32 protein-coding genes are annotated in these 41,587 nt (G+C 50.3%); 12 read left to right on the forward strand and 20 right to left on the reverse strand.

The annotated features are described in order from the left end of the window. The 4 genes from B7982_RS14345 to B7982_RS14360 all read right to left on the reverse strand — a co-directional run. Positions 1–283, reverse strand: a 283-nt coding sequence (locus B7982_RS14345; protein ID WP_144065977.1) for a nitroreductase family protein, incomplete at its 3' end; no start/stop codon positions are given. Positions 284–285: 2 nt separating this feature from the next. After that, positions 286–1,380 carry a hypothetical protein gene (locus B7982_RS14350; RefSeq protein ID WP_144065978.1) on the reverse strand — a complete coding sequence of 365 codons (1,095 nt, stop codon included), beginning with the start codon at positions 1,378–1,380 and terminating at the stop codon, positions 286–288. 163 nt (positions 1,381–1,543) lie between these two features. After that, positions 1,544–2,899: an amino-acid N-acetyltransferase gene (gene argA, locus B7982_RS14355; RefSeq protein ID WP_088661353.1), complete on the reverse strand. Its 1,356-nt coding sequence runs from the start codon at positions 2,897–2,899 to the stop codon at positions 1,544–1,546. Positions 2,900–2,971: 72 nt separating this feature from the next. Then, positions 2,972–3,790 (reverse strand): FKBP-type peptidyl-prolyl cis-trans isomerase, encoded by an 819-nt coding sequence (locus B7982_RS14360; RefSeq protein WP_088661354.1) that lies wholly within the window; start codon positions 3,788–3,790, stop codon positions 2,972–2,974. A 171-nt stretch (positions 3,791–3,961) separates the two neighbouring features. Here B7982_RS14360 and B7982_RS14365 point away from each other — a divergent pair, with 171 nt between their 5' ends. The 3 genes from B7982_RS14365 to B7982_RS14375 all read left to right on the forward strand — a co-directional run bounded on the left by B7982_RS14365 (position 3,962) and on the right by B7982_RS14375 (position 6,459). Further along, complete coding sequence (locus B7982_RS14365; protein ID WP_088661355.1) at positions 3,962–4,207, forward strand: hypothetical protein; 246 nt, start codon at positions 3,962–3,964, stop codon at positions 4,205–4,207. Between the two features lie 355 nt (positions 4,208–4,562). After that, entirely contained in the window at positions 4,563–5,402 is an 840-nt protein-coding gene (gene folD / locus B7982_RS14370) for a bifunctional methylenetetrahydrofolate dehydrogenase/methenyltetrahydrofolate cyclohydrolase FolD (RefSeq protein WP_073425267.1), read from the forward strand. 37 nt (positions 5,403–5,439) lie between these two features. Next, positions 5,440–6,459: a hypothetical protein gene (locus B7982_RS14375; RefSeq protein ID WP_233138593.1), complete on the forward strand. Its 1,020-nt coding sequence runs from the start codon at positions 5,440–5,442 to the stop codon at positions 6,457–6,459. Positions 6,460–6,474: 15 nt separating this feature from the next. Here the strand turns inward: B7982_RS14375 and B7982_RS14380 are convergent, their stop codons facing one another. Genes B7982_RS14380 through B7982_RS14395 form a run of 4 tightly spaced genes read right to left on the reverse strand, consistent with a single transcriptional unit; the run spans position 6,475 to position 10,093 of the window. Then, positions 6,475–7,815 carry a radical SAM protein gene (locus B7982_RS14380; protein WP_088661377.1) on the reverse strand — a complete coding sequence of 447 codons (1,341 nt, stop codon included), beginning with the start codon at positions 7,813–7,815 and terminating at the stop codon, positions 6,475–6,477. A gap of 30 nt (positions 7,816–7,845) precedes the next feature. Further along, positions 7,846–8,829, reverse strand: a complete 984-nt coding sequence (locus B7982_RS14385; protein WP_088661357.1) for an SIR2 family protein — start codon at positions 8,827–8,829, stop codon at positions 7,846–7,848. A gap of 34 nt (positions 8,830–8,863) precedes the next feature. Next, positions 8,864–9,541 (reverse strand): histidine phosphatase family protein, encoded by a 678-nt coding sequence (locus tag B7982_RS14390; protein ID WP_088661358.1) that lies wholly within the window; start codon positions 9,539–9,541, stop codon positions 8,864–8,866. Positions 9,542–9,547: 6 nt separating this feature from the next. Beyond that, positions 9,548–10,093 (reverse strand): phosphatase PAP2 family protein, encoded by a 546-nt coding sequence (locus B7982_RS14395; RefSeq protein ID WP_088661359.1) that lies wholly within the window; start codon positions 10,091–10,093, stop codon positions 9,548–9,550. 84 nt (positions 10,094–10,177) lie between these two features. Here B7982_RS14395 and B7982_RS14400 point away from each other — a divergent pair, with 84 nt between their 5' ends. After that, positions 10,178–11,359, forward strand: coding sequence for an acetate/propionate family kinase (locus tag B7982_RS14400; RefSeq protein ID WP_088661360.1), 1,182 nt, complete (start codon positions 10,178–10,180; stop codon positions 11,357–11,359). 110 nt (positions 11,360–11,469) lie between these two features. Here B7982_RS14400 and B7982_RS14405 read toward each other — a convergent pair whose 3' ends face one another. After that, the gene (locus B7982_RS14405; RefSeq protein ID WP_088661361.1) at positions 11,470–14,547 is read right to left on the reverse strand and encodes an Ig-like domain-containing protein; all 3,078 of its coding nucleotides are present in this window, start codon (positions 14,545–14,547) and stop codon (positions 11,470–11,472) included. Positions 14,548–14,639: 92 nt separating this feature from the next. Continuing rightward, positions 14,640–16,496 carry an ATP-binding cassette domain-containing protein gene (locus B7982_RS14410; protein ID WP_088661362.1) on the reverse strand — a complete coding sequence of 619 codons (1,857 nt, stop codon included), beginning with the start codon at positions 16,494–16,496 and terminating at the stop codon, positions 14,640–14,642. Positions 16,497–16,570: 74 nt separating this feature from the next. Here B7982_RS14410 and B7982_RS14415 point away from each other — a divergent pair, with 74 nt between their 5' ends. Then, a complete protein-coding gene (locus B7982_RS14415; RefSeq protein ID WP_088661378.1) occupies positions 16,571–17,662 on the forward strand; it encodes a hypothetical protein in 1,092 nt (363 codons plus the stop codon). 119 nt (positions 17,663–17,781) lie between these two features. Here the strand turns inward: B7982_RS14415 and B7982_RS14420 are convergent, their stop codons facing one another. Then, on the reverse strand, positions 17,782–18,174 hold the full coding sequence (locus tag B7982_RS14420) for an NADH-quinone oxidoreductase subunit A (RefSeq protein ID WP_088661363.1): 393 nt from the start codon (positions 18,172–18,174) through the stop codon (positions 17,782–17,784). Positions 18,175–18,243: 69 nt separating this feature from the next. On the opposite strand from B7982_RS14420, the gene B7982_RS14425 reads away from it, so the two are divergent. From B7982_RS14425 to B7982_RS14435, 3 genes are all read left to right on the forward strand, one after another. Then, positions 18,244–19,137 (forward strand): FISUMP domain-containing protein, encoded by an 894-nt coding sequence (locus B7982_RS14425; protein WP_088661379.1) that lies wholly within the window; start codon positions 18,244–18,246, stop codon positions 19,135–19,137. A gap of 96 nt (positions 19,138–19,233) precedes the next feature. After that, positions 19,234–20,637 carry a TrkH family potassium uptake protein gene (locus B7982_RS14430; protein ID WP_088661364.1) on the forward strand — a complete coding sequence of 468 codons (1,404 nt, stop codon included), beginning with the start codon at positions 19,234–19,236 and terminating at the stop codon, positions 20,635–20,637. 20 nt (positions 20,638–20,657) lie between these two features. Continuing rightward, a complete protein-coding gene (locus B7982_RS14435; protein ID WP_088661365.1) occupies positions 20,658–21,317 on the forward strand; it encodes a TrkA family potassium uptake protein in 660 nt (219 codons plus the stop codon). Here the strand turns inward: B7982_RS14435 and B7982_RS14440 are convergent. The 3 genes from B7982_RS14440 to B7982_RS14450 all read right to left on the reverse strand — a co-directional run bounded on the left by B7982_RS14440 (position 21,314) and on the right by B7982_RS14450 (position 23,172). Beyond that, positions 21,314–21,733: a Fur family transcriptional regulator gene (locus B7982_RS14440; protein WP_088661366.1), complete on the reverse strand. Its 420-nt coding sequence runs from the start codon at positions 21,731–21,733 to the stop codon at positions 21,314–21,316. The genes B7982_RS14435 and B7982_RS14440 overlap by 4 nt on opposite strands. 83 nt (positions 21,734–21,816) lie before the next feature. After that, positions 21,817–22,374: an NADH peroxidase gene (locus tag B7982_RS14445; protein WP_072830998.1), complete on the reverse strand. Its 558-nt coding sequence runs from the start codon at positions 22,372–22,374 to the stop codon at positions 21,817–21,819. A gap of 219 nt (positions 22,375–22,593) precedes the next feature. Further along, on the reverse strand, positions 22,594–23,172 hold the full coding sequence (locus B7982_RS14450; RefSeq protein ID WP_088661367.1) for a hypothetical protein: 579 nt from the start codon (positions 23,170–23,172) through the stop codon (positions 22,594–22,596). A 104-nt stretch (positions 23,173–23,276) separates the two neighbouring features. Between B7982_RS14450 and aroC the strand changes: the two genes are divergently transcribed. From aroC to B7982_RS14470, 4 genes are all read left to right on the forward strand, one after another. Then, complete coding sequence (aroC, locus tag B7982_RS14455) at positions 23,277–24,362, forward strand: chorismate synthase (RefSeq protein WP_088661368.1); 1,086 nt, start codon at positions 23,277–23,279, stop codon at positions 24,360–24,362. Between the two features lie 37 nt (positions 24,363–24,399). Beyond that, a complete protein-coding gene (locus tag B7982_RS14460; protein WP_233138594.1) occupies positions 24,400–25,317 on the forward strand; it encodes a tetraacyldisaccharide 4'-kinase in 918 nt (305 codons plus the stop codon). Between the two features lie 69 nt (positions 25,318–25,386). Next, positions 25,387–26,895, forward strand: coding sequence for a hypothetical protein (locus tag B7982_RS14465; protein WP_088661370.1), 1,509 nt, complete (start codon positions 25,387–25,389; stop codon positions 26,893–26,895). 106 nt (positions 26,896–27,001) lie between these two features. Beyond that, complete coding sequence (locus B7982_RS14470; RefSeq protein ID WP_088661371.1) at positions 27,002–27,952, forward strand: hypothetical protein; 951 nt, start codon at positions 27,002–27,004, stop codon at positions 27,950–27,952. 6 nt (positions 27,953–27,958) lie between these two features. On the opposite strand, the gene B7982_RS14475 is transcribed toward B7982_RS14470, so the two are convergent. The 6 genes from B7982_RS14475 to B7982_RS14500 all read right to left on the reverse strand — a co-directional run bounded on the left by B7982_RS14475 (position 27,959) and on the right by B7982_RS14500 (position 40,933). Further along, a complete protein-coding gene (locus B7982_RS14475; protein WP_088661372.1) occupies positions 27,959–28,435 on the reverse strand; it encodes a hypothetical protein in 477 nt (158 codons plus the stop codon). 21 nt (positions 28,436–28,456) lie between these two features. Then, the gene (locus B7982_RS14480; protein WP_088661373.1) at positions 28,457–28,804 is read right to left on the reverse strand and encodes a hypothetical protein; all 348 of its coding nucleotides are present in this window, start codon (positions 28,802–28,804) and stop codon (positions 28,457–28,459) included. 110 nt (positions 28,805–28,914) lie between these two features. Then, complete coding sequence (locus tag B7982_RS14485; protein ID WP_233138596.1) at positions 28,915–30,801, reverse strand: ABC-F family ATP-binding cassette domain-containing protein; 1,887 nt, start codon at positions 30,799–30,801, stop codon at positions 28,915–28,917. A gap of 68 nt (positions 30,802–30,869) precedes the next feature. Next, complete coding sequence (locus tag B7982_RS14490; protein WP_088661374.1) at positions 30,870–32,009, reverse strand: hypothetical protein; 1,140 nt, start codon at positions 32,007–32,009, stop codon at positions 30,870–30,872. Between the two features lie 284 nt (positions 32,010–32,293). Continuing rightward, the gene (locus B7982_RS14495) at positions 32,294–36,571 is read right to left on the reverse strand and encodes a fibro-slime domain-containing protein (RefSeq protein ID WP_088661375.1); all 4,278 of its coding nucleotides are present in this window, start codon (positions 36,569–36,571) and stop codon (positions 32,294–32,296) included. Positions 36,572–36,730: 159 nt separating this feature from the next. Next, complete coding sequence (locus tag B7982_RS14500) at positions 36,731–40,933, reverse strand: fibro-slime domain-containing protein (RefSeq protein ID WP_233138598.1); 4,203 nt, start codon at positions 40,931–40,933, stop codon at positions 36,731–36,733. Positions 40,934–41,587: the final 654 nt, after the last annotated feature.

Genomic DNA, 41,587 nt, shown 5'->3' on the forward strand with positions numbered 1-41,587 from the left:
AGAAAGAATAATTGCCCTTGCGCGAAAGCGTGATAGAATTCTTGAGGCTCTTGTAAAGGTCATCGCGAAGTTCCATCGCTGCAAATGCGGACTGCACAAGTTCCTTGAGCTTTGCAATCACCGACGCATCCGAAATTACAAAGAAGTGGTTCCCTTGCGCGTTACCGCCCGTAGGGCCGAACTGCCCTGCTTCGGCAATCAATTTCAGCTTTTCAATTTCAACAGGCTGAGCCTTGAACTTTCGCGTACTGCGACGCGTCTTGATATTTTCCAGTGTGTTCATTTTTACTCCTCAGGTTCTTCTTTCCAGATGCCCGAATACTTTTCGCAATGATAACGGATCCCGTCATTTACAGTAACAGAATCCTTCCTGAACAGGCATACACCAATTACATCTTCCAGTGATGTCTGCAGGCGCCAAAAGCCAAGAGCCTTATCATAGACAAAAGTACGGCCATTATACGAACTATACTCATTGTCGAGCTTGCAATATTCTTCACTTTCCGACATAAACGTTTCCGAAGAAAGTGCTAGCGAAATCCCGTAGGCACGCTTAAAGAAGTCGTAATCGCAATGGCAGATTCCAAGAACTGAGTCTCTCGAAAAACTCATGAACTGGATGTTCTCAGCCTCGTCATTAAGCACCATAAAGGTTGAAAGGTACGCATCGGCAGACTTCGCCATCAGCGAATCGCTAACATTCCCTGCCTTGGCAAAATCCTTATAGAACTCATTGAACGTGCTGTAAAATACGCTATCCGAAATTTCATGACGACAATAAATGTACAACAGCAAGCCATTCAAGCGTTCCGTATTACCGTGATACTCATACACGGTCATGTTGTTCGACATCACGTCATCCATATCCGTATTGAATGCACTTCGCATATCCAAGACAGCCTGGGCTTCCGCCCTTTCAAAAGTACTGTCCTCTTCGAGCATCAAGGTTTCAATACGCCCAGACATTAAAGCCTTGGGAAGGCTCAGTTCCGCTTCGATATTGGATTCCTTTAGGCGCACATACTGGGAAAACTCCATTTTTTCATTTTCCCCAAGCGGGAACGTAACCACAAGCTTTATAACCGGGTAGGGATAATCGCGGTCAACCACCGAGAATATATTTTCTCCCCAGTCATTGACTTTAAGCGCCGCTTCGATAGAATCAATAGGATTGAGCTTTGCATCAAGACTTATGACCTTGACTTTTTCCGGCTTCATGGTCTTGAGATAACGGACCACACCACGCATATACGTAGGGGAATACTGGACGCCATATTCATCAACACGACCGTAAACGCTTTCCTCGCCATCCATACAGGAACTTGTAAACAAGCTCAACAGAGCAAGTAGCAGGAACGTGGCCGCTTTTTTAAAATTCATAATTTCTCCCTATTTTTTGTAAATATACAAACTCTATTTAGAACAGAGTATATAAAACAGACAATCCGGCCTAAAGGCCGGATGAAATGTTGAAAGGCGGTGATAATAAACGAAATATGCGCCGTTTACAACAAGATTCGTGCCGTTTATAAATGCGCGCGAATTACTTGTTCAATGGGAGCATCAAGATTCTGGACTTGCGTTTCTGATTGTAATGTTCACGCTTGCTCTTCGGCAATTCTTCGACAGTACCATCTTCGAATCCGAGCTGGTAGAACCAATCGAGAGCCTGCGTCGTGAGCAAGAACAAAGTCTTGTAGCCCTTCATGCGACCCAGTGAAATCAGGTGGCGCACGATGGCTTCGCCAATGCCGGACTTGCGGTAGTTCGCACCGACTGCAATTCCCGCAACTTCGGCCATGCCGTCTTCGAAGGCATGGAGTGCGCCACAGCCATGGATGCTATTGTCAATGCTATAGACAACGTAATCTTCCAACTTTTCGGAGATGGAATCCTGCGTACGCGGTACAAGGTAACCCTTCGCAATGTAATCCTGCATGATGCGGAGGATATCCGGAATGTCTTCGATTGTCGCCGGGCGGATACTGGAGTACTGGTTCGCGTACACCATGGTTCCGTCACCGCGGGCGGAGAACACTTCCTGCAGCACGCTACCCTGGAATTCACCACTCAACAGGTGAACGCGGTTCGCACCGGCTTCGCATGCATGGATGGCATTCATCAAGTAATCCATCTGCGCAAAGTCAAGCACGTCGGAGTTGAGTTCCAAGAGCTCCTTCGCCTGATCGATATCCATTGCCGAAATAAGCCCGTTATCGGTCGGTTCCAGGTGCTTCGTATTCTTGCCCGTCACAAGGCCTTCGAGCTTGATACCGCTTTCGCTTCCGATAAAGAAGAGTTTCCCGACCTTGAGGTACTTGCAAAGTTCCGTCGCCAGTTCTGTACTCGAAATGTTGTAGGCGTGTCCAATCTTGTTCCAGCCAATCGGCGGAATGATCGGCACGAACTTCTCGTTCATGAGCTGTTCGAGCAAGTCGCGCTGGATGCGTTCGATACGGCCGGTACGCATATAGTCGATACCGTTGATGACACCCATGCTGCGAGCCAAAATCCAGTTGCCTTGAATGCCACTGAGGCCGCTTGCCGTAAGGTGACTCATGATGCGCTGCGCAACACCCAAGGAAGCCTGCTCCACAAGCGGGAGCGCCTCTTCGTTCGTGAGTCTTACGCCGTTATGAAATTCCGTCTCAAGGTCCCAGGCCTTGAGCTGAGCGTCGATGCTATTTCGCGTGCCCGGCACGATAATGATGCGAATGCCCGCCTTATGCAAAAGGGCGATATCGCGCATCAGCACGGGGAACATCGGATGGTCCATCAGGCTATCGTCAATTTTCAGGACGAAAAGCTGGCCCTTGAACCTATCCATGTAGCCAAACACTTCCCGGATGAATCCGGCAACTTCGAAGTGCTGAGAATAAAAATCGGACGCTGTACTCATAGCTTAAAAAGTAGCAACAGAAAAAGCGAAGGACAGAACATCCTTCGCCATTTGAACAAATATTTGGCGTTTTTACTTCGCCGGGAAAACCTGCAGCAGTTCCACCTCGAACACAAGGAGCGAGTTAGGCGGAATTGACGGCGGAGCACCCGCCTCGCCGTAGGCAAGCGCACTCGGAATCCAGGCCTTCACCTTCTCGCCGACCTTCATTTCCAGGAGCAGGTCCTGCCAGCCTTCGATTACGGAAGTCACCGCAAATTCCATCGGGGCACCGCGCTTGACGCTATTGTCAAATTCCGTACCGTTGAGGAGCGTACCCACGTAATGGACCTGGACCTTGTCGGTTGCCTTAGGCTTAATACCCGTGCCTTCCTTGAGCATGATGTACTGTACACCCTTCTTTGTCACCCAGACTCTCGGGTCCTGGGCATTCTTTGCCAAAAACGAAGCCTGGTCACTAAGAGCCTTGCGTGCCGCGGCAGCCTCGTCGATATCCTTTTGCATCTGCATCTGGTTGAGGAGGTCCTGAAGAGCGGCTTCGGACTGGGAATCCGTCATGAGGATTTCACGGCTGGAATCGAGCACATCGCGCATGGCATCCATAAGGACGTCTAGCTTTACAGGCACATTGATATTGGAAAGGGCTCTGCCAAAGTCAACACCTAGCGCATAACTGTAGCGGTCAACCGCATTGTCCAAAAAGACCTTCTGTTCGTGAGTTTCGCTAGGTTCCGGTATGGGCGTCAACTCGGGGACACTGGGAGCCACATTGACCTTGAGAGTATCTGCGGAAGGAGTGCTCGGATTAACAGCGGGTGCAGGCTTACTGCCACCACAGGCTACTAAAGCACCCCCCACAATAAATACTGGCAAATAACGAAAAATTTTCATAAAAAGGATCCAGTCCTATATTTTGTCCCTTAAAAATACTTTTTTTGGCCAAAAAACGGGAAAAAATATGAGGAATATCTCTAATTTACTATAAATGTAAAGAAAAACACACACTACCCCTTTAAAATAGCTTACTTTTTTGCTATCTTAGCACCGAAAGGAAAATTTACAATGAAAAACAGCTTTAAGTGTTATATTGATTCTGCAACAGCTCAAAAAAAGCTGTTCGATGAATCTATTGATAACGTTAAAGATTCCTTAGTGAAAGTTGTAGCGGAATCTACAGTTAAGAGCGATGTGCAACTTTTTAAGAAGCCGGAACCGGTTTACTCTTCAACTGGCTGGCTTAAGGGCGCCCTCTCCTATCCGTGGGCAATCGTAAGCGTCATCATCCCATCGATTCTCGAAAACCTTTAATTTGAAGTTTACACTTCAACTCCGAAACGCCCGCCCCAAGCGGGCTTTGTTTTTTTAAAGAATATTCCTTTGCTGTTTTTCAAATCAAATCGCGCGATAGCAAATCAACTAAAAAGATAACAGGCTATCGTTGTGAGAATAAAAGCGTCGGCCAAGGTATTGTCTTCGCAGTAGCGTGCAAAACGAGAGTCGCGGGCGACTGCTTGCAGGCGCACATGACCGAGTGAAGCCGCTGACGCCGTAGGCGTCAACTCCGAGCTGGGGCCCCGCCCGCATGACGTACTTTTTCACTATTTAAAAAAAGACCTTTGGCGGTTAGCCTATTTTTTTTATTTTTGGGAAAAACGGAGATTTTATGGCAGCACTCATTCTCGATGGCAAGGCTCTTGCCAAGACTACTGAAGAAGAACTCAGCGCCCGCGTGGCAAAGCTCAAGGAAAAGACCGGCAAGACCCCGATTCTTGCAACGATTCTCGTGGGCGACGACCCGGCAAGCGCCACTTACGTCAAGATGAAGGGTAATGCTTGTGCTCGCGTGGGCATGGAAAGCATCCGCGTGGTGATGGACAAGAACACCACGACCGAAGAACTCCTCAACAAGATTCAGGAACTCAACGAGAACCCGAACGTGCACGGCATCCTCTTGCAGCACCCGGTTCCGCGCCACATCGACGAACGTGCCGCCTTCGAAGCTATTGACGCCCGCAAGGACGTAGACGGTGTGACCTGCCTCGGCTTTGGCCGCATGTCCATGGGCGAGCGTGCTTACGGCTGCGCAACGCCGGCCGGCATCATGCGTCTCCTCAAGGCTTACAACATTCCGCTTTCTGGCAAACACGCTGTAGTCGTTGGCCGTAGCGCCATCCTCGGAAAGCCGATGGCCATGATGCTCCTCAACGCGAACTGCACCGTGACCATTTGCCACAGCAAGACCGAAAACCTTCCGGAATTTGTGAAGCAGGCAGACATCCTCGTGGGTGCCGTCGGCAAGCCGGAATTCATCAAGAAGTCCTGGATCAAGCCGGGTGCAGTCGTCGTGGACGCTGGTTACCATCCGGGTGGCGTGGGCGATATCGAAAAGGGTCTCGAAGAAGTCGCATCCGCATACACTCCGGTTCCGGGCGGTGTCGGCCCGATGACCATCAACACCCTCATCTACCAGAGCGTGGAATCCGGCGAATCCCTCATTAAGTAACAGCAAAGTTATTCTGAGCGAAGTGCCAAAGAATCAAATGTTCATACAGTGTCATCCTGAGCGAAGTGCCGCAAGGCACGAAGCCGAAGGATCCAGTTATTTCTGGATGATCAGCGATTTAATGAAAGGCGCCCTCGTGGCGCTTTTCGCTTTATGCACATTGTGGCCTGCACAAGCTAGTGCCGCATCCGAGCTCCAAAAGCAGATGGTGCGTGACATGAAGAAATGTGGCAGCACCACCGAAGAAGTCACTTGCGTTATCGAAGGCAAGGACGGCTGGCTCTTTTTGCAAGAAAGCCTGCTGAACGCCACCAAGCGCTGGAATGACAACACGCCGCAAATCATCGCGTTCAAGGACTCTCTCGAAGCGCGTGGCATCAAGCTCATTGTCGTACCCGTTCCTGATAAACTCTTAGTTGTCCCTGAACAGTATTCCGACAAGGCAAAAAAAGGAATCAAACTCCCGCAATACAAGAAATGGGTCGACAAGCTCCGCAAGCATAACGTGACTGTCATTGATGCGCTTGAAAACCTCAAGGACCTCCACAAAAAACTCGGCACCGAAACGCCCATGTTCGAGCCGTACGAAAGCCACTGCACAGGCCCTGCAAGACTCGTGCTCGCCAACATGGCAGCCGATTCCATCGCACCGCTCCTCTACGGCATGAACCGCAAGCGCTACCCGATGCGCGATACCATCGTCGATGGCACCGGGAATCTCTACGACTTGCTCCATGGCAACGAAATTGAGTACAAAATAAAAGAACAAAAAGTTTTAGGCACCGACGGCTACAAGTATCGCGGTTCCAAAAAAGCACCCATCGTCGTCATCGGCGATAGTAACGTCGGCCAGGGAAAATCTTACGGAGCGCAAATCGGCGCATACATCGCAGCAGCGACAAGCGTCGAAACATATTCCATCAGCAAAGTCGGCGGTGGCAACATCGGACCGCAAATGTTCAAAGGCAAAAAGAGCTTTTTAGAAGGCAAAAAAGCAGTCGTCTGGGTTTTTGACGGCCGCGAACTTTACGGGCATTTCAAGGCGCCGGAATTTTAAAAACCGCTGAGTTTTTTAAATGGATTTTGCTATTCTCTCAGCAATTGATCCAATCTTTTCATATGACAGCGCACGGCAGAGTTTATCTGTAAATTTTCCATATTTACGATAAAGAAAATTAAACGTAAAATAAGAAGCTCTCACACTTTTCGATTCTGGACACCGACGTATTATATTTTTCAGGCTATATATTTGCTTGTATATCCAAAGATAACCTTGATACAGTTCCTGTTTAGTCATTCCTTTCGGTTGATAAACCACATGAGCGGTATTGTAAAGCGAGAGGTCTTCAGTCAAAATTCTTCCTTCAGCTTTCATCCTGTCATAGAGAGCCGTCCCAGGATAAGGAGTCAGAATGTGCGACGTAACCGTTTCAATTTTATTTTTCACAATCCAGTCAAGCGTTGTTCTAAACGTTTCGGGAGAATCTCCGTCTAGCCCGAATACAAAACTTGCATTAATCATTATTCCTTTTTCATGAATCGCCCTAATCGCCTTTTCGTATTCCTGCGTATGGTTCTGCACTTTATGAACACCACGTACAGATTCTGGATTGATGCTTTCAAAACCGATAAATAAACTTTGGCACCCCGATTCTTTCATCAAGTCAAGCATTTCTTCGTCAAAGGCGGTATTGATGGATACCGCTGCTCTCCATTTTAAATGCAAAGGCATGATTTCTTTAAGAAACTGTTTCGTCCATTTCGGGTTTCCCGCAAAATTATCATCGATAAACATGATATGCCTTGAACGAACCGCTTTGATATCAGCCAGAACATCTTCGATATTACGATTTACATATTGATGCGCTTTTGCGCTGTTATAACAAAAATCACAACGGAAGGGGCAACCACGGCTCGTATGCACAACATGGCAATACAAATATTCACCTTTTTTTAGAAAATCGTATGCTGGCGAAACGATTTGATTCCCTTCGAGCGCCTTTTGGCAACGATAGACTGGTTTTAAATTATTTTCCTGAAAATCCTTGATAATCTGCGGCCACGTTCCCTCAGCAGCTCCGATACAAAGTACATCAAAAACATTTTCCGGAATGGTATCATAAGCTGTAGTTATATGAATCCCTCCGGCAACAACGATACAGCCTTTTTCACGAAAATGCCGAGAAATCTCGATTGCCCTCGGCAAAGTGTCAACCGTGACCGAAATCCCGACAATATCAGGCGTATCGTCATAATGAATTTGTTGAATATTCTCATTTTCTAATTGCACTTGGTGTTCTTTTCGAACAAGATTTACAATCGTAAGCAAACCTAGAGGAGGCGCCATATGCAACTTGATATCCGTATCCATCGGACGACGGTACATCTTAGGTTGAATCAATTTAATCAACAAACTCTTTTTCATTTACTTTATTATGGCAATTTAAAGTTTTTCCAAGAATTCCTTCGCGTCGCAAGATTCGACGAGATTTTCACCAAGCAGTTTCTGCAAGCGCTGCAAGTCATTGCGGCCATCGTGTTCAAAGACGACCACCTTCTTGAAGCGGTCACGGTGGCGCAACAGGAATTCCAGATTGTTGATGTCCGTCTTCGGGAAACCGTAACCGATAAAGTAAATCTCTTCGGCGTTTTTCAAGTAGTAATCGGCCTTGGACCAAAGCAAGTTGAAAAGACTCCCACGCAAGAACGATTCCTTGGCGTGCGCCATCGGGATGAATATCGGAGTATCCTCGCAGTAGATGGGGAAACTGCGGTCTTGAGGCTCGACTTCGCAGACGTTTTTGAGGTCGAGTTCGTCGCTTGCGCCCTTGACAGGGAACCAGTTGAGAGAACCGTGCAATTTGATAAGGTCTATGGTGCGGTTGGATTTACCGCGTTTTGCCGAGCGGTCAGCAGGGTCAATTTTAACACCGTAATCCACAGAAACTTGTTCGCGAAGTTCCTTATCCTTGGCAATCGCAGTTTCAATCAGCGTGTCGTAATTGAACGAGAGCAAGAGTGTTTCACGGGAACCTGACGCCGAATCGTTTTCGCAAGACACCAAAAATTTCTTGAGAATCGCAGCAGCAGATTCGTCAAGCACATCGTTATCGCGACGGATAACGCTTGCAATAAAGCGCAACAGTTCAAAACGGAGCGACGCATGGTAAAGGCGTTCACGCTCACCTGGGAAAATCTGCGCCGAGAGAATGGACGTCGCCAAAGGCTCAATGCCAAGGTAATCGCTATCGCCGTTGCAGAGCGTCAAAAAGCGCTTGCAGTAATCGCGAAAATGCGGGAACTCGTCCGGGATTCCAAAAGGGATAAGCTCGTTCAAGTCGCGGAGCGTAGGCATCTGCGGCGAGAAGGACTTGCTGAAACCAGAACCAAGTACAAAAATACGGCGATAACAATTCGACTGCATCATACCGTTAATGTATAATTTTTAAGCGAAAATGAACTTAAAAATGAAGCCAGCCCGTTTCCATGGCTGTGATGGGTGTGACTTTCACGTTACCTTTTTCAGGGCGTTCAAATGCAAGGCCCGTCAAGAAGTTCATCCAGCATTTCGGCTGGAACTTCAAATTACAAAAATGCGAGAGACACGGAACCGTCCAGGCATCGTGCGTCACGAAGATGTTGAAACGCGAATCGCCTTTTGCAAACATCATCTCACGCATCTGTTCGGCACGCTCATGAAGCGGCCAAAACGCATCGTGCTCGCCGGAGTCTAGCCATTCACAGATACCTTCGTAAAAGCCTTCTCGCAAAGTCTGCTCGTATGCAGTCACATCTCGGACAAAGAAATCGCCAAGTTCATTCAGCGGCGTGACATTCACCGAGGCGCCCGAGCATACTCCAAAGCCAGCGAGCTTGCGGCCCTCGCCAATGCACTTCGCGGTTTCCATACAACGCCCGACCGGGCTCGAAAAGTACACCGCATCGCCAATGGCAGGAATCATTTTGCCAAGCGCTACCGCCTGGCGGCGCCCAGAATCCGTAAGCCCCACATGCGCACCAAAATCCTTGTCATCCGGCGTGATGTGGTTGCGTTCGGCATGGCGCAACAGCAGATAAATTTTAGAGTTCCAGTCAACCTGGGCAAAAAAATCTGAAATTTGTACAAAATCGTTAGTCATTGTTCGTTAGCCCGCGATTGCAGCAGAAATCGGGATCCACAAAGCGTGTCCGAGCGCAAAACTCAAGATGCCAAGCAAGAATCCGCAGACGATATCCGAAAACCAGTGCACGCCAAAGTACACGCGCAAAAGACCCCACGTGAGCGGCAACAGCATCATGATCCATCCGTACTGCGGCACGCAATAAAACACCGTGCTCGCCACCGCCAGATTGTTCATCGTATGGCCCGACGGAAAACTGTACTTGTCGAGCGGCGGAACCTCCGCCTTGATTTGCGGGTTGGCGGCAAACGGGCGCGGACGCTTAGTGCTGAGTTTGACGCCTTCGTAAATGAGAAGGCTCATCGCAAGCGAAACAAGAGCCTGCCAAAGAATCGGCAAAAAACTTTCCCAACCAATTTTCCAAATCAAAAACGCAATGAACAAAGCCCAAATATAGCCGTCACCGAGACGCACGTAAAAGCGCAACCAGCCATTCACCTTGCGCGAAAAATGGCGATTGGTCCAGTAAACCGAAACACGATTGTCAAAATCAAAAATTTTCTTCAACATCGGGTTAAATGTAGATTTTTACGCTCGCCACACTGCGCCAAAATTCCTATTTTATCAAGCGATATAATCTATAAAGGAAATCCCATGCGCGTACTCGTTCTCAACTGCGGCAGCTCCTCTGTGAAATTTGCTGTCATCGATACAAAGACCCAGGAATCCATCGCTAGCGGCCTCGTCGAAAATATCGGCGTGAACGGCCACACCAAGGCTAAGGGTCCTGAAGGCAAGATTGACTTCAACTTCGACTGCCCCACGCATGCCGAAGCTGTAGACCAGGTCAAGAAGTTCCTTGACGCCCAGAAGCTCACCGACACGATTGAAGCCATCGGCCACCGCGTCGTGCATGGCGGTAAGTACATCAAGAGCGAAAAGGTCTCTCAGGAAGTCATCGACTACATCCGCAGCATCACGCTCTTTGCCCCGCTCCACGAACCGGCACACGCAACCGGCATGGAATGCGCTACCAAGTTCTTCCCGGGTCTCCCGCAAGTCGCCGTGTTCGATACGGCTTTCCACCAGACCATGCCGCAGAAGGCTTACCTCTACGGTATCCCGTACAAGTTCTATGAAAACGACGGCATCCGCCGCTACGGCGCCCACGGCACAAGCCACCGCTTCGTGACCGCCGAAGCTTGCAAGGTTCTCGGCACCAAGCCCGAAGAAACCTGCCTTATCACAGCTCACCTCGGCAACGGCTCCAGCTGCTCCGCCATCTTGAACGGCCAGTGCGTCGATACCACGATGGGCTTCACCCCGCTCGAAGGCCTTATCATGGGTACCCGTTCCGGTAGCCTCGACCCGGCAATTCTCTTCTACATCGCTAAGAAGTACGGCGAAGAATACGGCACCATCGACAAGCTCGACCACCTCGTTAACAAGGAATCCGGCTTGCTCGGTCTCTCTGGACTTTCTAACGACATGCGTACGCTTACGCAGGCAGCAAGCGAAGGCAATAAGCAGGCTCAAATCGCCCTCGACGTCTTCTGCTACCGCCTCACCCGCGAAATCGGCGGCATCGCCATGGCTCTCCCACGCATTGACGCCATCGTCTTCACGGGCGGCATCGGCGAAAACAGCTTCTACGTCCGCAAGCAGGCTCTCGACAACCTGAAGCTCCTCGGCTACCAGGTCGACGAAGAACGCAACCTCAAGAGCGGCAAGGAATCCAACCACCTCATCACGAAGGATGGCACGCCGAAGGCAATCGTCGTTGCAACAAACGAAGAATTGCTCATCGCTCTCGACACCGAAGCACTGGTGAAGTAACGCTCGCTTTATGCATATAAAGAAAGGCTCCGCAATGCGGAGCCTCTTCTTTTTGAATTTAACGGGATCCTTCGCGGTCCAAGACCGCTCAGGATGACGCACGCAGTGCGTTACTTAATCGTCCAAGTCTGGTTATTGACGCGGAGGATCTTGCGGCCCTGCACCTGGGCAGAAGCGCCAAGCACTTCAGCCGGGTTCACCGGGAGCTTTGCATTCCAGACCACGCGGCCCTTCATGTCCATGATCTTAGCCGTACCGCGCTTTGCCATCACGGCATTCTGCCAAGTATTCTTCACCTTAGCAATCTGCGGCTTCAAGCCAAGACGTTCGCCCACAACGATGTAAAGCGGGATCACCACGCCAGACTTGCTCGGGTCCGTCACCTTCACGCCAAGAGCGTACTTTGAACCTTCCTTGAACTTGACGCCTTCAGCGGCATTCACGCTAAGTTCAGAGCCCTTGACCGAGATTGTCATGTACTTTGTCAATGCGCTCGTTTCGTTCGGCGTAAACGTGAGTTCGTCACCGTCCACATCAAAAACAAGCGTATCCAAATTCCACTTGACCTTCCAATCAGACAATCCGACATAGACCGTATCCGCATGCAGCAGCACCGGCTTGTCGTTCACCGGAGTGATGTTCACCAGGAACTCGAAGCTCTTGGAGCCAGACTTCTTGTCCGTTGCCGTTACGACCACGTAGGCCTTGCCGCAAGAATCCGGGACAGAATTGACTTCGAGAATACCCTTGTCCGTAATTTCGACCTTGAGTTTTCCATCCTTGCTCTTTGCGGAATAAGTCAACGAATCGCCTTCCGGATCCTTGAACCAGGATGCCACAACAGCCTTCGTGTACTTCAAAGCTCTTGTCGACGGGAAGTCTTCGGTCACAGTCGTATCGAGCGTTTCCGGCTTCACGACAACAGTCGGAAGCAAGTTGCGCTTGTCGATCACGATAGTCACAATAGCGGGCTTAGACTTCGTACCGTTGACAACGGCATAGTAGCCGAAGTAATCGATGCCTTCAAAGCCTTCTTCCGGCTTGTACGTGAAGCTACCATCTTTACTGAGGGTAAGCGTACCGTGAGCAGGCTTCTGCGCAAGTTCTGCTTCCATGCCCTTCGTGACACCTTCAGGATAAGTGTCGTTGGCAAGGACGCCCTTCTTTGCATCCACGGTCAGAGTACTGTCGTTAAACGTAGTGTACTCATCCTTTACAGCCTGAGCCACATCCTTCGGGGAGATGAGTTTCACATACAGGTTCACGCCCACAGAATCACTACCATCAGATGCGTAGAAGAAAATCGTTGCAAGGCCCGTTGCGCTTGTCACCGGCTTCAGAGAAATGTAATAGTAGCTTGCGTTCACGCTATCAACAGCCGGGATAATCTTTGTTCCCTTAACATTGTAGGTGAGCTCCTGCGTACCTTCCGTAACTTCACGGTCGCTAAAGACCAAGGACTTAGCCGGAATCTTGATTTGCTTCACGGTATCTTCGTCGAAGTCCATATCGAGAGCAAGCGTATCCTTAAGGAACGTGCTATCAGCAATGGTCACTGTCGGCTTTGCGTTAATCGGCAACACATGGATAACCACGGTACCCTTGTTACTGATCATTTCGTGGTTTGCGGTTTCCACAAGCACATAGGTCAACGTGTCATCGCCACGGAAATCCTTTTCCGGAGTGTAGACGAACGAACCCAGCTGCGAGAATTCCGTCAACTTACCATGCTTGGTAGAGTCGATAGGCACGACCAAGAAGTCATCGCCGTCCAAATCGGTACCTAGCGTTGCAAGGCCGCGGACAATCGGAACGATGAGGTCGCCACCTTCCTGCATCTTGAATTCGGTATCAGCAGCAAACGGAGGCGTATTCGAATCCTTGATTGTAACACCGAAGTTGACATGGACCAAATCCGAATTTCCATCCGTAGCATAGACAGTAAGAATAAAGGTCGTATCCTTCTTGACTCCCGAAGGAACAATCTTGAGGGTATCCTTCAAGGTAACCTTATCGATTGCCGTGAGAACCTTCATCAACTTTGCAGACATGTCGACCACAAACGTAAGCTTGTCATTATCCTCGTCGGCAAACAGGTCGGCAAGAGCAATCTTCAACGTATCGGCTTCCAGTATGGTATCCAAATAGGTCACTTCAACATTGTACGGATCAAGCACAACCGTCGGGTGGTTTTCTGCAGGAGGATCATCCGGGCATTCCGGGTCACCCGGACAAGTCGGACCGACAGGACCGTCGGAAACTGCGGTAACTATAACGTTAAATTGAGCCTTTACAGAAGAACCTTCGCTGCTCAATGCAAAGACATTAAGCGTCAAGGCTGTGTCGCTTTCAATATTTCTAGACACAAAGACAAGCGTATCCTTCAAAGTCGGGGCATCTGTCGGCTTGACCTTCGTCAAGATATTGGCAGGCATCGAAGTCGCAATCGTAATCTCGTCATTTTCACCCGCAGAGAACACCGCCGAAAGAGGAATCTTCAAGGAATCCGTTTCCTTGATCGTTACGGTCTGGGCCTTGTTATACGGTTCAAGTACCGAGAGAGAGGGCTCTTCAATAACCGATCCGCATTCGCCGAGAGAAATGCCAGAAATCGTAATGACGTTTTTATGCCTAGTGGCATCGCTCGTTTCAAAGCTATTGGCATGGCCAGCCTTATAGCTCATCTGGATGGCAAGCTGTTTCGTCAAATCCAGCGAGGCAGTCTCGCCCCAGCCTGCTTCCTGGGCGAAATTCTGGAAATCAATATACCTAGAAGTAAATGTTGATGCAGCAGGGAGGTCCGTGCCATAATAATTGTAGTCCGTAATCGTAGACTGTTTCAAGTCCAAACGGAACTGGCGATCAGCCTTATAGGTAATGCAAAGACCGGAATGAGACGAAAGGTCTACATCGACATCTTGCTTATTGGTCTGTTTCCATGCAAAACCGAAACCTGCGACACTGTATTGGTCAGAATTAAGGTCCAATTCTACAGAAAATTGCTTATACCCGTCATCGGTATCGGAAAGGGTACCTTTTGTATTCGGTTCCGGCTGGGCATAGCTAAACCAGTATGCCGGCTGCATGTCATTGCCTTTCTGCTTATCAAAACTCCAAACCGTCGAGCCGGCAAAACCCATTGTCGTGCCAGCCAACGCCATCACCAAAGATAAGGATAGCGATTTCATTTTTAAACTCCTCTAAGATTTCAACACCAAGACCCATTCAGTGTAAATCTATATTATGCAATGGGTTTTGTCACTAGGGGAGCTAAAAAAAATCATCCCAAATTGTCAAGGGCTTCAAAGCGCTCATAGGCCTGTTCGAGCAGCGCCTCGTCATCGGCAATCTTTTTCTGGAGTTCCACGATGAGGGTCGCGTTCGTGTAGACCTCGGGCTTGGAAAGTTCCAGCTGGTAATCGGCAATTTCCTTTTCGAGTTTTTCGATTTTTTCGGGGAGGGCGGCGTATTCGCGCTCCTCGTTGTAGCTGCGTTTTTTCTTTTTCGCGGGAGCGGGGGCCGCAGAGGCGGCGCCGGCGCCAGCATTTGAGCGGGCCTGCTTTTCGGCTTCGCGTTCAGCGGCCAGGCGGGCGGCCTGGGCGGCTTCCTTGTCGCGAATCTTCTTGTTCGCCTCGTAATCGGAGTAACCGCCGACCGCTTCAAAGACATGCCCGCCATCTTCGATGGCGAGGATGCCGGTCGCCACGGAGTCGAGGAAGGCACGGTCATGACTGACAGTCAGGACGGTGCCGTTATAGTCCGCTAAAAGTTCCGCCAAAAGGTCGAGGGTTTCCATGTCTAGGTCGTTCGTCGGTTCGTCAAGCACCAAGACGTTGCTCGGGTGGCTAAAAAGGCACGCGAGCAAAAGTCGGTTGCGTTCACCACCGCTCAGCGCACTGATCGGGCCGCGGGCGCGATCTGCCGAGAACAAAAAGTCTTGCAAATAACTTAACACATGGCGTTTGACGCCGTTGAGCGTGATATAGGCTTGGCCGTCACCGATATTTTCGATAAGCGACTTGTCTTCGCGCAAACGGGTACGCATCTGGTCAAAATATGCAATATGGAGGTTACTGCCCAAGCGGACATCACCCGATTCCGGTTGGAGTTCGCCGAGAATCAAACGCAAGAGAGTCGTCTTGCCGGATCCATTCGGCCCCACAATGCCTATGCGGTCGCCACGGCTGATTTCAGTCGAGAGGTCGCTAATAAGCGGGCTCCCGTCGTACGAATAGCTCACGTTCTTGAGGCGCGCAACGAGGCGCCCGGAACGGTCGGCTTCCGTAATCTGCATGTTCACATTGCCTGTACGGGAGCGGCGAGCCGCGCGTTCTTCGCGCATTTTAATCAAGGCGCGGACTCGCCCCTCGTTGCGCGTACGGCGGGCCTGGATGCCCTTGCGGATCCAGACTTCTTCTTCGGCCAATTTCTTATCGAAAAGCGTATTCGCCTTTTCTTCTTCGGCAAGCGCCTGGTCCCTGAACTGCACAAACTTGTCGTACGGGAAGTCCCAGCTGCGCACGCGACCGCGGTCAAGCTCAAAAATGCGGGTTGCCGTACGGCGGACAAACGCACGGTCATGGCTTACAAACATCACCGCGCAATTCAGGCGCGTCACAATCCCTTCCAGCCACTGGATGGCCGGAATGTCCAAATGGTTCGTCGGTTCATCGAGTAAAAGCAAGTCCGGGTCTTCGGCCACGGCACGTGCGAAAAGCACACGGCGCTTCTGACCACCGCTCAGGCTGTCGTAAGGAGCATCCGCATCAATACCCGTCTTGCCGAGAATTGCTTCGGCTGTAGCATTATGCGCCCCATCATCCAGAATCTTTTTGGAAATCACGGAACCACCGCTCACCACGGACACGCGGCCCATCACAATGTCGCGAACAGTCCCGTCGAGATGCGCCGGGATTTCCTGGATCATGCGGGAGACCTTGAGCCCCGTCTTCTTTACGATTTCGCCGGAATTTGCTTCCATCTCGCCGGTCAGCACCTTCAAAAGCGTGCTCTTGCCCTCGCCATTACGGCCCACAAGGCAAATGCGGTCACCCGCCTCAATATCGAACGAGACATTATCCAAAAGCGGCGGACCGCCAAAACGCAGCAAAATATTCTGAACCGACAAAATGGGCATAAACAAACCCTTCTATAATTACTTTTTCCCATTGAAAAATAGAAAATTCGTTTAATTATCTAAATTTGGGCGAAATGCGTTTTTTTGTTAAAAAGCTACTGGCTCTAGCAGCCTTCGCCTCGCCCGCATTTGCGGGGGCTGAAGCCGATTCGACGGACAACTTCCAGCGTTTTTCCGCCGTCCCGATACTTGGCTACACCGAAGAAACGCAATACCAGTTCGGCGCCATGGCCATCATTTTCTTCCGCCCAGACGCCGAAGGCGAAAAAGCCACCGAGCTAGACCTCTCTTTTTACGGTACCTCGAGAAAGCAGCTTACAAGCTCATTCTCGCCCAAGTTCTTTTTCCTAAACAACCGCATTTCGGGCAACCTGGAAATCCACTACGAGGACTGGGTCGGAAACTATTTTGCACGTAAGAACAACCCCGATATCGACGACTACCGCAAGTTCGACCGCCAGACATTCTATGTCAAGACGCTGACCAAGACAAACTTTGGCACAAAGCAGTGGATCCCCGGCCTCAATTACGGGCTGTTCCTCGAATTAAACCATACAAACGTCGATTTTAGTAACTACCAATACCACGGGACCATCGAAGAGCCCACAAATACAAACGGCTGGCGCAACGGCATCGGCTACCACCTCTCGATAGACACCCGCGATAACACCAACTGGGCACGTCACGGCTACCTGGTCCAGTGGGGGCACTATTTTTACAACAAGGGAATCGGCAACTACAGCTACACCCATCAGGAACTTGACATCCGCGGCTACAGCGAATTCATCTGGAACACATCCATGGCCGTCGGATTCCTTTGGCAGCGCGTAGATGGAGACGCCCCGTTCGACAAGCTCGCCGGCTCGGACGGCCTCAAGCGGTTCCGCGGCGTCGAAAGGAACTACTTCTACGGGGAGCAGGCCTTGTTCCTGCAAGTGGAATTCCGCAAAAAGCTGTTCTGGCGCCTCGCCGGGGACATCTTCTTCGAAGGTGGAAAGACGGGCGACTACTTCAGCGACCTTATGCGTAACAAGTGGCACAGGAGCCTGGGCTTCGGGGGGCGGTTCGCCCTCAACAAGAAGGAAAACCTGTACGCACGCTGCGAACTTTCATGGGTGGACTTCAAGAACGTCGGCATGACGATGTACGTCCGCGACGCATTCTAACACTAGACTTCACTGGTCCCTTCTGGCTTCGCCATCAGGGTGACGAGAAACAAAAAGCGGACGCAAACCCAAGGTCTGCATCCGCCATTTTGAGATAGAATAATCAACAGTTTTAAGGATTAGTCCTTAACGCTATTCCAATCCAGGACGCCCTTCTTCAAGAGGTAGATGTAACCTGCTTCGAGAATCAGGAGGAAGCCGAGGAGGATGAACAAGAGTTCCCAGCCGCCAGCGAGGAACTGGATTGTCCAGGGATAGATAAAGGCGACTTCGAGGTCGAACACCAAGAAGAGCATTGCCACCATGTAATACTTCACCGGATAGCGTTCGTTTGCCGTACCGGAAACGTGAGCCAGACCGCATTCGTAGGCAGAGCCCTTAATAATAGTATGCTTGATCTTGCCCGGGTGCAAGAACCAGTTGGCAAGAAGAAGAATCGTCGGGATGCAAAGGGCCATGATCACGAGAATCGTCATGGCAAAGGTGGTGTCGAAAATTTCAACATTGCTCATAGTGATTCCAAAGATAGTAAAAAAGTTTTTGCTACATCAATTCTTTTTTGTAAACTATATTTGGTAATCATGAAGAAAAAAATTCTGTCTTTAGGTTTTATAGGGGTCTCCACCCTCTTTTGGGCCTGCGCGGACGATACAAGTCCAGTAGCGCCGCCTCCGACGTCGTATACAGAGTCCTCGTCTTCCGTTTTTGTAGGAACCTCCTCCAGTTCTGCACAACAGCAAACAACGCCTACATATTCCTCCTCTGCCACGTCTAAAGACCCGGCAGTCAAGCACGTAGTCGTCACCGAACCTGCTCCAGGCGTCAACTATCCCGACATCTACAACAAGGAAGTATTCTGCTTTACCGAAGGCTGTGAAAAGACTGTCACGCCGCCTTCGTCTTCTTCCAAAGCTCAGGCCACCTCGTCTTCGAACGGCGGCGGCATCACCATCGACGCTCCGGAAAACAAGGCTCCGACTGTAAACGGCCTCACGATGACCGACACCCGCGACAACAAGACCTATACACTTGCACAGGTCGGCGGCAAGCTCTGGATGGCCCAGGACCTCAACTACGAAGGCTCTACCGGCGAATGCTATAACGAAGTCGCCGCAAACTGCGCCTCGAACGGAAGACTCTACACCTTCAATTCCGCACAGAGAGCATGCCCGAGCGGCTGGCGCCTCCCCAACAGAGAAGAAGCCCAGGCAGCCATCAATGACGAATCTTACCCGTGGAGCTACAGCGGCCGCTGCAAGGACGGCGACTGCAACTTCCTCGGCCAGATGGGTTTCCACTGGACATCCGCAACCCCGCAGGATGGCGACAAGAACTTTGATTCCAACGTCGGCGACAACTACACGGTTATCATCGTGGAAAAGGAACCCGAATACGCCGGCGAAAACAAGGAACTCAAGTTCTTCCAGGTCGACGCAAAGAACAAGCGCTTCAGCGTACGCTGCGTCCAGGAATAAAAACGAATTTCCTCCTTACACTAAAGACTCCGCGCAAGCGGAGTCTTTTCCTTTTTGGGCAAAAGCAACCCCTGCAACTTTACTAAATTCATATTTATGCTACGTTCAAAGTACCAGATGCTCGCGGATTCACTCTCCGAGAACATTTTCAAGACAAGGACCCAGGCCAACCCCATCATGCTGGTGGTGCTCGCCTACCTTTTGCTCATCGCTATCGGCACGGCGCTTTTAAGTTTGCCCCAGGCAAGCACCCGTCCGGTAAGCCTTATCGAAGCGTTTTTCACCTCCATGTCTGCCGTCTGCGTCACCGGGCTCTCCGTTGTCGATATTTCCTCTACATACACCGATATTGGCCACTGGTTCATCGTCGTCCTCATGCAGTTTGGCGGGCTCGGTATCATGACCGCGTCTACAACGCTCATCTTGCTTGCCGGCATGCACCCCGGCTTTAGCCACCAGTCCGTATTCTTCTCAGAATTCACGCAAGAAGGCAACATCGATGCAGGCCGCATCCTCCGAGCCGTGATCCCCTTTACGTTTGTCCTTGAACTCATCGGCGGCACCGTCTACTTCACGCAGTTCGAATCGATGGAGCTGTACGACCGCATTTTGTGCTCAGTCTTCCAGGCCGTCAGCTCCTTCTGCGGCGTGGGCTTTACGTTGTTCCCCAACTCGCTCGAAGGCTTCCAGTACAACCCTGTCATGAACATCACCACCTGCATCCTCGTGTTGGCAGGCGGTTTCGGATTTTTGGCCATTGCAGAACTGCGCTACATCTTCGACTTCAAGCACAAGGAAATCCGGCGCGTTTCTTTGCACACCCGCATCGCGACCTACGGGACCATCATCGTCATCGTCGCAAGCATTCTCGTCTTCTCGTTCACCGAATGGAACAACCTCTTTAGCGGACACACCATAGGCGAGAACGCGCAATCCGTATTGTTCATGGCATTCTCAAGCCGTACGGCAGGGCTCAACTCCGTAAACATCCCCGACCTCACGCAGGCATCGCTATTCTTCTTTATCATCATCATGTTCATCGGCGCAAACCCCGGTAGCTGTGGCGGCGGCATCAAGATTACGACCGCAGCGGTCATCGGGCTTTTGGGCATAAACAGGCTCCTCGGCAGGGAAAAGACCCAGGTCATGGGCCGCACCATTCCGAACAACACCGTCGACAAGGCCATTCGAATTTTCGTGGTTGCCATGGTCGTGATTGCATCAGCAACGCTCATCCTCCTCTGCACCGAAATTCCCTCCGGCACCGCCTACTCCGCCAACAGTTCCCCGTTCCTCAAAATCCTATTTGAGGTCGTGAGCGCGTACGCCACGTGCGGACTCTCGATGGGGCTCACCGAAGAGCTCTCCACAGTCGGAAAAATCATCATCTGCGGCGTGATGTTCATTGGACGAATGGGCCCGCTGTTCCTCATTTCGGCAGTCGCAGGCAAGCTCCAGGACACCGCTTGGTACGCCGAAGAAGATATAATGGTCGGTTAACTTAATACTATATTTAAATTATGGCTTCTAGACAATTCGTTATTATCGGTCTTGGAAATTCGGCAAACTACCTTGCCCGTCACTTGACGTCGCTGGGTCATGACATCATGGTCATCGACTCGCATCCCGAAAAAGTCCAGGACTTCGCAAGCATGGTCTCGCAAGCTGTTGTCGCCGACAGTACCCGTAAAAAGCAGCTCGCCTCCATCCCGTCTTTGACCAAGGCGGATAGCGTCATCGTCTGCATCGGTGATAATTTGGAAGCATCCCTCCTCACCATCCTGAACCTGAAAGAACTCGGCGTAAAGCACATCATCGCAAAGTCGAGCAGCGCCGAACACACGAGCATTTTGGAAAAGCTCGGCGTCACAGACATTTTCCACCCGGAACGCGATGCCGCCATAAGCCTTGCCGAACGCTTGAACCGCCCGAACATGGTCGACTTCCTCCCGTTCATGGAAGGCTACTCCATCGTAGAAATCGTCTGCCCCAAGAACTTTGTCGGTAAAACGCTTAAGACCTTGTCGCTCACGCACAAGTACGGCGTGCAGGTTATCGCCATCCGCGACCCGCAAGAGCCGACTCCCAAGATTGGTAACATCGCAGACGTCATCCTGCAAGAAGACGACGTGCTGTTCATCATCGGCCCGAACGAAGCCCTCGATAAATTAAAAGACTAATTTATTCCGCCCTCACCGACGGCGCACTTGTCGCACAATCCGAACATATAGAGCGAAGTCCCCTGCAAGGTAAAGCCTGCAGGAATCATTTGTGTGCAATCTGGCGGCGCCACAAAGATATCATAGACCTTGCCGCACTTTTTGCACTTGAAATGGCTATGCGGAGAGCAGTCCGCATCGTAGCGCAAGAAGCCATCGCCAAAATCCAGCGAAATCGCGAGATTGTTTTCTAGCAAAAGCTCCAATGTATTGTAGACCGTCGTGCGCGAAAGCGACGGGTATTTTGGCAAAAGTGCCATATAAATTTCATCGACCGTCGGATGAGTCTTGACTCCCCGCAGGTAATGATAGACACAGCCCCTCTGCAGCGAAGGCCTAATGCCGTGATCCTTGAGTATGCTTGCTGTATCCTGCATATCACACTCCTTTTCCTCAAACATTCCATAAAAAAGCGGCCCCGCACGCCCTGAGACGTCCGGAACCGCACCACACTCCAATCTTACTTGAAGTAGCGACCGAGCAAGCCCTGGAAAGCAGAGCCGTGGCGAGCCTCGTCCTTGCACATTTCATGAACGGTATCATGGATGGCATCGTAGCCGAGTTCCTTGGCGCGCTTTGCGAGAGCGAGCTTGCCTTCTGTTGCACCCGCTTCAGCAGCTACACGGAGTTCGAGGTTCTTCTTGGTGTCGGCATAGACGACTTCGCCCAAGAGTTCTGCGAACTTGGCAGCATGTTCAGCTTCTTCGAAAGCAATGCGCTTGTAAGCTTCGGCCACTTCCGGGAATCCTTCGCGGTCCGCCTGGCGGCTCATCGCAAGGTACATACCTACTTCGGTACACTCACCTGCAAAGTTCTCACGGAGGCCCTGTACCACTTCGGCATCCAAACCCTGAGCGACACCGACCTTGTGTTCGTCAGCCCAGACGATCTTGCCAGCAGCAGGCTGTTCCACCTTTTCGAAGAACTTGCTCTTCGGAGCGTGACACTGCGGGCATTCTTCCGGAGCTTCCGGACCCATATGAACATAACCGCAAACTTTGCAAACCCAGACCTTCATATCTTCTCCTTTTCCGCAATGCGGAATTAAATGAAAAATTCGTTTTAAATTTGTTCTTGTTTTTGTAACAATTACAAATATATAATTATTTCAAATATTATCAAGTCGAAATAACCACTTTTTTATAAATATTCATTAAAATTTCGAAAAACGCACGATAAAGGCAAAAAAAAACGACCCGTTCGGGTCGAATTACTTTTTCAAGTATTTGCGAGAGCGTTAGAACACTGCCGCTTCAGCCGGCTTTTCGCGAGTGCGCTTGGCTTCGGCTTCCGTAGCGAGCTGGCGATGCGTCACAGAACCTACGGCATAATAGCGGTTGCCCTTCTGGATTACTGCAGTATAAGCATCGAGAGCCTTCACCGAGAACCATTCCTGGTACAGGTTATGCACGTTTTCCTTGAGGTTCGAGGTCTCGCTGATTGCCGGAGTACCCGAAGCCTTGCCATACTTGAGCGTAAACTGGTCAGACATATAGGCCACGGCTTCAAAAGTCTTGCTCAAACGAGCACGTTCGACACGGCCTGTACGGATTTCAAAGGCATAGAACTTGTCGTTCTTGTTGAAAATGAAATCGACCTGAACCGGCAGTTCGCCGAACATATATACAGGGATAACCACGCGTTCGCCAATTCCAGTCTGGCCGTAAGGTTCGTAACCTTTTTTCATCATTTCTTCAATGACGGTTTCGCGGGTGGAGCCAAACGGAATGCCGGCAAAATTATTCTGAGACTGTGCCTGCACATGAAGCGAAAGCACAAGAATCAAAAAAGTTATGACGATTCCAAACTTGGACACGATAGACTCCTCTAGATATTGTAAAAGATAGTAAACTTTTTCTAAGTAAGCAAAAATTTTTCATAAAAAAAAGTTTTTTTGGTCCAGAATTTATATTTGGTCACATGTCAAGCACGTTTGGAAAGATTTTTTCTGTCACAACATGGGGTGAATCCCATGGTCCCGCTGTCGGTGCAGTCCTCGATGGATGCCCCGCCGGCCTCCCCATTAATGAAGAAATGATTCAGGCAGAACTGAATCGCAGGCGCCCGGGCCAGGGGAAACTCACGACCCCGCGTAACGAAAAAGATACGGTAAAGATCCTTTCCGGCGTTTTCGAAGGCAAGACGACTGGCACGCCCATCTCGTTCGTCGTTTTTAACGAAGACCAGCATAGCAAAGACTATGCCGATATCGCCAAGTGGTACAGACCGGGACACGCAGACCTCTGCTACGACCTCAAGTACGGGTTCCGCGATTACCGCGGCGGCGGCAGAAGCTCTGCCCGCGAGACCATCGGTCGCGTAGCCGCAGGCGCCGTCGCGAAAGCATTCTTGAAGACCGTCGCAGGCACGGAATTCCTCTCTTGGGTATCTTCCGTCGGCACTGTCGATGGAGCCATGCCCGACTTGAACACGCTCACGCTTGACCAGATTGAAGCGTCCCCCGTCCGCTGCCCGGATGCAGACGCCAGTGCCAAGATGGAACAGGCCATCCTGGAGGCGAAGTCCAATGGCGATAGCGTCGGCGGAACAGTCGCACTCCTCGTGAAGAACGTCCCGGCCGCCCTCGGCGAACCGGTGTTCGACAGGCTCGACGCACTCCTCGCACAGGCAATGCTTTCCATCCCGGCATGCAAGGGTTTTGAAATTGGAAGCGGCTTTGCCGCAGCTCGTATGCACGGCAGCGAGCACAATGATGAAATTTATGTCGACGGCAACACCTACCACACGCGTACTAACAACGCGGGTGGTAGCCTTGGCGGCATCTCCAATGGTGAGCCAATCTATTGCCGTATGGCGTTCAAGCCGACCGCCACGATTTCGCAGTTGCAGAAGACCGCCGGCCGCGGTTACGAGAATGGTGAACTTGCCGCCAAGGGAAGGCACGATCCTTGTGTTGCCGTCCGCGCTCCCGTGATTGTCGAAAGCATGGCAGCCCTCGTGCTCGCAGACCTCTACCTGCAACAGAAGCGCAATTGTCTTGACTAAGAGCTTATGAAAAGGTGATGCCGGATCGGAGTCCGACATGACAAGTATCAGAGCATTACCAATGACTCTCTTTGCAAAACCTTTCCGCCTTGTCGCAGCCGCATTCTACCGGATTGCGTACAAGTTGCACCACAAGCTCTTTTTGCGGCCGCAACCGCCCATTCAAACTCCTGTCATCATCGTCGGGAGCTATTTGGCAGGCGGCGCCGGCAAGACCCCATTTTCCATCTGGCTTGCCAAGCGCTTTCAAGAACAAGGTAAACGAACAGCCATCCTTTGCCATAGCGCCGCATGGGATGAATTTGTCATGATGCAGCGGGAATTTCAATCTGCCGAACTTTCACAAATAAAAGTCTTTACGACCAGGAACCGTTACAAGACCGCCAAGGAAATTCAGGACAAGTTCGACATCATCCTCTGCGATGACGGATTCGAAGATTCCCGTTTCACAGGTGTGCGCTACATTTGCCTTGATTGGCAAGAGCCGCCAACATCCTGGAAAAGCCTCATGCCCGCCGGTCCATTCCGCAGCTTAAAGCAAGACCACGACGAGAATAAAATCGTTCACCTCCGTTGTTTCGATTCAAAGTCCCAAGCGCCCGACGTTCGTTTCTACATTAAATCCATAACAAATTACGTTCCCGGAACGCCATTATCCGCCACAATCATTTGCGGCCTCGGATCGCCCAAACGCTTCATCGACGATGTCCACGCATTCACAAAATCGACCGAAAAAGCAGCCTGCATCCACATCGAAAAAATGATTATCCGCCCCGACCACGACAAAAATTTCGCACAAGTTGTCCAAAACGAGTTTTCTCGCGGCAACGACATTATCATCTCTCAAAAAGATGCCTGCAGGTTGCCACAGACAATCCTTGCCCACCCCCAAGTCCACATTGCGATTCAAGAAATCGAAGTTTCTGACAAAATTTTAAAGGAATTGCCTTTATAATCAATTAGAGACCTGATAACTTTTCCCTTTTTTATTGTATTTTTAAAGCAAGAACTAGGGAGAAAAGCTATGAACTTGCGTCAGCGTTTTGCCGAACTTATCGAAATAATTACCAAGGACATTCCCGAAAGAGAATACTATGTGCAGTTGGGATTTCTCACCGCACTTATCCAGGAACCTTTCTACTTGTACGGCCGTCCCGGCTGCGGAAGCTCCCTTTTCATCCGCAGGATTTCGAGCGCATTCAAGGACGCAAGGATTTTAAAGCTCGGTAAAAAGCAAAGGCAGCTCCCCGACAACATCAATGATTTCAACCTGATCATCTTTGACAACTTCACGCCTAACGATGAACAGAGCAAGAACAATCTCCAGATTGTCATCCACGATCACGAAAAGAATTCCATCATCATCTCGGGCGACCAAAAACCGGAATCCGCATTGAGCCGTTCCGAAGTGAGCGACCAGGTGACGCTCACCATCATGCTCCCCGACAGCATTTCTTCCGATGCCCTCTGCAAGTTGCTCCAGCTCCACGGCACCGACAGTAACGTCACCGTCCCGCCGGCACTCGCCATCAGCGCCGAAGAACAGACGCAGTGGATTCAGGCCATCAGCAAGGTAACGCTTTCACCGAACACGCTCGCCGTCATCGGCAAGGTCGCAGAGACCTGCGAAAAGAACTGCGTCTACGTGCCTATCCGCAGGTGGCTCGCCCTCTCGAACATGATCAAGGCCATAGCATTCCTCAACGGCCGCGCCGAAACAAAGCTTATCGACACGTTCTTCCTCGGGACATCCATCTGGGGCCGCAGCGCATCGAACACCGCCATTTCCGAAAGCTACAAGCAAATTCTCAAAGCCCAACTTTACAAGAACACGCCGAGTCTTCTCGATACGCCTTATGACGCAAGCGACTTGCTTATGCGCGTGAACCGTCTCGTCCACAGTTCGAACAACCTCTACGAGACCAAGCCGTTCAACGGAGAAAAGTGCCTCGCCTACCGCATCACCATTGCAGGCGAGTCCGTACCGCTTTACGCCCCGCTCAAGTACATCGAAACGGAAAAGGATTTCAACCCCTATAACGAGCTCCGTCAAGTCGAAAAGCGCGTTGTCTGCAACTACCACGGAACATCGAACTGCACAATCACCATCGACCCACAAGTGCGCACAAGCGGGCTCCGCAGCTCCATCAACCAATCCAATTACAATTGCACCAAGTTCGAGGAATTCGGTACACTCCCGACTTACATCTTGAGAGAAAACGCTCCCGAAATCATCGAAGAGAAAAAGGTCCTCCGCGATACGCTAACTGCCGAAATCAAGGAATCCATGGAACGCGAAACGGCAAACCTCGTCGCTCTTCGTAATACGTATAAGCTATTTAACGAATCGAAGGACGACCTGTTCTGTTTCAAGCAGATGTTCAACGCCGTTCAAGACGATATCAAGGCCCAGTTCGACAACACGGCAAATATCATCAAGACCATCAAGAAGGCAAGCGAAGCTATCGCCTCGCTACCGAACAATATGCTCAAGACACCAAATCTCGTCGGCAGGCCACAATCAAAGTCCTAGGCCGCACAATCTACAAACCAGGCAAAAAGCTGAAACACGCCATTTGTCTCGCCATGCCCGCTAATGTGCGGGCATTTCCTTTTTTATAAAAAATTATATTAGCAACGTGAACTTAATTCTCCTCTGGGCGGCTATCGCATTACTTTGGCTGATATGCATCTGCATGACAAAAAAAGGTCGTGCAGTCATCCGCATTCTCTGGAGGAGCATCAAGGTAAAATTCACCATCATTGCTTGCGCCTTGGGGATTGCGGCCATCACGACTGCCTACGCCACACACCCCGAAGAGGCCCCGCGCCCAACCATCGACGAGCGCCTCGAATACCAGAAGTACACCACGTCGGCAATTCAAAAGCTTTGCGACCAAGGCGAACTCATTATCGATATGAACTGTAACCTCGACAGCGCGGCTGCAGAACTTGCCTACATCCTCCCTACCGTCATCAACAATTACAATCTCGTCGTCACGCGCCCCACGACACCGATTCTCGAAAAGATCAAGGACACGCTCCAAATCAAGATGATCGGCTACAAGAAATTTAGGAACAGGGGCATCCGCCTCACTAAAGCGCTACAACGCGATCTCGGCATCCGTTACGATATCGAAATCATTTCCGAAGACACGGACCACACACTGAAAATCACATACAACGGAAAGCGCTGGGACAGCGAACATCTTTGCAACTTGCCCGTCCTTGAAGCTTGCCTTCGCGAACGCACGGATCCTGCCGTCCTCATGTCCATCATCCACCATACTTCCGGATTCCAGATGAACTATCAAGGCAAAAACAATACGTCTGGGCTCCTGGCACTCGATACAGGCAAGGGTTTAGAACAAATTGACTTAGGCGCCCGCCGCCTCAAAAAAGTTCTCGCATCTTCACCCACGCTCGCCGACGCAGTCGCGCAATTCTATCCCGGCACAGAACATCGCAACAGGTTCGAGAACTGGCGCAAGGACCCACAAAAGCATTACTGGGTTGGGCAAGTCCTCACAGACATTCAGTATTACCGCAGCAACGGAATGACGCTCAAGCCACGCAAGCGCGTAGAATAAGCACTTTTATTTTATCGGTTGATCCCAAGGATAATTCACAAGCGAAGAATCCTTTGGACCGACATTTAAAACAACTTCTTTAGGAAACGTTCCATAAACTCCCGAATGTTTCGATGGAGTTAAAGCAAAGTACGTAATTGTATATAACGGGAAAGTCGTCAGCACATCACCTAACACTTGCAAGCCCTGTCCCGAAGTAGAAGGCGGATTCCAGCCACTCAAAGCGCTTCCAGATGATGAAGTGTCTCCTTCTCGATATACATTCACACCGCCATAAATAACACCATTCTTACGGACTTGCAAATAGACATGGTCATCATTCGTCATAGTCTTCACAACGCAATTGTCGCTTGTCGCACAAGCCAATTTACCATCGCAGTAAATAGAATAATCGTCACGACCATCAGCAACACGCACAGCTATAGAAGCGCTCATGCACCCGACAAACAAAAGAGAAAGAATAAGCAACAAACAATATTTCACTTTACGCCCCACTGCATAAACTCACTTTATCTTGCGAGAAACGTAACTGACAATAGGAATAAAGTCGTTCGGCTCATAAGCGATGTGCCCGTAATTCCAAACGAGCTTTCTATCCTTATTTCTTTTTTCGATAATAACAGCCACACCGACTTCTTCTCTAATCAACTTAATTTGCAATAGATAATCGCAATCATCTTTTTTAGGAACGATGGCATAGCCATCTATCGTTGCATATTCCTTGACCAGCGCAACAATTCTTTTTGCGTAATCGCTGTGGACACCATGCAGCTGCACAGGCAAAATAAAGTATTCTGTCTTCGCCCACAAAGCAGATGCAAACAGCAATGTTATCGCAACAAATCGGAACATGTATCTAATATAACATTTATCCGCACAAACGCCTAACCCACGCACGTATCATGCCCGCTAGAGCCTGTCCTAAGCGAAGTCGAAGGATGCGGGCATCTCCCTTCAATTGACTAGTCTAACTTGTACTTGTCTTTCGCGGCCTCGAGTTCGGCACTCGCCTTTTCCCAAGCGGCGTAAAGTTCTTCTGTCAGCTTCTTGTTTTCGTCCATGTCTTTAGCAATGGACGTAATCGCATTGCCGTCGCCCGATTCCGAGGCGGCCACAAGTTTTGCTTCAAGTTCGCCGCCAATGGCTTCGGCCTTCGCAATTTCAGCTTCGAGGCGGGCAGTCTCTTTTTCAAGCGGCTTGATGACCTTGCTGCGTTCGGCAATGTAGTCTGCTCGCGCCCTGCGGTCTTCCTTGGTGCGCGGCGTCGAACTCACGGGCTTGTCGTCCGTGACGTCGATATTCGAGACCTTGATATTTGCAGAGTTCGAGCCGCCCGGCTTCTTTTCAGAAGCCCAGCCAACCTTTTCAAGGAAGTCCGCATAAGTGCCTTCGAAGATACGGCACTTACCACCGTCGAAGACGATGAGGCGCGTCGCAAAAGCGTGCAGCAGTTCTTCGTCATGCGTCACGACAAGTGCGGTACCATCGTAATCTTCAAGCGCATCAATCAAGCTCTCGATGCTTTCCATGTCCAAGTGGTTCGTCGGTTCGTCAAGCAAAAGCATGTTGCTTTCGTTCGCCAAAATCTTGCCTAACAGCACACGACTGCGTTCACCACCCGAAAGCACCTTGACCTTCTTCATGGCAGTATCGCCGCTGAACATCATCACGCCCGCGAGGCTACGCGCACGGCTCTTCTGTGACACATCCGCAATCGCACTTGCAATTTCTTCTTCGACCGTATTTTCAAGATTCAGACGGTTGATGTTCGTCTGACCAAAGTAATTTATCTTGAGGTTCGGGTTGTAATTGATTGTACCCTGGGTCGGTTCAAATTCCTTGGCAATCAAGTTCAAAAGCGTCGTTTTACCGCGACCATTCGGGCCGATAATTGCAATGCGGTCGCCCTTGAACACTTCCAACTCGAGGTCCGAAATCAGCTCCGGACCGTAGCCGTTTTCGTTCTTGTACGCAAAAGAAAGCCCATGAATCTGGAGCATGCGCTTGCCCGGGAATTCCGCGTTCTTGAAATTGAAATCCAAGTTGCGTTCGTGCGTGAGGCGCTCGCCCGTCGCAAGCTTTGCAGCCGCCTTGATTTTTGACTGCACCATCGCAGCTTTCGCCGCCTTGTAACGGAAGCGTTCGATAACACGCTCGAGCTGTTCCTTTTTACGCTGCTCGTTTTCTTGCGTGCGCATTGCCACTTCTTCTTCTTCGGCAATCGTCTCGCGCAGCTTTTCGACCGTCCCCTTGACCTTGCGCATCTTGTGGCGGTGAATCCCCACCGTATGCGTGCAGACCTCGTCCATAAAGTGGTGGTCATGCGTAATCAAGAGCACTTCGCCCTTCCACGCGCGCAAAAAGCGGCTAAGCCAGCGCATGGAAACAATGTCCAGATAGTTCGTCGGTTCGTCCAGCAAAAGCATGTCCGGTTCCGACGCCAAGACCTTCGCCAAATTCAAACGGATCTGGAAACCACCCGACAAAAGCATCGGGTCTTTCTGCATGCTCTCTTCGTCAAAGCCAAGACCAAAGAGAATCGCCTCGACCTTGTGTTCTTCGAGCCAGCCGTCCTCATTCACCTTGAGCACGCTGCACGCCTCTTCGTGAACCGTCGGGTGCGTGAACTTGATGTGCTGCTGCAAATAGCCAATCGTATAGCCCTTCGGGATGTCGATGTTACCGCCATCGAGACATTCCTGCCCGAGAATCATCTTGAAAAGAGTCGATTTGCCGCAACCGTTGCGACCAACAAGACCGACGCGTTCATGGTCGGCAACAAGCATGCTAGCGCCGTCCAAAAGGACCTGCATGCCAAAAGACTTAGATACATTCTGAATTTGAATCACGAAACCAAAGATAAAAAAAGCGACCCCCACGCTAATGGGAGCCGCTCCTAAAATCAGGCGACCAGAGATTACTTCCAGTCGAGAACTTCGCGGTTCCAAGAAACCGGAGAACCCGTCATGATCAATTTCTTATCAAAGCCGCTGCCATTGCTCATCTGCTTTGCAATAAAGCCAGACTTGTACATGGTAGCCTTCTTGCCGTCCTTGTTCTTGCCGTCATAGACGATGTCAAAGCCGACCCATCTGTAAAGGACAAAGCCGAAGAAGTTTCTGCGGTATTCCCAAGAGTCGCTCGTGATGATGAGCTTCTTCACCTTGTAGCCCTTCACGAGAGCCTTGAGTTCCTTTTCAATCTTCGGACCCTTCCAAGTCTGCTTCGGGAGGTCAGCCATCTTGACCGGAGTCGGGCCACGCTTGATAGCTTCCTGAACTTCTTCGATCGGAGACTTGCCCACGATTTCCTTGAAGTCAGTCACTTCAACTTCGTAGAACTTTTCCGGGAAGGCAACGCCCTTGTAAACGCCCTGATCGATATAGCCGTATCCTTCCGGCACATAGAAGAACTTGCCGCCCTTCTTGTAAACGAAAGCCATTGCAAAAGCGTTCTTGTCGTTGTACTTCATGATGGAGCCAAAGCGGTATGCGCGCACGAATTCGCTTTCACCCTGTTCCTTGTCAGACGGGCCAATCCAGCGGGACTTGAGATTTCTGATATCGTTGTCCTTCGTGATCATGTAGACTTCAGCCGGCAATTCGCCTTCGACCATCGTCTTGGTGGTATCGTCGATCTTCTTCGGATCCCAGTCATACACGAGAGCCTTCGGGGTATTCGGGGTCGGGCCATCGACAACCGGCTTGCCAAAGCACTTCACGCACTTTGCAACATGGTCCTTCCAGAAGACGACATTGCTGTCGGCATCCCTATAAAGAACGTCGTAGTTCAAGACATCCGGTTCGCGTTCTTCGGCAAGTTCATCCGTGTGGATAAACACCTTGATGATGCCCTTTTCCTTGTTGTCCTTCCAGTGGTAGAAAACGCGTTCGAGGTAACGGTTAGAAATATCGGCGCCCACCGGGAGTTCGCTTCTAGCCATCGTCGGCTTGTCAGAAGCAGGGGCCAAAGCGGCATCGGCAGGGACGTCATCCTGAGCATTCGCCATGGAGAAGGCGAAAAGTCCTGCGGCAAGAGTCTTGAGAATCAGTTTCATTCCATTCAACCTTACGGGTTCCAAATGACAAACGACATTCCCGGCGAACCCACATTAGCCAAGAATGCGCATTTTTTTGAACAATGTAAATAAAAAAGAAACGTTTGGCAATAAATTATCACGAAATTACTACAAAAAACTTTAAAGCCTTCAACAGTTTTCAACATCTATCAACACCCATTGTAAATAAAACAAGGGTATAAAGAAAACCCCGCGTGTAACCCGTTAAGATTCAAAGAGTTACTTTCTGCGAGGCTTATTCTTAAACTGTTGATAAGTTGTGGTTATTTATTTCCGTGGCGGCGAACGCCCAAGTTGAACGTTTCGTCATACTTCCCGACAACATTTGCGTCGGAGAAAATCTTGAACCGGAGTTTTGCAATGAACACTCCCGTCCCGACAAAACGTCCCTTGTCGCTGCGGGCATCCCACATCAAGAACACGTTGCCCGGATTGTCCACGCAGTCCGTCCCAAATATCGCCTTGTCGTTGCAAGCCACCTCGCCCGTCTTGGAATTGACAAAATGCCCAAGGCTCGAGAAGTATTCCACTTCCCACTTGATCTTGACCTTCGAAAGGGCAACATCGCGGGATTCACTGGTATTCAGCAATAACGATTTCCCGACTTCACTCAAGTCAAATGTAATCAGTTCGCCCGGAAGACCCGTTTCCGCAATAACATCCTTGATATCCTTCGACACATCAACACGCACAGGCGCAATATCGTCCTTGTACGGCCACTTTTCCGGAGTCCAGTTTGCAGGGTCTACACCCACAACGCCCGGCGATTCCACACCAACACGCTGCTCGCCTTCAATACGGCGCCACGGGTTGTCCACATGCGGCACGTTTCCGTTCAGGTCCGGCAAGACACCCGGAATCAGGCGCACCATAAAGCCCACATCCGGTAATATTGTGAAATCGGTCTTCGTAAAGAGCACGTCGTAGTAATTGCTCTTTCGAGAAGGCGTAATAGACATGACAGACAGAAGCGACGGATCCACCAATTGACCAGTCTTGTCCTTGAATTCCAGGAACTGCACCCCGTTCAGCAAATCGGCCTGAGTCGCTTCGCTAATGTACACAGTCAGCTTGTTGACAGTGCTAGATATAGGCTTCACAATCGGCTTGTCTATAAGGATAGCGCCCATGCGGTCTTCAATGGCAAGGCCATCCAGGCTAAGCTGGGTCATCTGGCCCGTTTCCTTGTCCATGTACGTGTAATGGTACCTGAAGGATCCCTGGTAAAGTTCCTTATCGCCCCCTGTAAAGACCTTGTTCTGCAAGCTATCCGCATGGATGGCAAGGCTCTGTTCAGTCTGCATCAGCAAAGCGACATTTTCCACAGACGCGACCGTGCGCCAGTCATCGCTACCAAACGTCCATGCAATCGTATCCGGAATCGTCTCACCAAACGGCTTGTTGAACACAACCGCAATACTATCAAGCACGCCATCGCCATTGCGGTCATAAGCTTCGCCCAAACTTGCAAACGGCACAGGCGGTTCCTTGAAGTGGATGTTCTTCCACGCAATAACGTTTGCGACACCGCTTCCAGAGATTTCAAAGCTAGCATTCGTCACCGAAGAATCGCCAACCACGTAGAACTTCGCGACACCCGTAGAATCGGTCATCAGCTTGTTCACGCGCTGCTTCTTTTCGTCCAGGAAACTTATCGGGAACGATGTCGTCAAGTCAAGCACCGCAAAGCAGTCCTTGCAGAGGTTCGTAATGTAGAACACGCCCACCTGCAAAGGCACCGTATCCGGGTAAGCCACATGAGTCAAAAGCGTATCATTTGCACTTCCGTCAAACGGGAGGCCACGCAAGCTGTAACCCGTCGGGTCAAACACCTTGATGGAATCCGGGCTGAAGAACACATCCACAAAAGCGATATCCGGAAGCGGATAAGCCGGCACCGTAAAGTACACTTCGCTAGACTGCGTCATGTCGCTAGCCAAGAAGAACTGCAACATGTAGGAGCCCGGCGCCAAGGAACGCTTGCGCACAATTTCCACCGTGTCAATCACAAAACCTGCCATATTCTCGTCAATGTTGATTCCCGCAATCGAGCCCGGCAAAAGTTCCATGCCGGTAGACGGAATCCTCTCGTCATCGCCAAAAAGTACAAACGAGGACTGTGCAGGCATCGTATCGATCTTAGACGTGCTAGAAACATCGCAACTGATAGATTCATCCATCAACAGCTGCAAAATGCTGTACTTGATTGTTCCATCGGTCGTCTTTTCTTCCACCGGGTAATACGTCTTTTGCGTCTGCAAGTTGATGGACGTGCGCATCTTGAAATTCGATCCTGTCGCATTGCGTTCCGAGAAGAAAATGTGGAACGGGTATTCACGGCCTTCGACAAGCTTCAACGACGGGTCATTCTGGCCAATCGTATCCAAGTTCACGCCGCCCTCGACAGGGCTATGGCAACCGCCGATATCCACGACAAGGCGGTTATTGATAAACACCCACACATCGTCATCGCCACGGAATTCAAAGTACTGGCCTTTCACGTACTTGAACTGTGCCGAGACCTTCATTGCAAAGCTGTAGTTGTGACGGCATCCCTGAATATTCCAGTCAAATTTCGGATTCAAGACCGTCTTTGCCGAATCGAGGTACTGCAAGTCATCAATCGGGTAGAACCCCGGATTAATCGTGTCATTGCAATCGCCTTCTTCGTTCGTGAAGTCCGCCTGCCAAAAGCCTTCTTCATCAAGCGTAAGGCTAATATCGCGACAGACACCATTCTTGTATTCATTACCAGCAGCATCCTTCGCCACCACCTGCGGGATAAACCACTTCTCGATTTCACGAGCGGCAGAACACTGTGCCCACGGATAGACAAGCGAGTCCACACGCGCAGGGGCGCCATTCACAAGCGTATCCTGCACCATGCCCGGCACATGCCCCGAGCAAGTCTTCAACTCCGCAATTTCGCCATTCTGGTTCAAGCCCATAATAGTCGTATAGGCATTACCCTGGTAAATACCGCCAAAGTCTACGTCAATGCTATCGTCATGCGATTCACCCGCCCAGTCCACAACGAGCGCCGAAATCTTGAGAGACGGGCAAATGCCGAGAATGCCCGGATAGCGTGTCGTATCGCTCGGCTCGTAACGCTGTTTCGGATTCGGGTAAACCCAGACCGTATCGTGCAACGCCATGAGAGAATCCAAGGAAATCAGAGAATCAAGATTGTCGAGTTCTGCAACAACCCCCTTGCCACCATAGCGCTCCATACCAAAAGTCTGCTTAAAGTAAACGCGCCAATCTGTCGCATGCTTGTAGACCGTACCCGTGTACCAGCCACACGTATCCGCAAGCGGGCCCATCTTGATAACATCACCCGTAGACTCAATCACCACTGAAGGCGACTGGTTTTCCCACGGGCTCTTCAAGCGGATAACCTTGGGCTCCGGCGGGTAAAATGCCAATTCAAACGTCTCGAGCGAAGTCGAGGTATAGAACCACGTCTCGTAAATACCGGTCGGGAAAAAGTCACTTGCACGCGGGCGCAACGAATCCTGGAAATACGGATGCTGGGGCCAGTCATTGCTACCGCGCAGAATCTGCACTGTCGACATCTGCGAATTCCACTGGGCAGAACCCACAAGCGAATCCGCAAAATCGATATGGCGCCAGTACTTGTACTCGCCTTCGGAACTAAGCCCCGTCGGCGCATTCAAAATGTTGTTGTCAATCTTGATATAGAACGTGCTATCACGGAATGTCGTGTTCGTACGCCACGGGTGGTAAATGTGCAATCTACGAGTCGGGTCAAAGCATTCGCCCGTCGTCCCGATTGTAGTAGAGACCACAGGATTGGGGAGCGTACCGTCGACATACAACGTATCCCCTAGCTGCAAGTACCCGGCAAAGTCCACAGAAGAATCCTTACTTGCAGGGACCGTGTACCACGGCGCCTTGTAACGCACAAAATAGGCCATCAAAAGCGGGTTTGACTCAATCATCGAAGGCGTAAGCGCACCGTAGAACCAGCCGCACTTTTCCTCATCGCCCTCGTTAAAGCGCATCAGCACGGAATCCGCACCGAAAATCATCTGTGGCAACACCTTGTTGCCCCACGGGCTCTTGAACCAGACAATCTTGGAACCCGGCGCCATGAAAGACTTTTTGTAGGACTTGTCCTTCGTATCGGTATAAAGCCAGATTTCCGTTTCCGTACCAAAGAAAGCAGTAATACGAGTCTTCCCGCCCTCGGTCCAGGAGACGCAATTGTTGTTATTGTAGTTGTAGTCGTCGGTATTCGGGCAGGCCTTGAATTCAAAATCCTGCCAGTCCTGGAAATCGGCAACCGTCTTGCCCGTCCATGTGTAAGAATACCAGTTATCGCCTTCGCTTTGCATCATTGTCCGGGAATTAGCGCCAAAACCCGGATTGTAATCCGTCACGCCACCGACAATATGCGGAGTATAGCCTGAAGCAGTCGCATCATCGCGAAAAGGCGACTGTAAATGAATTGTCAAATCCGCCCACGCAGAGACAGTCAGCAGTAACGAGGCGACAATACCCAAACAACCGTGTTTCATTCAACACCCTCTTTATTCTGCCCACACTTTAGTTTAAAGATATATTCAAGACAAAGATTTTCAAAACGCTATAAGTAAAAAAAAATAAAACCCCGCACCATGGCGGGGTAATACATCTGTCATGCCCGACCTGATCGGGCATCTCCTTCTTGAACTGAATTACTTGATCTTCTTTGTTCCGGTCTTGTACTTTTCGTTGCGGCGGATACCGAACGTGAACGTTTCTTCGCCCTTGCCCACGACTTCCTTGTCCGAGAAAATCTTGAACTTGAACTTCGCGATGTACACGCCCGTTCCAACCATGCGGCCCTTGTCACTCATGGCATCCCATTCGAAGAACATGTTGCCCGCATTCTGGATACAGTCCGTACCAAAAATAGTCTTGTCGTTGCAAGCGAACTCGCCCTTGACCCAGTTCACGTACTGGCCCAAGCTCGAGAAGAACTCGATGTCCCACTTCACCTTGACCTTGCTCAAGACTTCATTGTATTCAGGAGTACCCGGCTTCAAATTACCGGCGCCAAGCACCTGGGTCGTCGCATAATCATCAAGCTGGAACTTGACCAACACGCCCGGCAAGCCCTTCTCCTGGATAATCTCTTTCAGGGTCAGGTCCTTGTCGACGCGGAGCGGAATCACATCGTTCGTATCACCCGGCCACGGATTTTCGTCAAACATACCCGGATTGACCGTCACGACCTTCGGACGTTCCGTCTCGAGCGGCTGTTCGCCTTCAATACGGCGCCACGGATTCAATTCGTGCGGCGTATTGCCATTCTTGTCCGGCAAGACTCCCGGAATCAGGCGGATCTGGAAACCAACTTCCGGAGCAATGAAATCGATAGTCTTTCTGAACATCAAGTCATAGTAATCGCTTTCACCGTTAGGAGTAGCACCGACCAGCAAGAACTTCGACTGATCGACAATTTCTCCATTCTTGTCCTTCAGCTCGATAAACACGTTAGAAGTGAGGTAACTGCTATTGCAAGCTTCGGAGAGCTTGATGGTCACCTTGACTGCATTGTCCGAGATAATCTTGAGCATCGGCTTTTCAAGGATGATTGCACCAATCTTATCCTGGATCTTCGAGTAAAGCGTTTCAGATTCCTGAGTCGAGCCCGTCGCTTCATCCAGGTAAATGTAATGGTAGCGGAAATTACCTTCCACAATGTTCTTCGAATCGCCTGTGAAGACAGAATCAATCAAGCTATCTGCCGTGATGACGACCGTAGAATCGTTCTTGACGAAGTTTCCGATATCTTCAAAAGAACTGTACTCGTGCCAATCCTTGCTGCCAAAGTTCCAGGCAATCACATCGAGGTCGTGTTCTGCAAGAGCGCCATATTCGAACGGGATATAGATACTGTCTGCAACACCATCGCCATTGCGGTCGTAGATGCCACCCGTCTTGGCCAGCGGCACTTCCGGATCCTTGAAGTTGATGTTGTCCCACTTGAGCGAATTCTTGACACCGCTAATGCCCACGACGCTGAACGAAGCACCGCTGATAGCGCCTTCACCCACCACGTAGAAGCGGGCACGGCCGGTTTCATCCGTTTCAACCGTGTTAATCTGCTGGTCGAGTTCGTTATAGAACGTCAAACGTGCATCTGTCGGCTTCAAGTCCAGCACGACAAAGCAGTCCGTGCAGATTTCGCCCATGTAAGTCACCATGATTTCGAGATACGTCATTTCCGGATAGCGCACGTGAGTCATCAAGGTATCGTTCGTGCCCGTGATAATCTTTTCACCTCTCAAGTTCTTGCCCGTCGGGTCAAAAGTCTTGAGGCTGCCATCGGAACTTTCGTTGAACACGTCCACAAACGCGATTTCCGGCTTTTCGTATTCAGGAACCGTAAATTCGTAGGCGTCGTTCAAGCCCATATCGCTTTCATAGTAGAAGTACAGAACATACGTACCCGGCTGCAACGAGCGCTGGCGCTTGATTTCATCGATATTGATCGAGAAACTGGACCTGTCATCGTTAATCAGGATACCGCCGTAGTTCAAACCGACACTCAGTTCTGCCGCTTCGGAGAAATTACCGCCATCGAGGTAGAATACAGACGGGGCATCTGTCGTATCGACCAGTGCCTTGGCATTCGGGTCGCAGCTGACAGCTTCGGCATCCATCTTGAGTCTCAAGATACCCGTGATATCGTTCTTCTTGGTATCGTTGATTGTCGTAAGATAGGTGTTCTGCTTCTGCAAATTGATGGAGGTACGCATCTTGAAGTTCGACCCCGTCGCATTGCGTTCGGCGTAGAAGATATGGAACGGATATTCACGACCTTCCTTCAAGGCGAGCGTCGGATCGTTCTGACCAATCGTATCAAGATTTACAGCGCCTTCCACCTTTTCATGCACACCGCCGATATCCACTACGAGCCTGTTATTGACATAAACCCACACGTCGTCGTCACCGCGGAATTCAAAATACTGACCCTTCACATACTTGAAGCTTGCGGAGACCGCCATGGTATAGCCATAGTTGTGCTTGCAAGTGTCATTCTTGCCGTTGGCCTCGCCAGCCCACTTGACCCATCCTTCGACATCCCAGTCAAATTTCGGATTTTTAATAGTTTTGGCAGAATCCAAATATTCAAAATTATCCAGCGGGAAAAATCCCGGGCTTACCGGGTCATTGCAGTCACCCGATTCATTCGTGTAGTCGGCATACCAGAACCCTTCGTTGTCAAGCTGGAGTTCAATGTCCTGGCAGCGGGAGTTCGTATATTCCTTGCCACCGACCTTGGCAACAACTTCCGGCACAAACCACTTGTCAATCTCGTGACCTGCAGCGCACTTGCTCCACGGGAAATCTGTAGAATCCACTCGTGCCGGGCGACCATTTACAAGCGTCTGCTTCACCATGCCCGTTACAGTTCCGGCCTGGCAAGAACTATCCGTCCCGACCTTAGTATAGGCATTACCGCCAAACACATGGCCAAAGTCAATATCAATACTGTCGTGATGGCTTTCACCAGCCCAGTCAATAAGCATTGCAGAAATCTTCATGCTCGGGCAATCGCCAAGACGGCCAACCGGGAACTTGGACGAAGCATCCGGACGGCTATAGCTCTTGTTCTTCTCGGACGGGAAAACCCAAGCGGTATCACGAGTGCTCAGCAAGGAATCCAAATTGATCAAAAGTTCAACTTCGTTGCCTTCACGGACAACGCCCTGCATCGAGTACTTCTCAAGGCCAAAGCTCTGCTTGAAATAAATTTTCCAATCAGAGGCGTGCTTGTAATACGTACCTTCGAACCAGCCACAGGTATCCTTCGAGAATGTCGACATCCTCACGACATCATTATTATTGTCGCTAACCACAAACGAAGTCGGCGTATTCTTCCACGGGCTAAGCAGGCGCACGACCTTGCGTTCGAGCGGTGCATAAGAAATATCAACATCTTCCATTGTGGAGCTCGCGAAGAACCAAGCTTCATAAACACCAGACGGGAACAAGTCGCTTGCAGCCGGGCGATTCTTATCACTGAAATAGTGAATCTTGATATTTTCATTGAAACTACGGGTGAACTGCACCTTTGCATCTGCAGATTTCCAGGCCGCTGTAGAAACAAGAGAATCCGAGAAAGTCACAGAAAGCCAGTACTTATAATCCTTGTCTAAAGAAAGCGGTTCCTGTGCAGGTCCTGCAATAGTCGTATCTGCACCACGGATTGAATCCTGTCTCACACCATCTATACTGATATAAATCGAGCTATCGCGATAAATGCTGTTGGTACGCCACGGATTATAAACATGCAACGTTCGGCTATTGTCGAAGCAATCGCCAACAGTACCCATATTCGTCCCGACAGAAGGCGTTGCCAGAGTACCATCAACATAGATAGTATCCTTTTTCTTCTCGAGGGCAGCACTCAATTCGATAATCTGCTTCTTGTCTGCAGGGACGCTCAACCAAGGCGCATTATTACGATAGAAAACAGCCGTGCGGAGAATATGCCTATCCAGCATATCCTGAGTAAGACCTGCATAGAACCAGCCACACTTCGTCTTGTCTTCAGAGAAATGCATCAGGACCGTATCTTGCCCAAAGACCATCTGCGGCAAAGCCTTATTGCCCCACGGGCTCTTGAACCAGACGACCTTGGATCCCGGAGCCACAAAGGACTTCGTATAAGTTCCCGTCTCGGCATCCGTATAAATCCAGACTTCCTTGCTTCCATCAAAGAAATCACGGAAATTAAAAGTGTCGCCTTCCGCCCAGTCTACGCAAGTAAGATTACTGGTCGTGCCTTCCGGGCATGCCTTGATGCTAAACGATTCTGTCGCCAAAAAGTCAGAAAGGGACGATTTCCATGTATAAGAATACCAGTTGTCACCTTCATCCTTCATTATAGTAGATGAAGTCGCCCCGACATCGGGCTTAACAGCATTCCCAACAACATGAGGAATATATTTAGAAGTAGCAGCTACGCCAAAAGGAGACTGCAAATGAACAGTCAAATCAGCAAAAGCCGAAGACGCAACAGCGCCAAAAATACAAAAAGCCAAATACAGGTGTCTCATATAACACTCACCTTTTAGTTATTCCACACCCGTAAGTTTAAATTTACATCTTTTTTTGTAAAAAAACAAAAATATTAAAAAAAAAAGAAATCTTTTTCTGCAAAATTATGTATAGAAAATCCATTTCGCAAATTCCGCGAATAAAGCCCCCGAAAAAGACCACTAAACAAGCACAAACAAATTAACAAACTAGGTTTAAAACAAATTCATTTACGAGTTTCATAACCTGTAGAATGAATACCTTCACATATCAAGAGACGGCATCAAAAGGTGTCTTTAGGACAAACGCAATTTAGGGGATAATTGGGGAGTGCCACGGAAATCGCACTTGCCCCGGACCACAGCGCATCGCGTGATTCATGGAAGCGGCGGACGGTGCGCACAAAAACGAAGAGGCCCCCCGCCATGTCGGCAGGGGGCCTCGAGAATCCAGCGGCGACCTACTCTCCCGGGCCCGGGGGCCAGGTACCATCGGCGATC

Source organism: Fibrobacter sp. UWB2 (assembly GCF_002210425.1).
Lineage (GTDB): Bacteria > Fibrobacterota > Fibrobacteria > Fibrobacterales > Fibrobacteraceae > Fibrobacter > Fibrobacter elongatus.

Bases quoted from the DNA above. Each gene is read 5' to 3' on its own strand.
- B7982_RS14350 (WP_144065978.1), bottom strand. From the start codon at position 1,380: ATGAATTTTAAAAAAGCGGCCACGTTCCTGCTACTTGCTCTGTTGAGC.
- argA (WP_088661353.1), bottom strand. From the start codon at position 2,899: ATGAGTACAGCGTCCGATTTTTATTCTCAGCACTTCGAAGTTGCCGGA.
- B7982_RS14360 (WP_088661354.1), bottom strand. From the start codon at position 3,790: ATGAAAATTTTTCGTTATTTGCCAGTATTTATTGTGGGGGGTGCTTTA.
- B7982_RS14365 (WP_088661355.1), top strand. From the start codon at position 3,962: ATGAAAAACAGCTTTAAGTGTTATATTGATTCTGCAACAGCTCAAAAA.
- folD (WP_073425267.1), top strand. From the start codon at position 4,563: ATGGCAGCACTCATTCTCGATGGCAAGGCTCTTGCCAAGACTACTGAA.
- B7982_RS14375 (WP_233138593.1), top strand. From the start codon at position 5,440: ATGTTCATACAGTGTCATCCTGAGCGAAGTGCCGCAAGGCACGAAGCC.
- B7982_RS14385 (WP_088661357.1), bottom strand. From the start codon at position 8,829: ATGATGCAGTCGAATTGTTATCGCCGTATTTTTGTACTTGGTTCTGGT.
- B7982_RS14390 (WP_088661358.1), bottom strand. From the start codon at position 9,541: ATGACTAACGATTTTGTACAAATTTCAGATTTTTTTGCCCAGGTTGAC.
- B7982_RS14395 (WP_088661359.1), bottom strand. From the start codon at position 10,093: ATGTTGAAGAAAATTTTTGATTTTGACAATCGTGTTTCGGTTTACTGG.
- B7982_RS14400 (WP_088661360.1), top strand. From the start codon at position 10,178: ATGCGCGTACTCGTTCTCAACTGCGGCAGCTCCTCTGTGAAATTTGCT.
- B7982_RS14405 (WP_088661361.1), bottom strand. From the start codon at position 14,547: ATGAAATCGCTATCCTTATCTTTGGTGATGGCGTTGGCTGGCACGACA.
- B7982_RS14410 (WP_088661362.1), bottom strand. From the start codon at position 16,496: ATGCCCATTTTGTCGGTTCAGAATATTTTGCTGCGTTTTGGCGGTCCG.
- B7982_RS14415 (WP_088661378.1), top strand. From the start codon at position 16,571: ATGCGTTTTTTTGTTAAAAAGCTACTGGCTCTAGCAGCCTTCGCCTCG.
- B7982_RS14420 (WP_088661363.1), bottom strand. From the start codon at position 18,174: ATGAGCAATGTTGAAATTTTCGACACCACCTTTGCCATGACGATTCTC.
- B7982_RS14425 (WP_088661379.1), top strand. From the start codon at position 18,244: ATGAAGAAAAAAATTCTGTCTTTAGGTTTTATAGGGGTCTCCACCCTC.
- B7982_RS14430 (WP_088661364.1), top strand. From the start codon at position 19,234: ATGCTACGTTCAAAGTACCAGATGCTCGCGGATTCACTCTCCGAGAAC.
- B7982_RS14435 (WP_088661365.1), top strand. From the start codon at position 20,658: ATGGCTTCTAGACAATTCGTTATTATCGGTCTTGGAAATTCGGCAAAC.
- B7982_RS14440 (WP_088661366.1), bottom strand. From the start codon at position 21,733: ATGCAGGATACAGCAAGCATACTCAAGGATCACGGCATTAGGCCTTCG.
- B7982_RS14445 (WP_072830998.1), bottom strand. From the start codon at position 22,374: ATGAAGGTCTGGGTTTGCAAAGTTTGCGGTTATGTTCATATGGGTCCG.
- aroC (WP_088661368.1), top strand. From the start codon at position 23,277: ATGTCAAGCACGTTTGGAAAGATTTTTTCTGTCACAACATGGGGTGAA.
- B7982_RS14460 (WP_233138594.1), top strand. From the start codon at position 24,400: ATGACAAGTATCAGAGCATTACCAATGACTCTCTTTGCAAAACCTTTC.
- B7982_RS14465 (WP_088661370.1), top strand. From the start codon at position 25,387: ATGAACTTGCGTCAGCGTTTTGCCGAACTTATCGAAATAATTACCAAG.
- B7982_RS14480 (WP_088661373.1), bottom strand. From the start codon at position 28,804: ATGTTCCGATTTGTTGCGATAACATTGCTGTTTGCATCTGCTTTGTGG.
- B7982_RS14490 (WP_088661374.1), bottom strand. From the start codon at position 32,009: ATGAAACTGATTCTCAAGACTCTTGCCGCAGGACTTTTCGCCTTCTCC.
- B7982_RS14495 (WP_088661375.1), bottom strand. From the start codon at position 36,571: ATGAAACACGGTTGTTTGGGTATTGTCGCCTCGTTACTGCTGACTGTC.
- B7982_RS14500 (WP_233138598.1), bottom strand. From the start codon at position 40,933: ATGAAGGATGAAGGTGACAACTGGTATTCTTATACATGGAAATCGTCC.